This window comes from Burkholderia catarinensis, from assembly GCF_001883705.2.
In the GTDB taxonomy this organism is placed as follows: domain Bacteria; phylum Pseudomonadota; class Gammaproteobacteria; order Burkholderiales; family Burkholderiaceae; genus Burkholderia; species Burkholderia catarinensis.
Genome location: NZ_MDEQ02000018.1, coordinates 57,672 through 114,352, shown reverse-complemented (window position 1 = coordinate 114,352; position 56,681 = coordinate 57,672). Strand labels below are relative to the sequence as shown.

Below are 56,681 nucleotides of genomic sequence, written 5' to 3'. Positions count from 1 at the left end.
CGATGGCGTTCGACGGGCTTGCCGCGTCGGCGTCCGGTGCCGCGTCCGCGTCCACGGGCGACGAAGTCGAACCGGCGCCGTCGATCTCGGCCGGATCGTCCCAGCCGTTCTCGAACAGGCACGCTTCGATCGGCATCCGCGCGGCCCAGCGCTCCTGTTCGAGCATCGGTTTCGCATAGAACGCATCGACGTGCCCGACGCACAGCACGGCAATCGGCTTCGCGCCGTCTGGCATCCGGAGCAGCGTGCGCAGCGCATCGACGTCGAACAGCGACACCCAGCCCATCCCGAGCCCTTCCGCGCGGGCCGCGAGCCACATGTTCTGGATCGCACACGCAGTGGACGCGAGATCCATCTCCGGCAGCGTGCGGCGGCCGAACACGTGGCGCTCGCGGCCGTCGGCGAGCGCGACGACCAGCAGCTCGCCGCATTCGCGCACACCTTCGACCTTCAGCCGCATGAATTCGTCCTGGCGTTCGCCGAGCGCGTCGGCGGTCGCGCGGCGCTCGGCCTCGACCAGCGCGTGGATCGCGGTGCGCAGCGCGGGATCGGTGATGCGGATGAAGCGCCACGGCTGCATGAAGCCGACGCTCGGCGCGTGGTGCGCCGCGCGCAGCAACCGCGCGAGCATGGCCGGATCGACGGGCGCCGGCGTGAAGTGGCGCATGTCGCGCCGTTCGAAAATGGCGCGGTAGACCGCGGCGATGTCGGAGTCGTCGAAACGCATGAGCGGCAAAAGCAGGGGAGGACGTCGGCGCAACGATAGCAGACGGCGGGGCGGGAATCGTTACTTCAATCGAAACAAAGTGCGGAATTGTTGATGCAAAAGAGCGGGAATGCAGCAGCGATCAAAAGCAAACGATTGCGAAGCGCCGGCAGCCCCCAAACATGCCGATTTTCAGCGGTTCGCCGTCACGACGTTCGCGGGCGCCCCCGCATGCCACGCCTCGATGTTCAGCAGCGTCGTGTGCGCGATCTCGGCCAGCGCCTCGCGCGTGAAGAACGCCTGGTGCGACGTGACGATCACGTTCGGGAACGTCAGCAGGCGCGCGAGCACGTCGTCCTGCAGCGGCAGATCGGAGTGATCCTCGAAGAAGAGCCCGCTTTCCTCCTCGTACACGTCGAGCCCGAGATGGCCGAGCTGGCCGCTCTTGAGTGCGTCGACCAGCGCCTGCGCATCGACGAGGCCGCCGCGCCCCGTGTTGATCAGCATCGCGCCGTGCTTCATCCGTGCGAGCGTCCGTTCGTTGATCAGATGGTGCGTCGACGGCAGCAGCGGGCAGTGCAGACTGACGATATCGGCGTGGTGCAACAGCTCGTCGAGCTCGACATAGCGCGCGCCGAACGCGATCAGCTCGTCGTTGTACGGCGGCACCGAGTGCGTGAGCACATGCATCCCGAAGCCCATCATGATCTTCGCGAACACGCTGCCGATGATGCCGGTGCCGATCACGCCGACGGTCTTGCCGTGCAGGTCGAAGCCGAGCAGCCCGTTCAGCGAGAAGTCGCCTTCGCGGGTGCGCGCGACGGCGCGCGGCAGGCGGCGGTTGAGCGCGAGGATCAGCGCGACCGCGTGCTCGGCGACCGCATGCGGCGAATAGGCGGGCACGCGCACGACCGTGATGCCGAGCCGCTCGGCGGCCGCCAGGTCGACATGGTTGAAGCCCGCCGAGCGCAGCGCGATCAGGCGCGTGCCGCCGTCCGCCAGCCGTTCGAGCACGGCCGCGTCGACGGTGTCGTTGACGAACGGGCAGACGACGTCATAGCCGTGCGCGAGGATCGCGGTCTCCGCGTCGAGGTGCGACGGCTGGAAGTGCAGCCGATAGCCGAACCGCCGGTTGGCGGCGTTAAACGAATCGTCGTCGTACTGCCGGCTGCTGAACAGGATCACGCGCACGCTGCACCTCCAATGGCTGACGCGCGCAGTTTACTGCAGGCCCGTGATGATGTCGGAGCGCTCGGGCCCGCGCGCCGGCCGCAGGAAGCCGTAGTCCGTCCGTTCGCGGGCCGTCTGCGCGCTGAAGTGGTCGAGCGCGTGCTCGACGAAGCTGCGCGTGCGGGCCGGCACGTACTGGCGGTTCGGGTAGACGAGCGACAGCTGCGTGTCGGGATCGTCGATCCGGTAGCCGGCCAGCAGCCGCACGAGCGTGCCGCTGGCGAGCGCGTCGGCGACGCACGGCTCGGGCAGCACCGCGATGCCGGCGCCGGCCACGACGGCCGCGTGGACGAGCGCGAGCTGGTTGACCGTGCAGGCCGGGCGCACCGTGACGGCATGCGCGACGCCGTCGTGGCCGACCAGTTGCCACGCGGGCGCGTGCTGGTGCGGCGCGAGCGTGACCCAGTCGTGGCCCGGCAGATCGTCGGGCGCGCGCGGCTCGCCGCGCCGGTCGAGATAGGCCGGCGCCGCGCACGCGACGAACGGGTTCGGCGCGAGTGCATGGCCGATCAGCGTCGGGTTGCCGTCGAGCCGGTTGCCCGTGACGATGCCGACGTCGTAGCCCGAATCGAGCACGTCGAGCGGCCCCTCGGCGACGGTCAGCTGCACGCGCAGCTCGGGGTAGCGGTGCCGGAAGCTGCTGACGAGCGGCGTCAGCGCCAGCGGCGACAGCAGGCCCGACGCGACGACGCGCAGCGTGCCGGCCGGTTCGCGCACGGCATGCGCGACGGACGATTCGAGGTGGTCGAATTCCTCGAGCAGCGCGCGGCAACCGTCGAGGTAGCGCACGCCGGCCTCGGTGAGCGACAGGTTGCGCGTGGTGCGGTGGATCAGCCGTGTGTTCAGGTGGCCCTCGAGCATCGCGATCGAACGCGTGACGAGCGCATTGGACACGCCGAGATGGTGCGCCGCGCGCCGGAAGCTCTGCTGCTCGGCGACGCAGACGAATACACGCATGGTCTGAATCTGGTTCATGGCTTGCGTATTTCTGGCCCGGTTGATTGATTATGGTTGTGATTTTGCGCCGCGCAGCGTCGAAAGCGCATCGCGCGGCCCCTGGTTTTTCCCTCGGATCGAAAAATCGGTTTTCGATTCTGCAGACGATTGTTAAATACAGAACCGATATCCGTCAACCTGAGAAAAGGGGCGGGTTGCGGAAAATCGAAATCGGAGGTACCGCGTTAAACGCGGCGATGCTGAGCGCGCCTGCCGGGCAAAACCGGTGCGGTATTGGAATATGCGTCGCGGCGGTGAATATTGTTTATGTTAATCAATAGGTTGCGCGTATTTTGAGCACGTTCGATCGGTTAATCCAAGGAGTCGTTCCCCAATATATGCTGCAATAGTGAATGTTTTTTTCGTGATTGGATTCTGCGTATTGCATTCCGTGCGGAGATTTTTATCGGGCATCCGGTGTGTTTAGATCGATGCGCAAGTCGTGCTGAACCGCCGGTTTCGACGAATCGATGGCGATATTGGCGGAGAAAATCGCACGCCTGGAACCGTTTCACACCCGGCCGGCAATCCCTTTTCAATCCGGAAAGACCGGCAAGCGACGCCCGCGCGGCCGGGTGGCCCGGTGCGGCGACCGGGCCACCATCGCGCTGTCCGGCCGCGCGTGCCTCTTGCGCGAGGCTGCGGAACGCGGAATGATCGATCAGTTCGCCATGCCGCGCGGCGAGCGTCCGTGCACTTCCTTTCCTCGACCTTTACCTGCCATGTCCATCGATTATTCGCCGATCCCCTGTCCCGTCGTCGTGCCGCTCGACGCGATCCTGCCCGAAGAACCGCTGCTGATGATGGGGGCCGGCCCGGTCCCGATCCCGGCCGCCGTCGCGAAGGCGAACACGATCGTGATCAACCACCTCGGCGCGACGATGGCGAAGATCATCGAGCAGGTGAAGGAGATGGCGCGCTACGTGTTCCAGACCCGCACGAAATGGGTGCTCGGCGTCGCGGGCCCCGGCTCGGCCGCGATGGAAATGGCGATCTCGAACCTCGCATGGCGCGGCACGCGCGTGCTGTCGATCCGCAACGGCTTCTTCAGCGCGCGGATGGCCGAGATGGCCACCCGCGTCGGCGCCGACGTCGCGACGCTCGAAGTGGCCGATCGCGCGGTCGCGAGCCTCGACGAGATCGCGGACGCGATCGCGCGCGAGCGGCCCGAGATCGTCACGATCGTGCAGGGCGAGACGTCGAACACCGTGTGGAACCGCGACCTGCGCGACATCGCGGCGCTCGCGAAGGCGGCCGGCGCGCTGGTTGTCGTCGATGCGGTGTGCACGCTGTCGACGATGCCGCTCGAGATGGACGCGTGGGGTATCGACGCGGTGATCACCGGCGGCCAGAAGGGGCTGTCGTCGATCCCGGGCGTGTCGCTGATCGCGTTCTCCGACGCCGCGTGGTCGCGCATGAAGCATCGCCCCGAACCGAACGCGCACTGGTGCCTCGACATGGCGCTCGCCGAGAACTTCTGGCACAACGCGGGCTATCACTACACGGCACCCGTGTCCGGCGTGCTCGCGCTGCACGAGGCGCTGCGGCTCGTCTGCGCGGAGACGCTCGAAAGCCGTTTCGCGCGCCATCTGCGTTGCTCGCTCGCGCTGCAGGCGGGCGTCGAGTCGATGGGGCTCAAGCTCTATGCGCCGAAGGACTGCCGGCTCAATTCGGTGGTCGGGATCGAGACGCCGGAAGGGCTCACGCCCGGGATGATCTGCGGCCATATCTCGAAGCAGCACCAGGTCGAGATCTCGGGCTCGTTCGGGTTGCCGATCGTGCGGATCGGGCAGATGGGCGAGCAGTGCCGCGAACACAACCTGTTCCGCACGCTGCATGCGTTCGGCCGCACGATGGTCGACCTGAAGGTGCCGGTCGACCTGCCGGCCGGTGTCGCGGCGCTCGAACAGGAACTGTCGCGGCGCGGCGCGTAAGCCGGAAGGGGGCCGCGCTCAGCGGCCCTGCATCGCGCGCCGGTACGTGTTCGGCGTCGTGCCGTGCGCGTCGCGAAAGCGATGGCTGAAGTGGCCGGCGTTCGCGTAGCCGCAGTCGGCCGCGATCTGCGCGAGCGGCAGCGGCGTCGTGCGCAGCAGCTCGCGCGCCCGCGCGAGCCGCTGCTCGGCCACCCACGCGTGCGGCGCACGGCCGAACGACAGCCGGAACATCCGCGAGAAGTGGTATTCGGACAGCGATGCGACGTCGGCGAGTTCGCCGAGCGTCAGCGGCTGCGTCAGGTACGTATCGATATAGTCGCGCACGCGGCGTCGCACGGCCGGCGCGAGCCCGCCACGGAACGACGTGTCGGTGCGCGTTGTGCTCTGCCCGCGCAGCAGCAGGCTCAGCACCTCGTGCGCGGTCTCGTTCACGCGCAGCCGCTCGTCGGCATCGTCCCAGCCGTCCAGCGCGAGCGAGCGGAGCAGCGCGGCGACGCGCGCATCCTCGAAATAGGTCCGGTCGGCGAGCTTCAGCTCGCGCGGCTCGCGGTCGAGTTCGCGGATCGCGCGCTGCGTGAAGTGCTCGGGCAGGAAATACAGGTGGATGAAGTGCATCTCGCCGCGCACCCACCAGCGCGATTCATGGTCGCCCGGCAGCGCGCACAGCAGGCTCGGCGCGCCGTAGCGCGGCACGCGCTGGCGCTCGGTCCGGTAGCCGCCGTCGAGGTAGCACGACAGCGTGTGGTGGCCGGGCTGCTCGTAGACCGTCTCGCTTTCGTCGGTGATCCGCGTCCATTCTGCGATCGCGAGATGGTCGCCGAGCCACGCGAAGCGCTCGAGCGTCGCGTTCGCGTCGGCGAGCGTGCGGCAGACCGACTGCAGGCCGAACGGCAGATCGCCGCCGGCCAGGGCGGCGGCATGGTCGACGGGCGGGGCGGAGAGGGAGAGACTCATGGTGCGCCGAGTATAAGCGGGCGCGCGGCACCGCGTGCGGCGTCCCGAAAAAGACCGCAATTCCGGACAATCGGCGCGCGCCGGGCGGCGGCATAGTCGGGATCCCGTGTCACCCGATTTTCCGGATCATTGCCGCCATGAACCTGTCGCTCTATTTCGTCACCGTGCTGATCTGGGGGACCACCTGGATCGCGATCAAATGGCAACTCGGCGCCGTGCCGCCGCCCGTGTCGATCGCGTGGCGCTTCTGGCTCGCGGCCGCCGTGCTGTTCGCGCTGCTGCGCGTGATGCGCCGGTCGATCCGTCCGCCGCGCGAAGCATGGCGCTTTCTCGTCGCGCAGGGTTTCGCGCTGTTCTGCCTGAACTTCCTGTGCTTTTACTACGCGGAGCAGGTCGTGCCGAGCGGCCTCGTCGCGGTGATCTTCTCGACCGCGCCGCTGTTGAACTCGATCAACGGCCGGCTGTTCATGGGCCGCCCGCTGCGGCCGTCGGCGATCGCCGGCGCGTTGCTCGGCCTGGCCGGCATCGCGTGCCTGTTCTGGCAGCAGATGGCCGGCCATCTCGACGACCACGCGACCTGGATGGGGCTCGCGATCGCGTTCGCGGGCACGATGTGCTTCTCGGCCGGCAACCTGCTGTCGAGCCGGATGCAGTCGATGGGGCTGCACCCGCTCGCGACCAACGGCTGGGCGATGCTGATCGGTGCGGCGATCCTGACCGTCGGCAGCGCGGTGGCCGGGATGCCGTTCACGCTGGACATGAGCCCGCGCTATCTCGGCGCGCTCGTCTACCTGGCCGTGCCGGGCTCGGTGATCGGCTTTACCGCATACCTGACGCTCGTCGGCCGGATCGGGCCGGAGCGCGCCGCGTACTGCACGGTGCTGTTCCCGATCGTCGCGCTGGCCGTGTCGACGGTGTTCGAGGGCTACCGGTGGTCGCCGCTCGCGGTGATCGGGCTGCTGCTCGTGGTGGCCGGCAATCTCGTCGCGTTCGACCTGACGCGCCGGCTGTTTCTCCGGACCGCCTGACCGGCGCGGCCGCCGCGCCGGCCGCCGGACAACAAAAAACGCCCGCGCGATGCGGGCGTTTTCTTTTGAGGGCGCCGGCGCCGCGAATCGGCGACCGGTTTGCGCGACGTTTCGTCAAGCCGCCGCGCCACTCCCCGCGACACGCGCCTGCCGCTGGTACAGCACCATCGACAGCGCGACGCCCGCGGCGGCGGCGGCGGCCGCGAACAGGAACACCTGCGGATAGCCGAACGCGCCGGCGACAAAACCGGCGAGCGGGCCCGTGATGCCGAGCGACAGGTCGAGGAACACCGAGTATGCGGACAGCGCCGCGCCGCGGCTCGCGGGCGGCACGAGCGCGACGGCCTCGACGCCGAGCGCCGGGAAGATCAGCGCGAAGCCGAAGCCCGTCAGCGCGGCGCCGACGAGCGCGACATGCGGCACGGGCGCGAGCCACAGCAGCACGAGGCCCGCGCATTCGAACGCGAACGACACGATCGCGACACGGAAGCCGCCGTGGGTCTTGATCGTGTTCGCGAACAGCAGGCGCGCGCCGATGAACAGCGTCCCGAATACGGTCAGCGACAGCGCGGCGTTCGGCCAGTGGCGCGCCGCGTAGTACAGCGTGACGAAGGTCGCGATCGAGCCGAAGCCGGCCGAGCCGAGCGCGAGGCCGAGGCCGTGCGGCAGCACGCGCGTGAACACGCTCGCATACGACATCCGCTCGCCGTGCACGAGCGGCACGGAAGCGATCGGGCGCGCGAGGTAGAAGCCGAGCGCGGCGAGCGCGATCACGATCACGCCGATCAGCGCCGGATTCAGCGTATGCGCGATCGCGACGCCGACCGGCGCGCCGAGCGCGAGCGCGCCGTAGGTCGCGATGCCGTTCCACGAGATCACCTTCGCGTTGTGCGCGACGCCGACCCGGCCGATGCCCCACAGGATCGCGCCGGTGCCGCACAGGCTCTCGCCGACGCCGAGCACGAGCCGGCTCGCGACCAGCAGCACGAGGCTCGCGACCGGCCAGTGCGCGAGCAGCAGCGCGACGAGCAGCAGCACGCCCGACACGCCGCAGCCGACCAGCCCGCGCAGCACCGTCTGCTTCGGGCCGAGCGTATCGGCGAGGCGCCCGGCGAGCGGCCGCGACGCGAGCGTCGCGAAATACTGGACGCTGATCGCGCCGCCCGCGACGATCGCGGAAAAGCCGAGGTCGTCGTGGACGAAGCCCGGCAGCACCGCGAGCGGCAGGCCGATGGTCAGGTAGCAGATGAACGTGAAGCAGACGACGGACACGATTTGCAGCGTGACCGCGAACCCGCTGCGCGGCGGTATGGCGGAATCGGTGGACATGGGGTCGGAACGAATGAGCGGAGCGAACGGAAAGCGGCGAAAAAGGGAATCGGGATTTTCCCATGGAACCGGTTTTAACGCAGGTGCCACGCGGCTACTATTGAGTTAGTCGCGGCCCGATTTCATCGATTGCGGATCGGCGAGGGCGGCGCGGGAAGGCACGCGGCGCACCGTCCGGCAAGGGCGCCGGGCAGCTCCGGCGTTGTCCCGGTGCTCATATCGCGGCAGTTATATGGGCCCCATGCGGGTTGGGCTATGGGTTGCGGAATTTGACGGTGATAGCGTGCAAACTGTCAGAAAAACATCGGTCGAGCGCTCCGCGCAGGCTGCCTTGCCCCATTTTGAAGAACCATCGAGACATGAGTGAGCCGATCCGCTTCTACCATCGTCACGCGATTCGCGAAGTCAGCGGCGCGGACGTCACCCGCACCGTGCTGCAGTACCTGCGCGAGGACGCGCATTGCACCGGCACGAAGGAAGGCTGCGCGGAAGGCGACTGCGGCGCGTGTACGGTTGTCGTCGGCGAGCTGACCGACGCCGGCGCGGTCGAGTTCAAGGCCGTCAACGCATGCATCCAGTTCCTGCCGACGCTCGACGGCCGTGCGCTGCTGACGGTCGAGGACCTGCGCCAGCCGGACGGCGCGCTGCACCCGGTGCAGCAGGCGATGGTCGACTGCCATGGTTCGCAATGCGGGTTCTGCACGCCCGGCTTCGTGATGTCGATGTGGGCGCTGTACGAGAAGCACGGCCACGAAGGCTGCGGCAGCGCGTGCGCGAAGGCGAAGGACGTGCCGACGCGCACCGAGATCGCCGATGCGCTGACGGGCAATCTGTGCCGCTGCACCGGCTATCGCCCGATCGTCGATGCGGCCGTGCAGATGTTTGATGCGACCGGCGAAGGCGCACCCGCGCCGTCGGCGCCGGTCGACACGGCCGCGCTGGCCCGCACGCTTGCGTCGCTCAAGCGCGACGACACGTTCGATTACACGGCGACCAGCGGCGCGCGCTTCGCGGCGCCGCGCACGCTCGACGCGCTGGCCGCGCTGAAGGCCGAGCGTCCCGACGCGCGGATCCTCGCGGGCAGCACCGATATCGGCCTGTGGGTCACCAAGCAGATGCGCCGGCTCGACGACCTGATCTACGTCGGCCAGATCGCCGAACTGCAGCGCCTCGTGGAACGCGGCGACTGGATCGAGATCGGCGCGGGCGTGACGGTCGAGAAAGCGTATGCGGCGCTGGCCGGCACGTATCCGGAACTGACCGAGATGTGGAAGCGCTTTGCGTCGCTGCCGATCCGCAACGCGGGCACGATCGGCGGCAACGTCGCGAACGGCTCGCCGATCGGCGACACGATGCCGGGCCTGATCGCGCTCGGTGCGCGGGTCGTGCTGCGCGGCGGCGACACGGTGCGCGAGCTGCCGCTCGAGGCGCTCTATACGGGCTACCAGCAGAAGGACATGGCGCCGCACGAGTTCGTCGTCGGCCTGAAGGTGCCGACCCGCACCGGCGCGCGCGAGAAGCTGCAGTTCCGCACCTACAAGCTGTCGAAGCGGTTCGACTCCGACATCTCGGCCGTCTGCGCGGCGTTCGCGTTCATCGCGGACGGCGACACGATCCGCGAGCCGCGCATCGCGTTCGGCGGGATGGCCGCGACGCCGAAGCGCGCGCCGCACACGGAAGCCGTGCTCGACGGCGCGCTGTGGCACGAAGCCACCGCGCAGGCCGCGATGCAGGCGCTCGAGCGCGACTACCAGCCGCTGTCCGACATGCGCGCGACGAGCACGTATCGCCTCGATACCGCGAAGAATGTGATGTACCGATTCTGGCTGGAGACGCGCCCGCATGACCCGCTGCCGCCGCAAGCCCTGAATGTGCGTGAAGTGGCCGCCGAAGCCGGCGCCGACGCGGCGCGCGTCTGAAGACGGAGAACAACGAACATGAACCAGCAAGCAGAACCGTTCCTGAGTACCCTCGACCCGCAAGCCGACGCCGCGCAGGTGCACGTGTCGCGCGCGCACGAATCCGCGCACCTGCACGTGAGCGGGCGTGCCACCTACACCGACGACATCCCGATCGTCGCGGGCACGCTGCACGCGGCGCTCGGGTTGTCGGCGAAGCCGCACGCGAAGATCCTGTCGATGAACTTCGACGCGGTGCGCGCGACGCCGGGCGTGGTCGCCGTGTTCACGGCCGACGACATCCCGGGCGTCAACGATTGCGGCCCGATCATCCACGACGATCCGGTGCTCGCCAAAGGCATCGTGCAGTTCGTCGGCCAGCCGATGTTTATCGTCGTCGCAACGTCGCATGAAACCGCGCGGCTCGCCGCGCGCCGCGCGCAGGTCGACTACGAGGAGCTGCCCGCGATCCTGACCGCGCAGGAAGCGCGCGCGGCCGAAACCTACGTGATCCCGCCGCTGAAGCTTGCGCGCGGCGACGCGGCCGCGCGGCTCGCCGCCGCGCCGCACCGCGAGTCGGGCGAAATGCTGCTCGGCGGCCAGGAGCAGTTCTACCTGGAAGGGCAGATCGCCTACGCGGTGCCGAAGGACGACGACGGGATGCACGTGTACTGCTCGACGCAGCACCCGAGCGAGATGCAGCACCTCGTCGCGCACGTGCTCGGCGTCGCGTCGCACAACGTGCTCGTCGAATGCCGCCGGATGGGCGGCGGGTTCGGCGGCAAGGAATCGCAGTCGGGCCTGTTCGCGTGCTGCGCGGCGCTCGCCGCGTGGAAGCTGCTGTGCCCGGTGAAGCTGCGTCCGGATCGCGACGACGACATGATGATCACCGGCAAGCGGCACGACTTCCATTACCGCTTCGACGTCGGCTACGACGACGACGGCCGCCTCGACGGCGTGGCGCTCGACATGACGTCGCGCTGCGGCTTCTCGGCCGACCTGTCGGGCCCGGTGATGACGCGCGCGGTGTGCCACTTCGACAACGCGTACTGGCTGGGCGACGTCGCCATCGCCGGCTACTGCGGCAAGACCAACACGCAGTCGAACACCGCGTTCCGCGGCTTCGGCGGCCCGCAGGGTGCGTTCGCGATCGAGTACATCCTCGACGACATCGCGCGCTCGCTCGACCGCGATCCGCTCGACGTCCGCTATGCGAACCTGTACGGCAAGACCGAACGCAACGTGACGCCGTACGGGCAGACGGTCGAGGACAACGTGCTGCAGGAGCTGCTCGGCGAACTCGAGACGACGAGCGACTACCGCGCGCGGCGCGCGGGCGTGCGCGAATTCAACGCGCGCAACACGGTGCTGAAGAAGGGCATCGCGCTCACGCCGGTGAAATTCGGGATCGCGTTCAACGTCACGCACTTCAACCAGGCCGGCGCGCTGGTGCACATCTATACCGACGGCTCGGTGCTCGTGAACCACGGCGGCACGGAGATGGGGCAGGGGCTCAACACGAAGGTCGCGCAGGTCGTCGCGCACGAGCTCGGCATCCGCTTCGGCCGGATCCGCGTGACGGCGACCGACACGAGCAAGGTCGCGAACACGTCCGCGACGGCTGCGTCGACGGGCTCGGACCTGAACGGCAAGGCCGCACAGGATGCGGCGCGCCAGTTGCGCGAGCGGCTCGCGGCGTTCGCGGCGAAGCAGTTCGGCGACGGCAAGGTCGATGCGGCCGACGTGAAGTTCGGCAACGACTTCGTGTGGGTCGGCGGCAACGGCGTGCCGTTCGGCGAAGTGATCGCGAAGGCGTACCTCGCGCGCGTGCAGTTGTGGTCCGACGGTTTCTACGCGACGCCGAAGCTGTACTGGGACCAGTCGAAGCTGCAGGGCCGGCCGTTCTACTACTACTCGTACGGCGCGGCCGTGTCGGAAGTCGTGATCGACACGCTGACGGGCGAGATGCGCACGTTGCGCGTCGATGCGCTGCACGACGTGGGCGCGTCGCTGAACCCGGCGATCGACATCGGCCAGGTCGAAGGTGCGTTCATCCAGGGGATGGGCTGGTTGACGACCGAGGAGCTGTGGTGGAACAAGGGCGGCAAGCTGATGACGCATGCGCCGTCCACGTACAAGATCCCGACCGTGAACGACACGCCGCCCGAATTCAACGTGCGGCTGTTCCAGAACCGCAACGTCGAGGACAGCATCCACCGGTCGAAGGCCGTCGGCGAACCGCCGCTGCTGCTGCCGTTCTCGGTGTTCTTCGCGGTGCGCGATGCGGTCGCGGCGGTCGGCGATTACCAGGTGAACCCGCCGCTCGACGCGCCGGCCACCGGCGAGTCGATCCTGCGCGCGGTGAATGCGGTGCGCGCGGCGCGCGCAGTGAAGGCAGGCTGACATGAAACGACCCCCACGCTCACGTCGTTCGCTGTCGACCGGAGTTGGCGCTTCAGCGCTTACTCCGGTCCCATGCACGGCTCCCCCCGCGGGGGCGGTCAGCCTCTTTGGGGCGGCCCGGCGGAGGCTGATATGAACGAGCCCCCACGCTCGCATCGCGTCGCGCCGAACCCGGCATTCGCGCAGGGCACCGGCCAGCGCAACCGCGCGAGCGGCGCGCCGGCGCCGATGCACATCGTGCTGTTCGGCGCCGGGCATGTCGGTCACGCGCTCGTCACGCTGCTCGGCGCGCTGCCGTGCGTCGTGCAGTGGGTCGACACGCGCGACGAGCTGTTCCCGGACGAATGCCCGCCGAACGTGCAGCCGGAGCCGACCGACACGCCGGAGGCCGTCGTCGATGCCGCGCCGCCCGGCGCGTACTTCCTCGTGATGACGCACAACCATGCGCTCGACTTCTCGCTCGCCGAGCAGATCATGCGGCGGCGCGACTACGCGTACTTCGGGATGATCGGCTCGCGCACCAAGCGCGTGAAGTTCGAGCGCCGGCTCGCCGCGCGCGGCGTCGATCCGGCCCGGCTCGTGGAGATGGTGTGCCCGATCGGCGTCGCGGGCATCGTCGACAAGGCGCCGGGCGCGATCGCGGTGGCCGTGTGCGCGGAGCTGCTGCAGGCGCGCTCGGGCATGCCGGTGGCCGACGCGAAGGCCGCCGCGTCGGGGCGTGCGCGCGACGACGTGTCCTGCGCGCGGTAACGCGGCGCGGCCGGCGCACGACCGCGCGTTTTTGCATACACTGCACGGCGACGCGCGGCATCGGGCCGCGCCTTACCGCGCACGTACCATGTCCGATCACCCGATCTATCTCGACACGCTCGATGCGAGCCTCGTCGCCATCGAGCGCTGGCTGTCCGGCGTCGATACCGCGCCCGCGGCGCTCGATGCGCTGCTCGCGCCGTTCTCCGCCGATTTCACGATGATCCTGACCGATGGCCGCGTGGTCGACCATGACGGCACGCGCGCGCTGTTCGCGAAGCTCGCCGGCGCGAAGCCGGGGCTGCGCATCACGCTGTCGGAAATCCGCGTGCTCGCGGCCGACGCATCGCATGCGGTGATCACCTATTTGGAAGCGCAGCATGCGGCCTCGGGCGAGCTGCCCGCGCGTCGCGCGACCGCCGTGTTCGCACGCGACGCGGCGGGCGTCGTGCGCTGGACCCATCTGCAGGAAACGTTCTGCACGGCCTGAGCGGCCGCGCCGCATTTCAGCGCTTGCGGCCGCGGGTGACCGTCAGCTCGTCGGACACGCTCTGCATCAGCGCGCACAGCCACGCGATGTCGGTCGGGCGGTCGGGCTGCGGATGCGTGAGCAGGTAGCTCTTGATGCGCGGGAACGGCACGGGTGGCGTGACGACGACGAGCGGCAGCAACTGCGCATAGTGCGTCGCGAAGCGGCGCGTCGTCGTGAAGATCAGGTCCGACTGCAGCAGCACTTGCGGCACGATTCCGAAGTACGGCAGCGTCGTCACGATGCGCCGCGTGAGGCGCGCACGCGCGAGGCCGATCTCGATCGCGTTGCGCTTGTCGCCGGTGTACGGCGTCGGCGCGACGTGCGCGGCCGCCGCATACGCTTCACGCGTGAGCGGCACGCGCGCGAGCGGGTGCGCATCGCGCATCAGGCACACGATCGTGTCGGAGAACAGGTCCTGGCGCGCGAACTGCGGGTCGGGCTTCGGCCAGTTGCCGATCACGAGATCGAGCGCGCCCGATTCGAGCGCGCCCGCGTGGTCGAGCGCGGGATTCAGCGAGTCGATTTCCAGGTGCGCATGCGGCGCCGCGTCGCGAAAGCGCTCGATCAGCGTCGGCATGAAGAAATCGTTCAGGTAGTCGGGTGCGGCGACGCGGAACGTGCGCCGCGCGGACGACGGATCGAAGTCGCCGTGCGGCGTCGCGATGAAGTCGACCTCGCGCAGCGCGCGCGCCGCGGCTTCGAGCAGCGACGCGCCGTATTCGGTCGGCACCATCCCGGATTTGCCGCGCACGAGAATCGGGTCGTTCAGCGTCTCGCGCAGCTTGCGCAGCGCGGTGCTGATCGCGGGCTGGGTCTGGTTCAGCCGCAGCGCGGCCTGCGTGACGCTGCGCTCGAGCAGCAGCGTGCGCAATACGCGCACGAGCCAGATGTCGAGCGAGGCGGTACGGTCGTCGTCTTCCATCGGTGCGGGTGATTCGGGGGAAGCGTAACCTTACCGCAGCCGCGTGTTGCCGTGCGTGATACCGGCCATCACGCACGGCCCTTCGGCAGCGTGCTGATCCGCTTGACCTCGCGCGATTCGAGCCAGTTCGGCGTGCGCGCGCAGTACAGCACCATCGGCAGCGCGTCCTCGCCCCAGAAAAGCTGCTGGTTCATCCAGAACGTCGGCACGCCGAACACGCCGAGCGCGATCGCGTCGGCGTTGTTGCGGGCCAGTTGAGCGGTGGTCTCCTCGAATTCGATCAGCGCGTCGCCGTGGCCGACGCCGACGTGCTCGCACAGCGCGGCGAAACCTTCCGGCGTCGACGGATCGTTGCCGTCGCGCCAGATGAAGCGGAATATTTCCAGCACCGTCGCGATATCGGCGCGCAGCGCGATCGCGAGGCGCAGCACCTTGTCGGAATCGAACGGGTGCGCGGGCGGCATCTTGAAGCGGATGCCGAGCTGTTCCGCGCGAAACAGCGCGTGACGGTACGTGAACACGCGCTTGGCCGGCACGTCGGCGCTCGGGCGTTGACCCCAGTGGCGCTGCAGGTCGATGAGCGACACGGCGACGGGTTCGAACGGCACGTTCGGCCATTTGTCATGCTGTTCGAGCAGCAGATAGGAGAACGGCGACACGAAGTCGAAGAACCAGGCGGGCTGGGCGGTATCGAGGCCGGTTGTCATGGCGATCTCCAGAGGGTGGGGCGTGCGGCGCCTCGCGGCGGCCTCCATGTTACGCGGCGGCGCGCGCGTGCAGCAATGATCGCGGATCGTCCGCTCACGCGGAACCGGGAGTCGCCCGGGGGGGATCGCCGGCCGGCGGCGATGCCGAGCCGGCGCGCGCCTGCGGCGGGCCGCCGGCGCCTGGCGTGACCGCCGGCGTGCCCTGGTCGTGCGCGGTGAGCCGTTCGCGCACGAAGCCGATGTGCTCGCGCAGCACGTAGAACTGCCCGGCGTAGGCCAGCGGCATCTTCATCCGGTTCACGGCTTCCTCGATGTCGTCGAGCTCGTCGAGCAACTGGACGCGCTCCTCGGCCGTGTGCTCGCCGAGCGCGCGGCGCTCGAGCGCGATCAGCGCGCCATACCAGCGGTAGATGCGCGAGCGCACGCGCCAGCCATACAGCGACGGCACGAGCCGCAGCCCGGGGATCAGCACGACGATCAGCGGCACGACCACGACGAGCAGCCGGTCGACGAGGCTTGCGACCCAGAACGGCAGCCGCCGGTACAGGAAGGTCTTGCCCGACTTGTAGTAGCGCGCGGCGTCGTCGGACAACTGGAAACCGCGCGTGACGGGCGACGGGAATTCGCCCGCGTGCTGCAGGATCGTCGCATGGCCGTGCACCTCGCGCGCGGCCTCGATCAGCAGGTCGGACAGCGCCGGATGCAGCGAGTCGCGCGCGACCAGCTCGATCGTCGGCGCGACCGTGTGGATGTCGGCGGGCGGCAGGTTGTGGCCGAGATCGTAGACGCCCATCGGCAGCGTGATCGCGGTCAGGTACGGAAAGCGCCGCGCGTACGCTTCGGCCTGCGTGAACGAATACACGTGCACGCCCGGCGCGCGGAACAGTTTCGCCATCACCGGGATCTGCGTCGAGTCGCCGGACAGGAACGCCGCGTCGATCTTGCCATCGAGCAGCGCGGTCGCCGCGTCCTCGCCGGCGGTCGGCAGCAGCTCGGTCGAGCCGCCCGGCACGATGCCGTTCATCTTCAGCAGCGCGAGGCTCAGTTCGCGCGCGCCGCTGCCTTCCGCGCCGAGCGCGAGCCGCTTGCCCTTGAAGTCGGACAGGCGCGCGACGACCGGGCCGCGGTACATGATCGCGAGCGGCACGTAGCCGATGCTGCCGAGCGACACGAGGTGTTCGTCGCGCTCCTTCGGGCCGATGCCGCTCTGCACGAAGCCGACGTCGACCGGCGCGTCCGGGTTCGACAGCCGCGCGAGGTTCTGGGCGGACCCTTCTGACGATTGGACGTCGAGCGTGACGCCGTTCTTCGCGAGGATCGTCTTGTATTTCTGCGCGGCGTTCCAGTACGTGCTGCCGGGCGGCCCGGACGAGATCACGAGCGTGGACGGCGGCGCCGGCTGGATCAGCCTGACCGCGAGCCAGACGGCCGCGGCGGCGAGCAGCACGGTGGGGCCGATCGACAGCGCGAGGTCGCGCCACGACACCGCGACGAAGCGGGCGAGGATGCGGCGAGGCGGGCGAGGGCGGGCAGGCTTCATGGGGTCGGCGGATGACGCTGGCGTGACGTATCGATGACGGTCGTCGCGGACGATGCGGATTCTCGCGGCGATGGTACCCGGTTTCGCCGCGCATGCGCGAGTCGGGCAGCCGCGGCGCGGCTGCGCGGCGACAGCGGCGGGCGGTGGCGCGTCAAAAGCTTTGCGATTCCGCGGGCGCTGGATTACATTGTGCGACGCAGCCGCGCCCGATTCGCGCGCGACCCGGCACGTAATGAGACCGGGCGCGTCCGGCCGGCGGCTGTCCGGCCCGGCCGGCCCGCTATCGCGCGCGCCGGCTGCCGGCCCGTCTCGCCTCTCTTGCATCGCCGTGGAAAACACCGGCTGTCCCGCCCGTTCGCGCGCGGGCCGGCTGTTTTTGGGGGTATTCGGCCGTACTGTGCACGGCCGTTCCGGAGTGACAAGGAGATAGCATGAAGTCGATCGTGTTGAGAGCGTTGGGCGTCGCCGCAGTGGCGGCCTGTCTGTCGGGCAGCGTGTATGCGCAGTCGAGCGATACGGCGGCAATGGAAGCGCCGGCGGCCGCGACGAGCGCGCCGAAGGCCGCCGCGAAAACCGCGAAGAAGGCGAACCGCAAGCTGGGCTACGCGGTGCGCAAGGCGATTTCGAAGGAAAGCGGTGTGAACGTGTCGAACCTCGTCGTGCGCTCGAAGGGCGGCGCGATCACGCTGGAAGGCACGATGCCGGACCAGGACCAGATCGACAAGGCCGAAGCCGCGGCCAAGGACGTGAAGGGCGTGACGTCGGTCATGAACAAGCTGACGGTTCAGCAGCAGTGATGCCGGGCGGCGGCGCGTAAGCGCCGCGAGCGCCCGTTTTCAGACGGGCCCCGGCATGCCGGGGCCCGTTTGCGCTTCAGGGGCTGCAAGCCGCGCGCGACGCGGCGGCGGACCGATAACGATATCGAGAGGGCGGCGATGGCGAGGCTCGGGTGGGGCAGGCGGATGGTTTTCGGCGCGGCGCTGGCCGCGGTCGCGACGCTCGGCGCCTGCAACGGCGACGATTCGGGCGAGCGGAACCGGTTGCCCGGTTTCGTCTCCGGCAGCGTGCGCACGACGGCCTACGACGGCGCGAGCGACGATCTGCTGACGGCCGGCCTCGGCAAGACGGGGCTTGCGGCGGCGACCGCCCCCGCCTTCGCGAATTCCGCGCGGCCGACGAGCGCCGAGCTGCGCCGCCTCGCGATCTGGTCGAACTACCGCGCGATCGTCGACATGAGCACGAACGGCGGCTACGGCCGCTTCTGGGGGCCGAACGTCGACCTCGACGGCAACGACACGCTCGGCGAAGGCAAGATCCCCGGCACCGAATATCTCGCGTACTCCGACGACGGCAGCGGCAGCAAGAACGTGACGCTGCTCGTGCAGGTGCCTGCCCGCTTCGATCCCGCGCAGCCGTGCATCGTCACCGCGACGTCGTCGGGCTCGCGCGGCGTGTACGGCGCGATCTCCGCGGCCGGCGAGTGGGCGCTCAAGCGCGGCTGCGCGGTCGCCTACAACGACAAGGGCGGCGGCAACGGCGCGCACGAGCTCGGTTCCGATACCGTCACGCTGATCGACGGCACGCTCGCCAACGCGGTGCTGGCCGGCACCGCGAGCCTGTTCACCGCGAACGTGACGAGCGGCGACCTCGCCGCGTTCAACAACCGCTTCCCGAACCGCTATGCGTTCAAGCACGCGCATTCGCAGCAGAATCCCGAGCAGGACTGGGGGCGCGTGACGCTGCAGGCGGTCGAGTTCGCGTACTGGGCGCTCAACGAGCAGTTCGGACCGCTGATCGACGGCTCGCATCACGGCGTGCGCTATCGCGCGGGCGACATCACGACGATCGCCGCGTCCGTCAGCAACGGCGGCGGCGCGTCGCTCGCGGCCGCCGAGCAGGACAGCCGCGGCTGGATCACCGCGGTCGTGGTCGGCGAACCGCAGATCAACGTGCGGATGGCGCCGACCGCGGTCGTGCGCTCGGGCGGCCAGCCCGTGCCGTCGTTCGGCCGGCCGCTGGCCGACTACGCGACGCTCGCGAACCTGTTGCAGCCGTGCGCGGCCGCGTCGGCGTCGCTCGCCGGTGCGCCGTACCTGAGCGCGCTACCGGCCGCGACCACGCAATCGATCCGCACGCAGCGCTGCGCGACGCTCGCCGCGGCCGGGCTCGTGTCGGGCGCCGACACGCAGAGCCAGGCCGCCGACGCGCTCGCGCAGCTCCATGCGGCCGGCTACCTCGCCGATTCCGACCTGCTGCAGGCGCCGATGTGGGATTCGCAGGCGATTCCGGCGATCGCGGTCACCTATGCGAACGCGTACACGCGCTCACGCGTCACCGACAACCTGTGCAATTTCAGCTTCGCGACGACGAACCCGGCGACGGGCGCGGTCGCGTCGCCCGCCACGTCGCCGATGCCGGCCGTGTTCGGCATCGGCAACGGCGTGCCGCCGACGGCCGGCATCAACCTCGTGTTCAACACGGGTGGGGGCGTCGACCACCGGCTCGCGACGCCCGATGCGAGCTTCGCGGGCGCGCTGTGCCTGCGCCAGCTGTGGACCAACGGGATGCTCGGGATGCCCGCGAACGTCGACGCGGTGCGCGTGAACGCGAACCTGCAAGGCAAGCCGGCGATCATCGTGCAGGGCCGCAGCGACGCGCTCGTGCCGGTGAACCACGCGTCGCGCGCGTACGTCGCGCAGAACGGCATCAGCGAAGGCGGGCGCAGCCGGCTCGTGTTCTACGAGGTGACGAACGGCCAGCACTTCGACGCGTTCCTGCCGGTCCCGGGCTTCGACACGCGTTTCGTGCCGGTCCACTACTACAACCTGCAGGCGCTGAACCTGATGTGGCAGCACCTGAAGAACGGCGCGCCGCTGCCGCCGTCGCAGGTGATCCGCACGGTGCCGCGCGGCGGCTCGCCGGGCGCCGCGCCTGCGCTGACGAGCGCGAACCTGCCGCCGATCTCGGCCGCGCCGGGTGCGAATGCGATCACGGCCGGCGCCGGCGCGATCGACGTGCCGCTCTGACGGCGCCAGCCGCGCCGCCCCGATGAAGCCGGACAGCCGTCCGGCTTTTTTCTTTTTGTCGCATGGAATCGGTCCCGTGCCGCCTTTTATCCGAATGGCGAGCGCCGTAACAAATTATTACTTTACGGCGGTAAATCTGGAACCTAATATGCGCCGGTATTTTCACTTAATTTAATAAATTCCAGATACGAGAATATTCCTTTCCTTTTAGTTAATCGATCCTTTCGATTTTATTAAATCGGCTCGAGCTGCGATTGGTCGCCGTTTCGCGATTAATCGGCATCTCGCCGGCAGGGATTGTTCGTCTGTTCGAAGCGAGGGCGCCTTGTCGGGCGGCCTTTGCGGGGCATGCTTTTGCCGTCGATTTTGTGCGTGTGCAAATTCGCGGAATGAATTGGTATTGCTGCGGATTATGGAATTGTCGTTTGCAATGGAATTGATTCCATTGTGCAGTCGCAATAAATTACGGGTGGGGTAAATCATGCCGGTCGGTATTCGCCGATCCGGTAAAAAACTCGGAGTGCGTCGCATAACGAATGCATTCCCGGTGCGGAGCGCCGGCGCAAATGATCCTTTGCGGCCGGCGGTATTTATCGTTCTGTTCGAGAGGCAATAATGACGACACGGAAGTCCTTGAAAGACGGTTTCGCGCTATTCGGAACGACACTGAGCGTGCCGCTCGCCGCAGCAGCGGCCGCGGCGCTGCTCGTCACGGGGTGCGGCGGCGACGACGGGCCGAGCCCGTCCGCTTCGGCCGCCGCCGCGGCCGCGACGACGGCCGGCGGCAGCACGTCGGCCAGCACCAGTGCAACGGCCGCCGAGGCCGACCAGCCGTACGTCGACACCGACGTGTACGGCACCGGGCCGAACGACGCGGTCACGGATTCGACGGAAGGCGCCGCGGTCGTGCACCGCCAGGTCACGATCGGCGGCAAGACGATCAAGTACACGGCCACCACCGGCCACCTGACGACGATCGATCCGGTCACGTCGGCACCGAACGCGAAGATGTTCTATGTCGCGTACACGCAGGACAATCCCGATCCGTCGAAGCCGCGCCCGGTCACGTTCTTCTACAACGGCGGCCCCGGTTCGTCGTCGGTCTACCTGCTGCTCGGCTCGTACGGGCCGAAGCGGCTGCAGTCGTCGTTCCCGAACTTCACGCCGCCCGCGCCGTACAAGCTGCTCGACAACCCGGACAGCCTGCTCGACCGCACCGACGTCGTGTTCATCAACCCGGTCGGCACCGGTTATTCGGCGGCGATCGCCCCGGCGAAGAACAAGGATTTCTGGGGCACCGACCAGGACGCGCGCTCGATCGACCGCTTCATCCAGCGCTACCTCACCAAGTACTCGCGCTGGAATTCGCCGAAGTTCCTGTACGGCGAGTCGTACGGCACCGCCCGCAGCGCGGTCGTGTCGTGGGTGCTGCATGAGGACGGCATCGACCTGAACGGGATCACGCTGCAGTCGTCGATCCTCGACTACGCGAACGCGCTGTCCGCGCCGGGCACGTTCCCGACGCTCGCGGCCGATGCGTTCTACTGGAAGAAGACGACGCTCAACCCGACGCCGACCGATCTCGACGCGTATATGGTCCAGGCCCGCAACTACGCGGACAACACGCTCGCGCCGCTCGCGCAGAAGCCGAACCCGCAGGACGGCGGCTTCGTGAACGTGCGGCTGAACCTGAACCTGCAGACCGCGCAGCAGATGGGTTCGTACATCGGCACGGACCCGACGTCACTGATCCAGACCTTCGGCAACCCGGCCGCGCTCGGCAACGTGCCGTCGTCGAACGACAACCCGCCGTACACGTTCTTCCTGACGCTCGTGCCGGGCACGCAGATCGGCCAGTACGACGGTCGCGCGAACTTCACGGGCAAGGGCATCGCGCCGTACATCCTGCCGAACTCGGGCAGCAACGATCCGTCGATCACGAACGTCGGCGGCGCGTACACGGTGCTGTGGAACAGCTACATCAACACCGACCTCAAGTACACGTCGACGTCGTCGTTCGTGGACCTGAACGACCAGGTCTTCAACAACTGGGACTTCAGCCACACGGATCCGACCGGCGCGAACAAGGGCGGCGGCAATACGCTGTACACGGCCGGCGACCTGGCGTCGACGATGAGCGTGAACCCGGACCTGAAGGTGCTGTCGGCGAACGGCTATTTCGACGCCGTCACGCCGTTCCACCAGACGGAGCTGACGCTCGCGCAGATGCCACTCGACCCGACGCTCAAGGCGCAGAACCTGACGATCAAGAACTACCCGTCGGGCCACATGATCTACCTGAACGACGCGTCGCGGACCGCGCTGAAGGGCGATCTCGCCAACTTCTACGACGGCATCCTCGCGAACCGTACCGCGCTGCAGCGCGTGCTGAAGATGCAGGCGCGCACGCAGCAGCTCAAGCAGCAGAAACTGCAGCAGCAGGGGCAGTAAAGCGTCGCGGGCGGCTTGCGCCGCCCCGGATGGACGACAGCCCGATCGGCGCAGGCCGGTCGGGCTGTTTTTCTTGGGCAGCGGGCGATGGCGGGGCGCGTCATGCGCCGGCCGGGAAAGTGCGTAGCCGCGGAAAAAAGGGCGGGGCCGGGCCTGCTTACGCGAGCACGAGCCGCACGCCGACCGCGACGAGCGTCGCGGCGAGCAGGTTGCGCAGCAGCCGCTCGGGCGCGCGCGCCGACAGCAGGCTGCCGAGCACGATGCCGGGCAGCGAGCCGATCAGCAGCGACAGCAGCATCGACCAGTCGACCGAGCCGAGCAGCCAGTGACCCATGCCCGCGACGAGCGTGAGCGGCACCGCGTGCGCGATGTCGGAACCGACGATGCGGGTCGTCGCGAGCGCCGGGTACAGCAGCAGGAGCACGGTCACGCCGATCGCGCCGGCGCCGACCGACGTCATCGACACGAGCACACCGAGCACGGCGCCCGTCAGAACGGTCGACCACAGCGTGCGCGCGGGGCTCGGCACGAGCGGGTTGCGCGCGGCGAACGCGGTGAGCTGCGGCCGGAAGATCAGCGCGAGCGACGTGAGCAGCAGCGCGACGCCGAGCACGAGCTGGATCATCCGCGCGGTGCCCGGCGCGTTCATCCCGTGCGTGTGCAGCCACCACAGCGTGAGCGCCGCGGCCGGGACGCTGCCTGCCGCGAGCCGGCCCGTGATGCGCCAGTCGATCGAACCCTTCAGCCCGTGGACGAAGGTGCCGGTGGCCTTGGTCGCGGCCGCGTACAGCAGGTCGGTGCCGACCGCCGTCGCGGGGTGGACGCCGAACAGCAGCACGAGGATCGGCGTCATCAACGAACCGCCGCCGACACCCGTCAGGCCGACGAGGATGCCGACGAACAGGCCGGACAAGGAGTACAGCAGATCGATATGGGGAAGCGACATCGGAAGCAGGCGGTTATGCGGCGTTCGGCGGCGGCGCGTGGGTCAAAGTCCGCCATTGTCGCAAAACTGGCGGGTCGATGTACGACTGCGTTAAAAATCGACCGGGAAGGCGCGCGCGGCGGGCGGCCGGACAGGGGCGAAACAGGCGTTTGAGCAGGGGCGGGGCGCGGTGGCGGGGCCGATCACGGTTATCGGCCTGACAGGCACGGCGAAGCGGGAACGCACGCCGTGTCCGGCACGCAAAAAAAAGGGCGCGATGTGCGCGCCCTGGTTCGATGCCGGTTGCCGGCTCCGCTTGTCGACGGTCAGTGCATCGCGGGGCCGACACCTTCGGCGGCGGCCTGCCGCCGGATGCGCAGCGCGAGGCCGATCAGCGCGGCCGCGGCCGCGAATGCCGCGCCGGATGCGAACGCCGCGTGGTAGCCGCCGTTCAGTGCGTCGAGCGGTGCGGCCTGCGCGGCCGCGAGCGCGTCGGTGCGGGCGGCCGCGAGGCTTGCGAGCACGGCGAGGCCGAGCGCGCCGCCCATCATGAACGCGGTGTTGACGATCCCCGACGCGAGCCCGGAATCGGCCGGGTCGACGTCGCTCATCGCGGCGAGCAGCACCGGGTTGAACGCGACGCCCGCGCCGATGCCGAGCAGCGTCATGCCGGGCAGCACGTGCCACACGAAGCCGCCGTCGACCGGCGCGCGCGAGAACAGCGCGAGGCCGCAGGCCGCGATCAGCAGGCCGGCCGCGATCGGGCCGCGGATCCCGAAGCGCATCACGATGCGCGCCGACAGCCCGAGCGAGAACGCGGCCATGATCAGGTTCGCCGGCAGGAACGCGAGGCCGACCTGCAGCGGTGCGTAGCCGAGCACGCGCTGCATGTACAGCGCGGACAGGAAGAACCACGCGAACATCGCGGCCGCCCACAGCACGGCGATCACGTTCGCGAGCGCGACGTTGCGTGCGGCGAACAGCGTGAGCGGCATCAGCGGATGCGCGGCGCGCGACTCGATCGCGATGAACAGCGCGAGCAGCACGACGGCGGCGCCGATCAGCGCGACGGTTTGCGTCGACAGCCAGCCGGCTTCGTTGCCGCCGACGATCCCGTAGACGGCCAGCATCAGCGACGCGGTCACGGTGATCGCGCCCGCGACGTCGAGCCGCGCGGCGCCGGCCGGCGCGCGCATGCGCGGCAGCAGCGCGACGCACATCGCATAGACCGCGATGCCGATCGGCAGGTTGACGAGGAAGATCCAGTGCCACGACAGCGAACTCGTCAGCAGCCCGCCGAGCAGCACGCCGATGCTGCCGCCGCCCGCGCAGACGAAACCGTAGACGCCCATCGCGCGTGCACGTTCGCCGGGCTCGGTGAAGAGATTCATGATCAGCGACAGCGCGACGGCCGACACGACCGCGCCGCCGAGCCCCTGAACCGCGCGCGCGGCGATCAGCATCGCCTGCGATTGCGCGAGGCCGCACGCGAGCGACGCGAGCGTGAACACGACGAGGCCGGCGAGGAACATGCGCCGCTGGCCGTACAGGTCGCCCAGCCGGCCGCCGAGCAGCAGGCAGCCGCCGAACGTCAGCAGGTACGCGTTGACGACCCACACGAGGGCCGTTTCGGTGAAATGGAGGTCGGTGCTGATCGACGGCAGCGCCACGTTCACGATCGTGCTGTCGAGCACGATCATCAGCACGCCGAGACAGAGAACGATCAGCGCGTACCAGCGCTTCTCGCCGTGGATCCCGTGAGTCATTGGGCGGCAGCCTTCCGATCGTTATTTGAAAGGATGCATTGTAGGCGTCATCGGCGCGGGCTTCCTGCCGGTTTGTGGCAGGAGCGATGCGTAGCGGCGCGTCCGGATCGGACGCGCGTGATGGGTGCAGCGGGTGCGACGGGCGTTACGCGCGCGCCGGCAGTTCGCAGCCGTCGGGGCCGCATGCGGCCGCGTCGTCGCCGTCGAGTTCGACGATGCCGTCGCGCCACGCCTGGTCGAGCGCCTGCGCGAATGCGTCGGCCGGCTGCGCGCCCGACACCGCGTAGCGGCCGCCGAACACGAACAGCGGCACGCCGCGCCCGCCGATCTGCGCGGCGCGCGCGATGTCGGCTTCGACTTCGTCGCGGTACGCGTCGCTGCGCAGCACGGCTTCGACGGCCGAGCGTTCAAGCCCGGCTTCGACCGCGAATTCGGTCAGCTCCGCATGATCGAACAGCGAGCCGTGCTCGCAGAAATACGCGCGGTACAGCCGCTCGGTCAGCGCGTGCGCGCGGCCCGTCGTCTCCGCGAGCTTGACGAGCCGGTGGCCGTCGAGCGTGTCGCCGACGAGCGTGCCGGGCAGGTCGTAGCGCAGCCCGACGCTCGCGGCCGCATCGGTCACCTGGCGCAGCATCTGGTCGACCTGCGCGGGCGGCATCCGGTACTTGCCGGCGAGCATCGCCTCGACCGGTTCGACGGGCTGGCCGGGCATCAGCCGGTACGCGCGCAGCGCGACGTCGACGCGGTCGGCGTGCGCGAACGCGGCGAGCGCCTCGTCGAAGCGGCGCTTGCCGATCCAGCACCACGGGCAGATCAGGTCGGACCAGATTTCGACGGTCAGGGCCGGGCGGGCAGTCGGGGCGGGAGCGGTCGTCATGGGCAGATCGGGGCGGAAAAAATGTAACCGAGACTATATCACTTTATGTTTCGACGCTTTGGCGTGGCCGGGGCCCTTTTGGAACGGGCCCGGGCGCGGCGCATCACGAAGCATAGACACGGAAGCGGCGTCCCGATAGCGATTGCCGGTGCCGGCCGGCGTCGCGCGCCCCGGCGAACCGGCCGATGGGGCGGTTCGCTTTACGCGTCGCCCTGCGTTTCCTTCAGGTGCTTGAGGTGCTTGTAGACCGTCGCGCGGCCCATCCCGAGCACGTTCGCGACGTAGTTCGCCGCGCTCTTGCCGCGGAACGCGCCCTCCGCATGCAGCGCTTCGACGAGCTCGCGCCGGTGCTCGCGCGTGAGCCCGTTCAGCCCGACCTGCCGCTCGCGCAGCCAGCCGTGCAGGAACGTGTTGATGCGCTCCTGCCAGTCGTCGCGGAACAGCTCGTCGGGCTGCGCGACGACGCCCGCGCCCTTGATGAACAGGTCGAGCGTCGCGCGCACCTCGTCGAACACCGCGATGTTGAAGTTGATGCACATCATCCCGGCCGGACGGCCTTCGTCGTCGAACAGCACGTTGCTGACGCAGCGCATCCGCCGGCCGTCCCAGTTCAGCTTCTCGTACGGGCCGATCACGCGCTCGCGCGCGGAATGATCGATTTCCTCGAGCGCGGAATCGTCGCCGACCTCGCGCTTCGACAGGTTGTTCGCGAGATACAGCAGGGTCTGGTCGTGCAGGTCGTGGATCACGACTTCCGCGTACGGGAAGAACAGCGCGGCGATACCGTCGGCGATCGGCGCATAGCGGGTGAGCAGCAGGTCTTTGACGGGGGATTTCTTCTTGCGCATCGGTGTCGCCATCTCGGGTGGGCGGGGGCCGGGCGGCGCATCGGGCCGGCGTGCCGGCGCGCCGGTGGCCGGCATGCCCGTGCGCCCGCGCGCGGCCGCCGCGGCGGTTGCGCCATTGTATCGGCCCCGCGCTCGCGTGCTGCTCATGCGTGCGTCAGGTGCGTGTACAGCGCGTGCGCGATCGCGATGTCCTCGAGCCCGAGGCCGATCGAGCGGAAGAACGCGTGACGTGTGCGCGACGGCGCCGCGCAGGTGCCGGCGACGAGCGCGGGCAGGTCGCCGACGATCCGCCCGGCGTCCCAGCCGTGCTCTGCCGCCGCGATCTGCATCTCGCCGGCGCTCGCGGGCGTCGTGTGCCGGTAGTCGCAGTACGCGTCCATGTCGGGCAGCCACGCGGGCGGGATTTCATGCGCACGCGCGACGTTCGTGCTGATCGACGTGACGAGCGCGGGGCGCGTGAGCATCCCGTCGCCGAGCACGGGCGTGCCCGACGACGTGCACAGCATCACGACGTCCGCGTCGCGCACGCAGGCTTCGACGCTCTCGGCCGCGCGCGCACGCGGGTCGAGCCCGGCGAGCGTGGCCTGCAGCGTCGCGTCGCCGGCGAGCGCGGGCGAGTACATGCGGATCGTCTCCCAGTCGCGCAATGCCGTCGTGTGCCGCAGGTGCGCGCGGCCGGCCGCGCCCGCGCCGACGATCGCCAGGTGGCGCGCGTTGCGCGGCGCGAGGCAGTCGACCGCGAGCGCCGTTGTGCCGGCCGTGCGCTCGACGGTCAGCAGCCCCGCGTCGCACCACATCAGCGGCTGGCCGGTGCGCATCGACATCAGCGCGGTCCATGCGGTGACGATCGGTTTGCCACCGGGTTTGCCGCCCGTCACGAGGTACGGCGACAGCTTTGCGCCGAACACCTGCTCGTCGGCGAGCGCGCCGAGATACGTGATGAAGTCGCCGGCCTGGTCGGGAAACAGCGTGAGGGTCTGCGGCGGCTGCACCGCGCGTGCCGCGGCGAGCGACGCGAACATGCGGCGCAGCGTGCCCAGCACGTCGAGCGACGGCAGGGCCGCGCGCACCGCGGCTTCGTCGACGGTCAGCGGCAGGGTCGGGGCGGTTTGCGTCATGGGGACATCTCCGGTCGGGGCCGGACGGAAAAGTCTCGAAAGACGGTGTCCGGCGGTGTTCGTGATGGACAAAAAGTCTAATATAGAGAAGAAAAATCTGGATGATTTTTCTTTTCGAGACTTCTCGTTTTCATGGGTTTTAGAAAAAACACCATGAAATCAATGGTATTTCTGATGGTCGACGGAATTTCGACGTGGCGAATCAGGGCGCGATTCTCATATCTCCTATAGTCTATAGTAGACTTTAAGTCTATATTGCGCATGCAGGACACGACGCATCGCCATACGGCGGCCGCCTGCGTTGAATGCCGATCCGGCGCCCGGCCGAGGGCGTCGTGCGATCGATCTTCATCGCCTCAATCCAGCACGGAAGGACCGTCATGAACTGGAAGCTTTCCCTCTGCGCCGCTGCGGCGCTCGCGTGCGCGGCCGTCACGGCCCATGCGGAACAGGCCGCGTTGCGCTTCGGGATCGAAGCCGCCTATCCGCCGTTCGAGAGCAAGACGCCGGCCGGCCAGTTGCAGGGTTTCGACGTCGACATCGGCAACGCGGTGTGCGCGAAGCTGAACATGAAATGCGTGTGGGTCGAGAATTCGTTCGACGGACTGATTCCGGCGCTGCAGGCGCGCAAGTTCGACGCGATCAACTCGGCGATGAACATCACCGCGAAGCGCCGGCAGAGCATCGACTTCACGCCGGCGATCTACGTGGTGCCGATCGTGATGGTCGCCAAACGCGGCTCGCCGCTGCGGCCCGACGTCGCTAGCCTGCGCGGCAAGCACGTCGGCGTGCTGCAGGGTTCGTCGCAGAAGGATTTCCTGAAGGCGCACTGGACCGATGCGGGCGTGGCCGTCGTGTCGTATCAGGACCAGGACCAGATCTACGCCGATCTCGTCGCGGGGCGTCTCGATGCGGCCGTGCAGGAAGCGCAGACCGCGCAGGACGGTTTCCTCGACAAGCCGGCCGGCCGCGACTACCAGATCGTCGGCGAGCCGCTGAAGGATCCGGCGACGCTCGGCGAAGGCACGGGCTTCGGGATGCGCAAGAACGACAAGGCGCTGCAGGCGAAGATCGTCGGCGCGCTCGACGCGCTGAAGAAGGACGGCACGCTGGGTGCGCTGTCGCAGAAGTACTTCAAGCGCGACATCGTCGCGAAGTAAGCACGGCCGTGCGCCGGCCGCGGTGCCGGCGCGTGTCGCATCGAATCTCGACGCAGTACGGGGAATCATGGATTTCGACGTCATCGTTCTGGGGGCCGGCATCGTCGGCGTGTCGTCGGCGCTGCATTTGCAGGATCGCGGGCTGCGTGTCGCGCTCGTCGACCGGCGCGCGCCCGGCGAGGAAACGAGCCACGGCAATGCCGGGCTGATCGAGCGCTCGTCGGTCGTGCCGTATGCGTTTCCGCGCAGGCTCGGCACGCTGCTGCGCTATGCGCGCAACCGTTCGGTCGATCTCTACTGGGACTATCGCGCGCTGCCCGCGTATGCGGGCTGGCTCGCGCGTTTCTGGCGCGAATCGTCGCCGCAGCGGCTCGTGGCCGCCGCGCACGACCTGCTGCCGCTCGTCGCGGCTAGCGTCGTCGAGCACGACGCGCTGCTCGCGCGCACCGATGCGCAGCCGCTCGTACACGACGGCGGGTGGATCGAGGCATTCCGTTCGCCCGCGCTGTTCGATGCGCAAACGCGCGCGCAGCAGCGCGTGGCCGACGCGCACGGGCTGCGGATGACCGTGCTCGATGCGCATGCGCTGCGCTCGCGAGAGCCCGGCGTCGGCGACGCGTTCTGCGGCGCATTCCACTGGCGGGACCCGAAGACCGTGTCGAGCCCGGGCGGGCTGACGAAGTCGTATGCGCGGCTGTTCGAACGCGACGGCGGCACGTTCGCGCTCGGCGATGCGACGACGCTCGCGCAGGTGGATGACGGCTGGCGGGTCGGGTCCGAACACGGGCCGATTTCGGCACGCTCGGCCGTGGTCGCGCTCGGGCCGTGGTCCGATCACGTGTTCGGACCGCTCGGCTACCGGATTCCGCTGCGTGCGAAGCGCGGCTATCACATGCACTACCGGCCGACGCGCACGCCGCTGAACGTGCCCGTGTGCGATACCGAGGAAGGTTTCGTCGTCGCCCCGATGGAGGGCGGCCGCCTGCGGCTCACGACCGGCGTCGAGATCGCGCTGCGCGGCGCGCCGCCGACCGGCGTGCAGCTCGCGCGCGCCGAGCCGCTGGCGCGCGACGCGTTCGGCATCGGCGAGCGGCTCGATCCCGAGCCGTGGCTCGGGATGCGGCCGTGCACGCCCGACATGCGCCCGGTGATCGGGCCCGCGCCGCGTCATCGCCACCTGTGGTTCGCGTTCGGCCATGGCCACCACGGGCTCACGCTCGGCCCCGCGACCGGGCGCCTGCTCGCCGAAATGATGACGGGCGCGCCGACCTATATCGATCCCCATCCGTACCGGCCCGCGCGCTTCGGCTGAACCTGCGGTGCGGCCTTCACAGTTTTTCATTCTGCTATTCGAATTACCGGAAGCCACGCAATCGGAAATGATCTGCGTAATCGACAAGAAAGAAATCGCGATATAAAGAAAACCAGCAAATTCGAGATTTATCAATGCATTTTCATATTGTTGAAATGCTCAATGGACAGCCCGCCGTGACGATGTGCGGCACCGTCGCGACCAGGCGCTCCGGCGTTACGCGGAATGTACCGGAACACGTTACTACGGGGCTCGCAAACGTTACGTTACATCCGCGGTCCGCCAGTCTTTTTCATCAGACGATTTCGGCTCCGCAACCCGCGTATTTCGTCTGAAATCGATTAAAAAATCGTTATTGAGCGGTAATAGTCAGACGAATTAATAAGATTTTTTGAATTGGCATGCTTCGTGCAATCCGTCCCCATGCTTTATCAACGTAGTGCCAACCGAGATGGGGACAATAAAGATGGGACAAAACCTTAAATTGACGGGTGTGGCGCTGTCGGTCACGACAGTGTTCGCGGTGCTGGCTTCGGGTTCAGCGATGGCGGGGGCCCTCGATTCGCTGCCGATCCCGCAAGTGATCGTCAATCCGTCGACGAACAGCGTGTCGGTCGGGCTGGTCGCAACGGGCACGTCGCCGCTGGGTTCGGTCACCGTGGCGGCGGGCGGGGCGGGCGCGATCCAGACGTCGCTCGGTGAGCCGGGCCAGGTGCTGTCGGGTGCCGTGGGGGCGGTGACGGGCGCACTTGGCGGTGGCGGTGGCACGGTGCAGCCGCTCGCGCCGGTACAGGGAATGCTGAACCAGGTGACGGGCGCGCTCGGTGGCGGCAACCCGGCAGGCGCGTTGACGGGTGCGCTGAATACGGCGACGGGGACGCTGAGCAATGCGGTTGGCACGGTAACGGGTGCACTGGGCAATGTCGGCGGCGGGTCGAACCCGCTGGCGCCGGTGCAGGGCGTGGTGAATCAGGTGACGGGTGCGCTCGGTGGCGGCAATCCGGCAGGTGAGTTGACGGGTGCCCTGGGCGGTATCGGTGGCGGCGCGAATCCGCTGGCACCGGTGCAAGGTGTCGTGAATCAAGTGACGGGCGCGCTCGGCGGCGGTAATCCGGCCGGTGTACTGACTGGCGCGCTGAACACGGCGACCGGCGCGCTGAGCAACGCACTCGGCACTGCAACGGGCGCACTGGGCGGTATCGGCGGCGGGTCGAACCCGCTGGCGCCGGTTCAAGGCGTGGTGAACCAGGTCACGGGCGCGCTCGGCGGCGGCAACCCGGCCGGTGTACTGACTGGCGCGCTGAACACGGCGACCGGCGCGCTGAGCAACGCACTCGGCACTGCAACGGGCTCACTGGGCGGTATCGGCGGCGGCTCGAACCCGTTGGCGCCGGTCCAGGGCGTAGTGAACCAGGTCACGGGCGCCCTCGGCGGCGGCAATCCGGCAGGCGCACTGACCGGCGCACTCGGCACGGTCACGGGTTCACTGGGCGGTATCGGTGGCGGCGCGAACCCTCTCGCGCCGGTCCAGGGCGTGGTGAACCAGGTCACGGGCACGCTCGGCGGCGGCAACCCGGCGGGCGCGCTGACCGGTGCCCTCGGCACGGTAACGGGCGCACTGGGCGGCATCGGCGGCGGCGCGAACCCGTTCGCGCCGATCCAGAACGTCGTCGACCAGGTCACGGGTACGCTCGGCAGCGGCAACCCGGCCGGCGCGCTGAGCAACGCGGTCAACACGATCACGGGCACGCTTGGCAATGTCGGCGGCGCGGGAAGCCCGCTCGCTCCGGTGCAAGGCGTCGTCACGCAACTCGCCGGCACGCTCGGCGACGGCAATCCGGCCGGTGCGCTGACGGACGCGCTGAACTCGGTGACGGGTGCGCTCAGCGGGTCGAACCCGCTGGCGCCGGTGCAAGGCGTCGTGAACCAGGTCGTCGGCACGTTGTCCGGCGCAGGTGGCGGCAGCCCTATCACGCCGATCACGAACCTCGTCAGCGGCCTGCAGAACGCGCTGCCGACGGGCGGTAACGCGGCCGGTGCGCTGACCGGCGCACTCGGCTCGGTGACGGGCGCGCTCGGCAACCTCGGCGGCTCGAACCCGCTGGCGCCGGTGCAGGGCGTCGTGAATCAGGTCGTCGGCACGCTCGGCAGCAGCAACGCTGTCGGCACGGTCACGGGCGCACTGGGCAACGCGGTCGGCTCCGTCGTAGGCGCGCTCGGCAACCTCGGCGGCTCGAACCCGCTGGCGCCGGTGCAGGGTGTCGTGAACCAGGTGGTCGGCACGCTGTCCGGCGCGGCGGGCAACAGCCCGATCGCGCCGATCACGAACCTCGTGAACGGCCTGACGGGCGGCGGCAACCCGGCTGGCGCGCTGACCGGTGCGCTCGGTTCGGTGACGGGAGCACTCGGGAACGGTCCGGCGGCCCTCGGGCAGGCGGCCGGCGGGCTGTCGGGCGCGGCCGGTTCGACGGCTGCGGCTGGCGGCAGCCTGCTCGGCTCGGGCGCGAACGCGGCCGGCGGCACGGCGGGTGCGGTCGGCTCGCTGCTGACGACCGGCGCCAACGCGACGGCGACGGTCGCCAACGCGGCCGGTACGACGGTGGGCACGGCGCTCGGCTCCGCGCCGGGCCTGTCGGTCACGCCGCATTCGGGCAGCAGTTCGGCAAACAACCCGCTCGCACCGGTGTCGACGCTGCTCCAGTCGCTGACGGGCGCACTGCCGAAGTAACCGGCCTGATTGCGCGGCGGCGTATCGGCCGCCGTGCGAAACGGGTTGCGCAACGCGGCATGACAGCGATGTCATGCCGCGTTGTCTTTGGGTTTCCCGCTTTCTTTCGTCGCATGAATGGCATGGAATAACCGGTGGCCTCCATCCGTTTAGATACCGAATCCCGGCGCCGCCGGCCGGCGGGATAATGATCGTGACGAAGCCGATCGTCCCGCCGGGTGCAGCCGTGTCGCGACACCACGAAGGAGAACGGAAATGAAACGGATGCTCGTTGCTGCCGCGCTGACGGCGGCGATCGTGCGGCCGGCGGCCGCGGAACCGCCACAGGTCGGCGACGGGAAACTGGTCGACGAAGCGCACATGACGCTGTACGTGTTCGATCGCGATGCGCCCGGCAAGAGCGCGTGCGACAGCGCGTGCGCGGCCAACTGGCCGCCCGCGCTCGCCGATGCGTACGACAAGGCATCGGGTCCACTGAGTCTCGTCGCGCGCGACGACGGCAAGAAGCAATGGGCGTACCGCGGACGCCCGCTGTATCGCTGGAAGATGGACCGCAAGGCCGGCGACGCGGGCGGCGACGGGATCGGCGGCATGTGGCACGTCGCGCGCCCGTGACGGCGCGGCGGCGCGCGAGGCATCCTGATGAGCTACGAATCGGATCTGCTGGTGTGGCTGCCGCATCTCACGCGCTATGCGCGTGCGCTGACGGGCGACCGGGCCTGGGCGGACGATCTCGTGCAGGACACGCTCGAGCGTGCACTGAACCGGCCGCCGCGCGACGGCGGCAACCTGCGCGCGTGGCTGCTGACGCTGCTGCGGCACCGCTTCATCGACCAGTTGCGGGCGCGGCACGAGATCGCGGTCGACGACGCGACGGCGCCGTGGCAGACGATGGCCGCGCCGGCCGGCGAGATCGGCGGGCTGGTGCTGCGCGACGTGCAGCGCGCGCTGTACCGGCTGCCCGTCGAACAGCGCGAGGTGCTGCTGCTGGTCGCGCTTGAAGAGTTGAGCTATCGCGACGCCGCGCAGGTGCTCGGCGTGCCGGTGGGAACCGTGATGTCGCGGCTCGCGCGGGCGCGCGGGCAGATGCGCGCAATGCTGTCGGACGAGCCGTCGGCGCACGGCACGGCCGCGTTACGGGTGATCGGGAAGACATGATGGACGATTCGCGCAAGCCTTCGAACGAGCGGGACGACGATGCGTCGGCGCAACTGCTGTCCGCGTTGCTGGACGGCGAGTTGTCCGGGCACGAGCGGCGCGAGGTGCTCGAGCGCCTGCAGTCCGATCCGGAGGAAGCCGAACGATTCGCGCATTACCGTGCGCAGCGCGACGCGCTGCAGGCGCTGTTTCCGCTGCCGGGCGCCGCGTCCGCGCTGTTCGTGCAGCGCCGCGCACCGCGCCGGCGCGGGTTCGCGTATGCGTTCGCGGGTCTGGCGGCCGGGCTGCTGATCGGCGTCGCGCTGCATGCGGGCTGGACGGCGTTTGGCAGCGAACCGGCGTTCGCCGCGCACGCGGATGTCGCGTATGCGGTGTACGCAGCCGATCGCGAGCATCCGGTCGAGGTCGGCGCGGGCGATCCCGCACGTCTCGCCGCGTGGCTGTCGGCGCGTGTCGGGCGGCCCGTGCGTGCGCCGTCGCTCGCCGAATACGGCTATGCGCTGCTGGGCGGCCGGCTGCTGCCGGGCGACGCGGGGCCGGCCGCGCAGCTCATGTACCAGCGCGCGGACGGCGCGCGCGTGACGCTGTACATGACGGCCTACGATGCGCGGCGCCTCGCGCCGCAGGCGATGTCGGCCGACGGCCGCTACACGTATTTCTGGTCGGATCGCGGCATGGGCTACGCGTTGTCCGGTCGCGGCGACGAACGGCGCCTGCGAGAGCTCGCGATCGAAGCGTGCGGCGCGCTCGGCGGCTCGACCGACGCGTGGAAGGGATGACGCGCGGCGCCGGCAGGGAGCAGGCGATGAAGACGACGATGACGAAGGTGCTCGTACTGATGCCGGTGCTGGCGGTGCTCGCCGCGGGCGCCGCGCTCGCGCGGGCGGACGGCGACGTGCCCGTGCGGGTGCCCGTCGACGCCGACGGCGTGCAGCGGGTGGCGATCGTCGGCGGCAGCTATTTCTTCCGCCCGAACCACGTGATCGTGCGCGCGCACGTGCCGGTCGAGCTGACCGTGTCGGCCGAGGCCGGCGTGGTGCCGCACAGCTTCGAAATCGATGCGCCGCAGGCCGGCATCGCGATGCGCACCGAACTCGGCACGACGCCGAAGACGTTTCGCTTCACACCCGCGCAGCCGGGCCGATTCGCCTACTATTGCACGCATCGGCTGCTGTTCTTCAGGAGCCATCGCGAGCGCGGGATGGAAGGCGTGCTCGATGTCGAGGCGGCGCCGTGATCGCCGCGTTGCTGGCCGCGAGCCTGATAGGAGCGAGCATGACAGCCGATCCCGTGACCGTCGCGCAGGCGCATTTCGACCACGTCCGCTCGTACCGCGCGACGATCCGCTCGTCGGCGCGCGGCGGCGAGCACACCGAGATCCGCTACGCGTACCTGAAACCAGGCTTCGTCCGGATGGATTTCGTGTCGCCGCATCACGGCGCGGTGCTCGCGTACGATCCCGGCGACGGCAAGGTGCGGCTGCGCCCGTTCGGCACGCATGCGCCGCCCGCGCTGACGCTGTCGCCGTCCAATCCGCTCGTGCGCGATCGCAGCGGCCACCGGGTCGACCGGTCGGACGTCGGCGAACTGCTGCGCAACGTCCATGCGCTGCAGCAGGGCGGCGCGACGGTGACCGAAGGCGAGGAGGCCGTCGGCGGCCGGACCGCGCTGCGCGTGTCGGTCACGGGCGCGCCCGCGCACGCGGTCGACGGCGTGCATCGCTACCGGCTGTGGCTGGACACCGAGGACGGCTTTCCGCTGAAGGTCGTCAGCTTCGCGGACGATGACGACGTGCCGCTCGAAACCGTGACGCTCGACGATGTCGAGATCGACGTCGCGTTTCCCGAGCGCTTCTTCGCGCCCTGACCGGTGCCCTGACTCATGTCCCTGACGGGCATGCCGGAGGCTGCATGGCGGAATACCGGTTCTCGACGACCTGGCGCGTGGACGCCCCGCTTGCGGCGGTCTGGGACGCGATCTACCAGGTCGACCGCTGGCCCGACTGGTGGAAGGGCGCTGTGCGCACCGTCGAGATCGAGCCGGGCGACGCGCGCGGCGTCGGCGCGCTGCACCGGTATACGTGGAAGGGCGCGCTGCCGTACCGGCTGACCTTCGACATGCGCGTGCGGCGCATCGAGCCGCTGCATGCGCTCGAAGGCCGCGCGAGCGGCACGATCGAAGGCGACGGATGCTGGTCGTTCGCCGTGGACGGCGCAGGCACGATCGTGCGCTACGACTGGCACATCCGCACGCACGTGCGCTGGATGAACCGGCTTGAGCCGCTCGCGCGCCCGCTGTTCCGATGGAATCACGACGTCGTGATGCGCGAAGGCGCGAAGGGTCTCGCGCGGCTGCTGGGTGCGGCAGTCGAGATGGATGGCCGGACCTTCCGGCCGCTGTCGGGCGCGGGCTGCGCCGACGCTTGACGACGAGCCGCGCCGCTCAGCGCGCGTACGCCATCACCGCGCCGTCCACCACCAGTGCGACGCGTTCGCCGACAGCCGGACACCGGTGTCCCGGCACGCGTACGCGCACGAGCACGTCACCATCGGCATCGAGGCGCGCGAGCACGTCGGCGTCCTGGCCCGCGAACTGCGCGGCTTCGACGCGTGCCGTATGGCCGCGCGCCGCGTCGACCTGCGCGATGGGCACGATGCCGATCTGCTCCGGACGCAGCATCGCATCGGCCGGCCCGTCGGGTAGCGGCGCGACGAGCGGCAGCTCGCCGAGCGCGCATGCGATGCGAGCGTCGCGCACGCGGCCCGCGAGCAGCACGGCCTGCCCGACGAACGACGCGACGTCGCGTGTGACGGGCTGCCGGTACAGCGCCTGGGGCGCGGCCGTCTGCACGAGCCGGCCTTGCCACATCACCGCCACTTCGTCGCCGAGCGTCATCGCCTCGGGCTGGTCATGCGTGACGAGCACCGATGTGGCGCCCGCCGCGGCGAGCGCGTCCGCGACCGCGCCGCGCGTTTCGTGGCGCAGCGACGTGTCGAGCGCGGAGAACGGTTCGTCGAGGATCACGAGCGACGGCTCGGGCGCCAGCGCTCGCGCGAGTGCGACGCGCTGCTGCTGGCCGCCGGACAGTTGCTGCGGCGCACGGCTTGCATACGACGCGGGCAGCCCGACCATCTCGAGCAGTTCGTCGACGCGATGATGACGCCGCCGCGCCGCGCGCGGCAGCCCGAACGCGATGTTGTCGGCCACGGACAGATGCGGAAACAGTGCGCCTTCCTGCGGCACGTAGCCGATCCGGCGCTGTTCGGGCGGCAAGTGCACGTCGGGCGCGGCCACGCGGCGCCCGTCGATTTCGACGGTGCCGCGCTCGGCGCGTTCGAAGCCGCACAGCACGCGCAGCAGCGTCGTCTTGCCACTGCCCGATGGGCCGAGCAGCGCGAGGCGCGAGCCGCGCCGCACCGTGAGGTCGATATCGTGCAGGACGGTATGCGATCCGAACGATTTGGACAGGCCGTGGATGCGTAGTTCGCTCATGGACGGTTCCGGGAAGAGGGGGATGCTCAGTCGCGCACCGACGCGCGGCCGAGCAGCAGGAACAGCAGCCCCGATGCGCCGAGCGACAGCGCGACGAGCAGCGCCGCATAAGGCGCCGCGGCCGCGAATGCGAGCGTGGCGGTATCGCTCCACACCTGCGTCGCGAGCGTGCGGGTGCCGATCGGCGACAGCAGCAGCGTCGCGTTGAGTTCCGTCACGACCGAGATGAACACCATCGTCGCGGCCGCGCCGAGGCCGGGCGCCGCGAGCGGCAGCACCACGCGCGTGAGCGTCGCGCGCCAGCCGAGGCCGAGCGAGCGCGCGGTTTCCTCGAGCCGGACCTGCACGTGCGACAGTGCGGCGCGCACGCTGACGACCGCGAGCGGCAGGAACAGGATCGCGTACGCGGCGACGAGCGCCGGCGCGCTCTGGTAGAGCGGCTGCAGCAGCCGCACCGTGATCGATACCATCGCGAGCGCGACGACGATGCCCGGCACGCCCTGCACGGTCATCGCCGTGCGCTCGAGGAGCGTCGCGACGCGGCCCGGGTAACGGACCAGCAGGAATGCGAGCGGCAGCGCGAGCAGCGTCGTGACGGCCGCCGCCGCGAGGCCGTAGCCGGACGACGCGAGCGTGGCCTGCCACAGCAGCTCGGGCGAGACGTCGGCCGGCGTGACGGCGGCCGCGCCCTGTTGCGTGAGCCAGAAGCCGATCATCGCGAGCGGCACGCCGAGCGTCGCCGCCGCGAGCGCGGCGAACGCGACGGTGACGGGGCCGCGCAGGGAGCCGAGCGGATAACGCATCGCGACGCGGCGCGCGGCGCGGTGCGTATGGCCATAGCGCGCATGGCCCCGTGCGCGCGCCTCGATCGCGAGGCACAGCAGGCACAGCGCGATCAGCACGCAGCCGAGCAGCGATGCGCCGCCGCCATCGAACGCGGTGCGGTATTCCGCATAGATCTCGGTCGTGAACGTGCGAAAGCGCAGCAACTGGAATGCGCCGAACTCGGACAGCACGCCGAGCGCAACGAGCAGCATCCCGCCGCACAGCGCGGGGCGCAACTGCGGCAGCACGACGCGGAAGAAGGTATGCCACGGCGAGCAGCCGAGCGTACGCGCGCTTTCTTCCAGCGCGGGGTCGAGCTCGCGCAGCGCGGCGGCCACCGGCAGGTAGACGAGCGGGAAGTACGCGGAGCTCAGCACGATCAGCGCGCCGAGGAAATCCTGCAGGTCGAGGCTCAGCGACACCCACGCATAGCTCGTGATGAACGGCGGCACCGCGAGCGGCGCGGCCGCCAGCGCAGTCCACAGCGGCCGCGCCGGCAGGTCGGTGCGCTCGATGAACCACGCGAGCACCGTGCCGAGCAGCGTGCACGCGAGGGTCGCGGCGAGCGTGATCGACAGCGTGTTGACCAGCAGTTCGCCGACGAGCGGGCGCCACAGCAGCTCGATTGCATCGTCGACGCCGAAGGTGGTCGCGCGGTACAGCGTGAAGCCGAGCGGCAGCAGGATCGCGAGCGGCCCGCACGCGGCCGCGGCGACGAGCGCGCGCGATGGGCGGCGCCGCGTTGCGGTGCGCTCGCCGTCGCATGCGGTGCGCGCCGTGCGGGACACGGCGTCGCTCATGGTCAGAGCAGGCCGGCCTGGCGCAGCAGCTTGCCGGCCTGGCTGTCGTCGCCGAGCTGTTCGAACGTCAGCGCCGGCGGGCTCAGTTCGCTGAACGGCTTCAGGATCGGATCGGGAGCGACGCCCGGGTGCAGCGGATACTCGAAGCTGATGTGGCCGCCCGCCATCAGCTTCTGCGCGCGCTCGCTGACGAGATACGCGACGAACTTCTGCGCTTCCGGCTGGTGCTTCGATGCCTTCAGCACCGCGGCGCCGGACACGTTGACGGCTGCGCCGACGTCGCCGTTGCCGAAGTGGTGGATCGTGCTCTTGGTCGACTTGTCGCCGAGCTGGGCGTGCAGGCGGTCCCAGTAGTAGTTGTTGACGATGCCGGTCAGCACGCCGCCGCGGTTGACGGCCGCCGTCACGCCTTCGTCGTCGTCGAAGATCTGCGCGTTGGCCTTCAGGCCCTTCAGCCATTGCAGCGTCGCGGCTTCGCCGTGCAGTGCGAGCACCGCGCTCACGAGCGGCAGGAAGTCCGCATCGCTCGGCGCGACGCCGACCTTGCCCTTCCATTCGGGCTTCGCGAGATCGAGCAGCGACGCGGGCAGTTGCGGCGGCTGGAGCTTCGCGGTGTTGTAGACGAGCACGTTCTCGCGCGCGAGCACGCCGACCCAGTTGCCGTCGGCCGGGTTGAAGCGTGCGGGCACCGACTGCAGCGCGGCGCCGTCGGTCTTCGCGAGCAGGCCCTTGCGGTCGAGCAGCATGAGTTCGGGCGAATTCTCGGTGAAGTACACGTCGGCCGGCGTGCGGTCGCCTTCCGCGACGAGCTGCGCGGCGAGCGCGGGGCCTTCGCCCGAGCGCACCTTCACGGCGATGCCGCTCTGTGCTTCGAAGTCCTTGACGAGCTGGTTGACGACCTGCTCGTGCTGCGCGTTGTACAGCGTGAGCGTCGCGGCATGCGCGCGCGCGGCGTGCAGCGCGCCGGTCAGCATCAGCGCGGCGGCCGCCGCGGAAATCAGGTGCCGCAGCGGGCGGCTAACGGGTGAGGTATTCATGTTGTCTTTCGCAGGTTGCGTCCGGACGGGCCGGGAAGGAGTGCCTGGGCGTGCGTTGTGCGTCGTCATGCCTCGAACAGCGCGGCGCCGATGTACGAACCAGGTTGCGCGCCCGGCGGGCACGCGAAGATCGCGCTGCCGACGTGCGTGGTGAACTGGTTCATGATGTCCAGCTTCGCGAGCTTCTCGTTGATCGGAATGAAGCCGCGGCGGGGGTCGCGCTGGTGCGCGACGAACATCAGCCCCGCGTCGTATTCGGTCTGCTGGCGCCACGGCGGCCAGCGCTCGATGTAGAAGTTCGTGCTGTCGTTGTACGAGTACGCGCGGCGCAGGATCTGCGCGCCGTTGTTGAGCTGCGGCGACGCAAGACGCGCGTGCGCGTTGTCGGGGATCACCGGGTTGCCGTCCTTGTTGGCCGCGTCGAGATCGAGTGCCTCGAACTCGTTCTTCTGGCCGAGGGGCGCGCCGCTGTACTTGTGACGGCCGACCACCTGCTCCTGGAACCCGAGCTCCGTGTTGTCCCAGTGCTCGAGCGTGATGCGGATTCGGCGCACGACCGTGTAGGTGCCGCCGTTCATCCATGCCGGGCCTTCGCTGCCGGCCCACACGAATTCGTTCATCGCGGCCGGGTCGGACATCGGCGGATTCATCGTGCCGTCCTTGAAGCCCATGAGGTTGCGCGGCGTCTCGCCGGGCTTGCCCGACGTGAAGCCGGCCTGGCCCCAGCGCATCTGCGTCGCCTTCGCGCCGAGCCGCACGAGTTGGCGTACGGCGTGGAACGCGACCTGCGCGTCGTCTGCGCACGCCTGGATGAACAGGTCGCCGCCGGTCTTCTCGGGCAGCAACTGGTCGCCGTTGAAACGCGGCAGGTCGACGAGCGCGGCGGGGCGATGTTTCGCGAGACCGAAGCGGTCCTTGCCCGCCAGCGCGAACATGCCGGGGCCGAAGCCGAACGTGATCGTCAGGCGCGCAGGGCCGAGGCCGAGCGCGTCGCCCCCGTCCGCCGGCGCGACTTCGTCGCTGCCCGTCGCGGCGAGCGGTTGCGCGGTGTCGCCGCGCGTCATGCGCGCGGCGGCGTCGGTCCAGGTCTTCAGCAATGCAATGACGTCCGCGCGCTGGGCCGTCGTCAGGTCGAGCGCCGCGAAATACGCGTGGCGCTGCTGCGGCGTCGCGATGCCGCTCTGGTGCTTGCCATAGAACGGCTCGACGCCGTCATGCGCGGCGGCGGGTGCATCCGCGGCCTTCGCGGCCGGGATCGACGCCGCCGCGAGGCCGGCGGCCACCGCGGCGCCGCCTGCCTTCAGGAAGCCGCGCCGCGCGGGGCGTGGTGGCTGGTTGGAATCGTCTGCCATGGTCGGCTCCATTACTTCGCGAGCAACAGCGTGTTGACGTCGTCCGCGACGTAGTAGAAGCCGTCGCCTTCAGGCGTCATTGCGATGCCGAACAGGTTGCCGTTGCCGGGGGGCGACTGTGCCTTGTCGGTATTGATCCAGCGCGCGTAGATCTGCTTGCCGGCGACCGGGTCGATCTCGACGACCTGGCCGTTCTGCGCGTTGGTCGCGAGCAGGTGGCCGTTCGGTGCGGTTGCGAGCGCGAGCGGGCGGCGCAGGAAGCCGTCGGCGGTGATCTGGCGGCCGACGCCCGCGCTGGTGTCGCGCGTGAGCGGGTCGTCGATCTCGACGATGCGGTTGCCGATCGCGTCCGACACGTACAGCTTCTTCTGGTCGCCGGACAGCGCGAGGCCGGTCGGGCCGACCAGGAACACGCCCTTGTCGGCCTGCGCGCCGAGGCCGCTCGCGACGACCGTTTCCTGCTTGATCACGGGCGGCTTGCCCGCCGGCACGTCGAGGTCGAGGCGCAGCACGGTCGCCTGCTTGTAGACGGGCGGATTGCCGTCCGCGCCGCCGACGCCGAAGCCGGCCATGCTGACGAACAGCGTCGCGCTGTCGCCGCGGTCGACCACGGCCATGTTGCCCCACGGGTCGTTGATGTTCGGGGTCGACCACGTCGATGCGATCTTGCCCTGCGGGTCGAGCACGATCAGGCAACCGGCGCCCTTGGTGTTGGTCGTGCCGTCGTTGCTCGGCGTGCTGCCGACGATCACCCAGCCGGATTTCAGCATCGTCATCGCCGTCGACAGGCCGACGCCGCCCGGGCACGCCTTCAGGTCGCGCGGGATCGACGCGAACAGGCTCAGCTGCTTCGTCGACGGACGGTAGTTGACGATCGTGCTGCCGGTACCTTGCAGGTTCGCCGCGTTGTTGAAGTTGTCGACGAGCACGTCGCCCGCCTGGATCGTGCCGGCCGACACCGGCGCGACTGCGATCGCGTACGGGTTCTGGTCGCCGTTGTCCGGCACCGTGTTGACGAGCGTGGTGTGGCGATGCAGCGTCTCGAGGAAGCCTTGCGGCTCGGCGAACGCGCCGGCGGCGGCCGTCAGTGCGGCGGCGGCCAGTGCGCCCGTCGCGAGGCGGCGAAGCGGGGCGGATTGAATCATCTGGATCTCCTGGGGGCGCGCCGCGCCGGCGGCGCGCGAAAACGGGGTGGCGTGGGCGCGGCGTTCAGAACGTGATCGTCGTACGCGCGCCGAGCACGAACGTGTTGCGCAGCGGCCGGGTCGCGTCGCTCGGGTTCTGGCCGGCGCCGGCATTGAACGTGTACTGCGCGTCGGCCTGGACGACCCACCACGGGTTGACCTGGTACTGGTAGGTCGCTTCGATGGCCGTCTCGCGGGTGCGCACGCCGTACGGGCCGGCCGCGAACGACTGCGCGGCCTGGTCGAGGTCGGTCACATGGCTGCCGACCTGGATGTACGTGACACCGAGGCCGACGCTGTCGTTGTCGCGGCCTTCGAACGGCGCCTTCAGCACGATCCCCGCATTGGCCGAGAAACTCACCAGGTTGCGGTCGCCCGGCGCGCCCATCACGCGTGCGAACACGCCGAGGCTTCTCGGGCCGGTCGGGTCGGGGCGCCAGATCATCTGGTCGGCGACCGCGTAGAAGCTGTAGTTGCCGTGATGCTGCTGCGCGTTGCCGTTCGACGCGGGATCCGCGAGCGACAGCCCGTCGGTGCCGATGTTCTGGTCCGCGAAGCGGCCGTTGTGATACCAGACGCCGATCTTGTAGGTGCCCGGCAGCCCGTTCGAGTGGCCCGTGTCCATTTCGCCGTCGGACGGCTGGTTCAGCGCGTACTGCAGTTCGCCGATGTAGAGCGCGCCGTTGTGCAGGTTGAAGTTCGTGCCGCTCAGGTTGTTCGAGTTGTTGCCGAGCGGGTCGCCGTCGAACACGCCCGCGAGCGCGGTGAGCTTCGGCGTGATCTGCGCGCGCACGCGCACGCCGAGGCCCGCGAGCGGATAAGCGGGGCCGCCGTTGGGCAGGTCGTACGACGGCAGCGCGGGCCAGCCGAACATCGTGTTGATGAATGTATTCGCATACGTGCTGACCATGAATTCCTGGTCCAGGCTCTGCTGGCCGATCTTCACGTCGACGCGCTTGTCGAGGAACGACTGCCGGTACCACAGCTCCCACAGGCGCGTCGTGCCTTGCGCCTCGATGCCGCTCGCGGTGTTGAGCGTGCCGAGATTCCGCGCACTCAGGTTGGTGCCGTGGATCTGCAGTGCGCTGACGTTGAACGTGCCGCCGGGCAGGCCGATCGCCTTTTGCGTATCGATCGTCAGCGTCGCCGTCGTCAGCCCGTCGTACGCGCCGCCACGGTTCAGGCCGCCGCGCAGGTTCGCGAGGTATTCGCTGGTTTCGGTGATCTGCATCGTCGCGCCGTATTTGCCGAGCCACGGGCGGATGCCGCCCATGTCGCCGAGCAGGCTCTGGCGCGTCCAGACGCCGGTCCACATGTCGGTCGGCTTCGCCTGGATCGCGAGGTCGGCCTCGGGCGCTTCGGGTTGCGCGTCGACCGGCGTGCCGGCGAACGCGGCGCCGCTCGCGAACGATGCGCACGCGAGGACGGCCGCACAGGCGGCGGTGTGCATCCGGGCGCGGACGCGGTCTCCGTGGAACGACGCAACCTTCATATCAAATTCCTGGTTCTATTTGGTTTGGAGTCCTGCTTGTTGGTCGCTGTCCCGACGCTTGGCACCGATCGGCCAGGGCATGAAGAAGAGCGCAACGCGGCGCATCGTAGGAGCGTCAGATGGGAAAGTCAATGTAAACGAGAATGATTCGCATCTATATTACCGAATGTAATCCGGACGCTTACAGATGGGCGCGGCGTGCGTTTGGCGGCGAGGCAAATCGTAAATATCAGCGTAATGAAAATGAAATAATTCGACGCGGATCGATGGATCCGCGGGAAGGGGGCGCAGATCGTCCGTCCAGCGGGTGCGAGCGGGCGCGTCGCGGCGGACGGAATCGACGCCTGCGCAGGCTTTTTCATGCGATGTCGCCAGGCGCAGGAACTCGGTGCTTACCCGGTGTTCAAACGGGGCTGGATGCGATTCGCGGGCCGCGCGGGTCCGCTCGCCATGCTGGGGAGTGTTCGTCAGGGTTTTGTTTTGAAAGGGGTTTTTGTTGTTTTCCTGCGGTTTCCCCCGCTGCGTCGCCGCCCTGAAAATTCATCCGGTTCCCCTTCTTGAATTTGTCAAAACCCGTCCATATAATTAGCACTCGCTGCACGAGAGTGCTAACAATTCTCTGCCGGGCGATCCGCCGGGCAGATTCCCTAAGCGTTCTTCAATCTCAGTCAAGAGAGGAGTGAATATGAACCTTCGTCCTTTGCACGATCGCGTGATCGTCAAGCGCCTGGATCAGGAAACCAAGACCGCCTCGGGCATCGTGATCCCCGAAGCAGCAGCCGAGAAGCCGGACCAGGGTGAAATCCTGGCGGTCGGCCCGGGCAAGCGCGACGACAAGGGCGCGCTGATCGCGCTCGACGTCAAGGTTGGCGATCGTGTCCTGTTCGGCAAGTACGCCGGCCAGACCGTGAAGGTCGACGGCCAGGAACTGCTGGTCATGCGCGAAGAAGACATCATGGCCGTGGTCAACGCGAAGTAAGCGTCCACTGACGGTACATATTCCCAAGAATTCAAGGAGTTAGAAGATGGCAGCTAAAGACGTCGTATTCGGCGATTCCGCCCGTTCGAAGATGGTCGAAGGCGTGAACATTCTCGCCAACGCAGTCAAGGTCACGCTGGGTCCGAAGGGCCGCAACGTGGTGCTCGAGCGCAGCTTCGGCGGCCCGACGGTCACCAAGGACGGTGTGTCGGTCGCGAAGGAAATCGAGCTGAAGGACAAGCTCCAGAACATGGGCGCGCAAATGGTCAAGGAAGTGGCTTCCAAGACCAGCGACAACGCAGGCGACGGCACGACGACGGCAACCGTCCTCGCGCAATCGATCGTTCGCGAAGGCATGAAGTACGTTGCATCGGGCATGAACCCGATGGACCTGAAGCGCGGCATCGACAAGGCAGTCGCAGCGGCTGTCGAAGAGCTGAAGAAGATCAGCAAGCCGTGCACGACGAACAAGGAAATCGCACAGGTCGGCTCGATCTCGGCGAACAGCGATTCGTCGATCGGCGATCGCATCGCTGAAGCGATGGACAAGGTCGGCAAGGAAGGCGTGATCACCGTCGAAGACGGCAAGTCGCTGGCTGACGAGCTCGACGTCGTCGAAGGCATGCAATTCGACCGCGGCTACCTGTCGCCGTACTTCATCAACAACCCGGACAAGCAAGTCGCCGTCCTCGACAACCCGTTCGTGCTGCTGCACGACAAGAAGGTGTCGAACATCCGTGATCTGCTGCCGGTACTCGAGCAAGTCGCGAAGGCTGGCCGTCCGCTGCTGATCATCGCTGAAGACGTCGAAGGCGAAGCGCTCGCAACGCTGGTCGTCAACAACATCCGCGGCATCCTGAAGACCGTTGCGGTCAAGGCGCCGGGCTTCGGCGATCGCCGCAAGGCCATGCTGGAAGACATCGCGATCCTGACCGGCGGTCAAGTCGTCGCGGAAGAAACCGGCCTGACGCTCGAGAAGGCAACGCTGGCAGAACTGGGCCAGGCGAAGCGCATCGAAGTGGGCAAGGAAAACACGACGATCATCGACGGCGCAGGCGAAGCCGTGAACATCGAAGCACGCGTGAAGCAAGTGCGCGCGCAAATCGAAGAAGCGACGTCGGACTACGACCGTGAAAAGCTGCAAGAGCGCGTGGCCAAGCTGGCCGGCGGCGTGGCAGTGATCAAGGTCGGTGCTGCGACCGAAGTCGAAATGAAGGAAAAGAAGGCACGTGTCGAAGACGCACTGCACGCAACGCGCGCAGCTGTGGAAGAAGGCATCGTGGCAGGCGGCGGCGTCGCGCTGATCCGCGCTCGCACCGCGATCGCAGGCCTGACCGGCATCAACGCCGACCAGAACGCCGGCATCAAGATCGTGCTGCGCGCAATGGAAGAGCCGCTGCGCCAGATCGTCACGAACGGCGGCGAAGAAGCCAGCGTCGTGGTGGCGGCAGTTGCTGCAGGCAAGGGCAACTACGGCTACAACGCAGCGACGGGCGAGTACGTCGACATGGTTGAAGCCGGTGTCGTCGACCCGACCAAGGTCACGCGTACCGCACTGCAGAACGCAGCTTCGGTTGCCGGCCTGCTGCTGACGACGGACGCAGCCGTCGCGGAACTGCCGAAGGAAGACGCACCGATGGCGGGCGGCATGCCGGGCGGCATGGGCGGCATGGGCATGGACATGTAATCGACTTCGGTCGATGGTGTCCGGAACGCGCAGCGATGCGCGTTCCAGCCAAAAGAAAAGACCCGCAGCGATGCGGGTCTTTTTTTATGGGTGCTTCAAGAGCGATCGGGATCAGAAGCCAGGCAGGTAGCACGAAGCCTCGTCATCTTCGTCGTGGAGGCCGTAGCTGCACGCGAACGGATCGTGCCAGCCGTTGTGGCGGCCGTTGTAGAGATAGACCGTGTTGTCGTTCGATGCCCATGTCAGCGACGCGGTGCCGCTGGAGGAAACGCGCCACCTCCCCGAACTACCGTCCGGGAACGAAACGGTACCGCTCGAATGGCAGGGCGAGTAGTAATCATGGACGACAAACTTGCCGTCAATCGGCGCGGCTCTGGAAAAGAACCGTTTCAGTTGGGCGACCGTCGGCGCGAAGTTCTTGCATGCGTCCCTCGTCATCGGATCGTCCGGGTTCGACGTCTGGCCGGATTGCTCAACTGTCACGGCGTTTACCCCTCTGGCTTGGCAGATGGCGATCGGGACGCACAACGCAACCGCGGCGACACATCTGGCGAGATTCATGGCGTCACTCCCACCGTGCCGTGCTCGCTTCGGTGGCGTTCTTGCGCCCGACCTCCGGGTGCCGATAGACCTCTCTCATCTCGACGTTCAGCGTCTCGGACAATTCGCGAACCAGCCATTCGAGCGATGAATTCTGTTCGGCCGTGACGCTTTCGTAGACCAGCTCCGCGGTTTTCTCGTTGGGGTAGTACATGCCGACGAGTTCGATTCCGATTGCGTCCGAGTTGGACGGATAGCGGTGCGGAAACGCTTTCCGGGATTCGTGACGATGGGATGCCGCGGGGCCGGCCTGGTACGCGCGCCTTGCCGCCCGGAGGTCCGCGGTCGAGCACTTGAGCGTCGTGATACAACGGGACTGCAATTTGCCGACGTGATTGGTGATTCTGTTCAGGGAGGCGGTCTGATAGATCGTTCCATCCTTGTCGATCAGGAAATGGGCGCCGTTCGGCACGTGCGTGGTGTTGCTATAGCTATTGAACGTGCTCGAGATAGTGGCACCCCCGGTTTGATGGACGACGATTCCGTTCACGTGTTCCATCGGCCCTCGTTCGATGGATGAATATATTCTGACGGTCACGCGTTCGGCATCGACATGGCCCTGCGTTGAAATGAAAAGCATGACTATCTCCGATCCTCAGGTCGCTTTGCCGATTTTGATGTCGTATCCCGCCGTGACCGTTCCGCTACTCCCGCCTTGGGCGTTCTGAACGACATACTCTTGCCTGATGCGGGCGAAGGAGAGTTGAACTGCCTCTCGCGGCCGCGCCATGTTCAAATTGGCGACCGAATTGATTCGCGTGATCAGTACCTCGTCCAGCGTGATCTTCAGGTATTCGAGCGGCACGCCGCCAGCCTTGCGCACGACGAGAACGGCGTTTTCGATGTGATTTCCTTTCAGGCAATGCAGCATGAGGATCGGCGATGCGCGATCGACATAATGCTCGATGGTCAGGTCATTGGCCGTGCATTTGCCTTCAGTGCTACCGGTGCCTGAAAGCGTGGTCGATAGCTGGGCAGCGGACCAATCCCACTCCAATACCTCGATCTCGTCCGGATGAGCGGCATCTCGAGATTCGCCCCTGATGCCGGTCAGTTTCAGGAAAATATCCTGCGCCATCGCATACTCCTGTGCATCGGTCACATTGAATGAAACGAACCCTAACATCGCGCATGGAGGCCAATCTATGGGACCGGTTCGATTTCTGGCGAGCTCGGGAGTTGAAAAGTACGACGTCAATTCAGCGGTCAGCCGAGAATCGAGTCAAGTCGAGCGGGCGCGAACGCGGATTCGGCCGTGATGACGCGAATCCGTGTCGGACTGAATAGGCGGAATTGCGCGAGCCGATGGATCGGATATCGGACTGCGCGGGGCGGGAAACCGAAGGTTCAGAGGGGGCGCACCGAACTGGCGGTCGTTGTCGATACACCGTGTGCATCAGCATTGACTTGCCGATGCCGAGTGCATGACGAACGCGTGCTGCAAAGGGGCGAGAAGGGGGCGGCGTCCGAGTGATCAAACGCTGGCCGCCCCAGGCGACTCAATGCCGGTGCGACGTCCTCGGCAACAGGTCGGCCTTCGTGGCCGGCGGCGTGTCGGAGTCTTCGTTGCTGCGCGCCCAGAAGAACCGGTCGGGCAGGTGCGCGCCCATGCCGGGCCGGAACGCGTCGCGTACGGCCTGATACAGGTACTCCTGCGCCTCTCGCACCGCCTCGGGCGGCTCCTGGCCGTTCGCGAGCAGCGCCGCGATGGCCGCGCCGAGCGTGTCGGTGATGCCCATCAGCCGGTGCGGCGAGCGATCCCACATATCCTCGCGGAGCTGGCCTTCCTCGCCGTACAGCGTGTTGACGAGCCGGTGCGAGCCCATCTCGGACGACAGGATGTACTCGCAGCCCTGCGACAGCAGGTGCGATACGGCTGCGTCGAGATTCGGCGCCTCGGCGTCGCCGTCCGGCTGCGCGAGCGCGATCAGCGTCGCGTAGTCGGCGACCAGCAGCGTGGTTTGCGGCGCCAGCAGGTCGGCGATCGATTCGCGCAGGTCGTCGGCCGCGAGCACGTGCTCGTCGTCGAGCGTGAAGTCCGGCGCGAGCACGAGCGGCACGCCGTCGTAGTCGGCGACGACCTCGGCGATCGCGCTCACGACTTCCGCGCGCGTCGCCGCGCCGATCTTGAACGCGGCAACCGGCATGTCCTCGAGCAGCATGCGCGCCTGGGCGGCGACGACGTCGGGATCGAGGCCGGTCACTTCATCGCAGGCGGCCGAGTCGCGCACGGTGTAGCCCGTCAGGACGGACACGCCGTGACAGCCCATGCTCGCCAGGGTCATCAGATCGGCTTGGATGCCGGAGCCGCCAGTGGGATCGGACAGGCCGAAGGTGAGGACGATCGGAGGGGCGTTGCTGGACATGTAAAAATGGGGCAAGAGAAAAACGGAAAAGCGACGGACATGCGGACGGCGAGGCGAGTGGGCTTTTTAGCCCCCGTGTTGCCCGGCAGGCCGCACTTTCCGATCATTATGCGGTGGAATCCTGCCCGCACGACGGATTTTTTAGCACAGCGCAACGTAGTTGCCGTACTCCAGCGCGATTGCTAGGCAGTCCGGCCCCGACACGGTACCATCATGGCTCCCGAATTTACCGACTTTCCCGACGCGGCTTAAGATGGAATACAAGAGCTGGATGTGCCTGATTTGTGGCTGGATTTACGACGAAGAAGCCGGGCTGCCCGAAGAGGGCATTGCCCCGGGCACGCGCTGGGAAGACGTCCCGATCAACTGGACGTGTCCCGAATGCGGCGCCCGCAAGGAAGACTTCGAGATGGTCCAGATCTGACCGGACCCTTGGCCCACGGACACCCCGCTCCGGCCTCGCATCGGCCCGGCGCTCGCGCGCCGCGGTTCGCGCGAGCGGCTTGACGATGACAGGCGCGCGTGTCCATGACGTCCGATCCGGCGAACGTTCCCCAACCTGACGCACTGCCCAACCCGCGCGGCGGGGCCGTGCGCGCGGCCGACGCATGGCTTGCGGCGGCCGCCGAGGCATTCGAGCGCCGCGACGATGCGGCCGCGCCGCTGTCCGCAGCCGCGGCCGTGCTGGCGGAAGCCGGCTGGCTGCCGGCCGCGCGTTTCGCGGGGCAGCTGTCGGCCGCCGCGCCGCTCGTCGCCGCCGAGCCGACCTCGGCCGGCTGGCGTGCCGCGCTGCGCGATTTCCGCGCGGCCGTCGGGCGCCACAACCTGCGCGAGCTCGCCTGTTCGCCCGTTCTCTTCGAGCATTTCCGTGCGTTGCGTGCGCAAAGCGCCGCCGACCTGCGCGCGAGCGCGCCGCTCGATGCGCTCGCGCTCGTCGGCCGCGCGGTGCCGCCGGCCACGCTGCGCGCGCTGCCCGACGCGTTGGCGACCCGGATCCGCGCCCGCTACGAGCAGGCGCTGCTCGGCGTGCTGCGCGCGGAGCGCGGCGCGCCTGACGCGGCGCTCGACGAACTCGATGCGATGCTGGCCGCGCTCACCGACGACGGGCCGTACGATTTCTGGCGGCTCGCGACCGCGTGCCTGCGCGCGCTGCGCGCAAGCGGCGCGCCCGAGCTGAAGCGCTTTCTCGCGCGGACGAACCTGCTGCTCGGCGAGCACGCGCAGGGCCGGCGCAGCGCGCCGCCCGAGCTCGTGCGCGAGACGGTGGCGCTGCTGTGGCGCGATTTAGCGCTGTTCGGCGCCGCGGCCGAGGATGTCGCGCTCGTCGACGTGCTGCACGACTACGGGCTGACGGTCGACTGGCACGTCGCCGGCACGCCCGCGTCCGAAGCGCTGTGGGAGGCGGATGCCGCGCGGGCCGAGCACGACGCGGTCGCCGCCGCGCCGACCCGCGCGCTCGGCGTCGTGACGGTCAACGCGCATGCCTATGAGGATTTCCTGCAGACGGCCGATGCGTCGATGGCCGACCTCGCGGCCGATCCGGCCGCGGCCGACCCGGGTGCCGCGTGGCACGCGTCCGCGGCCGCCTACCGGGTCGGTACGGCCGCGTGCGCGCTCGGGCTCGGCCACGCGGCGCTCCTGGCCGACACGCTCGGCCTGGCGTGGCGCCGTGCGGCGCACGGCGTGCCGCTCGCCGACGGCGGCCTCGATGCGCACGGTCACGCGTCCGACATGTTGCGCGCGGCGTTGCTGAAGATCGCGGCCGGCGTTGCGCCGCCGGACCTCACCGCGGCGTCCGAAGCGCTCGGTGCGGCGCTCGGCCGGACCTGACGAACAAGGGGACGGACACGCGATGGCAGCCCTTGCCGCGCGGGCCCGCAACACGCTGCCGACAGCGCCCGCGCGCGTGTTAGAGTGCCGTGTGATCCGCGCGCGCCGTTGCCAGCGTGGCGCGGCGTTGCTTGTTGATCGCGGCCCGGTCAGGTCGCGGCGTCTTTGCTAAAATTCAAACCATGTCAAAGCCTTCCGATCGCATCAATCTCACCAACCAGTTCCTGATCGCCATGCCCAACATGGCCGATCCGACGTTTTCGGGAACGGTGGTCTATCTTTGCGATCACAGCGAGCGCGGTGCGCTCGGCCTCGTCATCAACCGTCCCACCGACATCGACCTCGAATCGCTGTTCAACCGCATCGACCTGAAGCTCGACATCGAGCCGCTGCTGCACATTCCGGTGTACTTCGGCGGCCCGGTCCAGACCGAGCGCGGCTTCGTGCTGCACGAGCCGGTGGAGGGCGCGAGCTACAACTCGTCGATGTCCGTCGAGGGCGGGCTGGAAATGACGACGTCGAAGGACGTGCTCGAGGCGGTCGCGACGGGCACCGGCCCGAAGCGCTTCCTGCTGACGCTCGGCCATGCGGGCTGGGGGGCAGGGCAGCTCGAGGAAGAAATTTCCCGCAACGGCTGGCTGACCGTGGCCGCCGATCCGCGCATCGTGTTCGACACGCCGGCCGAGGAGCGCTTCGAAGCCGCGCTCGGCCTGCTCGGCGTCAGCTCGGCGATGCTGTCCGGCGAAGCAGGGCACGCATGAGTGGCGCGAGCGCGCGCGATGCGACGCTCATGGCGTTCGACTACGGCGAGAAGCGTATCGGCGTCGCGATCGGCAATGCGCTGACGCGCTCGGCCCGTGCGCTCGTCGTGATCCAGAACCTGAACCGCGAACACCGCTTCAAGGCGGTCGGCGACCTGCTGGCCGAATGGCGGCCGGACGCGCTCGTCGTCGGCCTGCCGATGCATCCGGACGGCACGCCGCACGACATGACGCAGCAGGCGAAGCGTTTCGGCAACCAACTGAACGGCCGCTTCGGGCTGCCCGTCACGTGGGTCGACGAGCGCTATTCGTCGGTCGAGGCCGAAGCCGGGCTGCGCGAGCGCAACGTGCGCGGCCGCGCCCGGGCCGAGATGCTCGATGCCGAGGCCGCGCGCGTCATCCTTCAACAGTATCTCGATCAATTGTCCGACCATGAGCACCATTGACGCCGAGGCGCTTTACCGCGTCCTGCTCGACCAGGTCCGCGCCGCGTACGGCACGGCTTTCGCCGAACCGGGCGGCCCGCGGCTCGCCGGCATTTACAGCGGCGGCGCGTGGCTTGCCGAGCGCCTCGCGCGCGATCTCGGCGCGCCGGCATTCGGCGTCGTGAACGTCGCGCTGCATCGCGACGACTACGCGAAGAAGGGGCTGCACAGCCAGGCCAGCCCGACGTCGCTGCCGTTCGACGTCGACGGCGCGCGCATCGTGCTCGTCGACGACGTGCTGTACACCGGGCGCACCGTGCGCGCGGCGCTCAACGAGCTGTTCGACTACGGCCGTCCGGCCGCGGTCGAGCTCGCGGTGCTCGCCGATCGCGGCGGCCGCGAGCTGCCGGTTGCCGCGCGCTTCGCGGGCGGCGCTCTCGACGTGCCGGCCGGCGCGACGCTCGTGCTCGCGCGCGACGATGCGCAGTTCACGCTGCGCGTCGAGGCACACGGCGCCTGAGCGAAACGCGAACCGTATCCCGGGCCGCCGGCTTGCGCCGCGGCCCGTTTGCATAGTTGGAATCACGCACACCATGACCACCGACACCACTGGCCGCACCGGCAATCCCGCCGCGGCCGCGAGCCCCGACCGGTTTCGCTACGGTTTCCTGAAGGGCAACCCGCAGCTCACGAAAAACGGCGAGCTGAAGCATCTGCTGTCGATCGAGGGCCTGCCGCGCTCGATCGTCAACCACATCCTCGATACGGCCGAGCAGTTCGTCAGCGTGACGGACCGTGAAGTGAAGAAGGTGCCGCTGCTGCGCGGCAAGTCCGTCTTCAACCTGTTCTTCGAGAACTCGACGCGCACGCGCACGACCTTCGAGATTGCCGCGACGCGCCTGTCGGCCGACGTGCTGAACCTGAACATCAATGCGTCGTCGACGAGCAAGGGCGAATCGCTGCTCGACACGATCAACAACCTGTCGGCGATGCATGCCGACCTGTTCGTCGTGCGCCACGCGTCGAGCGGCGCGCCGTACCTGATCGCCGAGCACTGCGCGCCGCACGTGCACGTGATCAATGCCGGCGACGGCCGTCATGCGCACCCGACGCAGGGCCTGCTCGACATGTACACGATCCGTCACTACAAGCGCGACTTCACGAAGCTGCGCGTGGCGATCGTCGGCGACATCCTCCACTCGCGCGTCGCGCGCTCGGATATCCACGCGCTCACCACGCTCGGCGTGCCGGAAGTGCGCGCGATCGGCCCGCGCACGCTGCTGCCGGGCGGCCTCGAGCAGATGGGCGTGAAGGTGTTCCACAACCTCGACGAGGGGCTGAAGGGCGTCGACGTGATCATCATGCTGCGCCTGCAGAACGAGCGGATGAGCGGCGCGCTGCTGCCGTCCGCGCAGGAATACTTCAAGACCTGGGGCCTGACACCCGAGCGCCTCGCGCTTGCCGCACCCGACGCGATCGTGATGCACCCGGGCCCGATGAATCGCGGCGTCGAGATCGATTCGCAGGTCGCCGACGGTCCGCAGTCCGTGATCCTCAACCAGGTCACGTTCGGCATCGCCGTGCGGATGGCGGTGATGGGCATCGTCGCCGGCAACCACGACTGAGCCCGCTTTCGCGCATCCTTTTCACGCAATCAACGCATTCACTAGACAGCGCATGAAGATTCATATCAAAGGCGGCACGCTGATCGACCCGGTCGCCGGCACCGAGCGGCAGGCCGACGTATTCGTCGCGGCCGGCAAGATCGCCGCGATCGGCACGGCGCCGGCCGATTTCAACGCCGCGAAGACCATCGACGCGTCGGGCCTGATCGTCGCGCCCGGCCTCGTCGACCTGTGCGCGCGGCTGCGCGAGCCCGGCTACGAGCACAAGGCGACGCTCGCGTCCGAGATGGCCGCGGCCGTCGCGGGCGGCGTCACGACCCTCGTGTGCCCGCCGGACACCGACCCCGTGCTCGACGAGCCGGGCCTCGTCGAGATGCTGAAGTTCCGCGCACGCAACCTGCACCAGGCGAACGTGCATCCGCTCGGCGCGCTGACGGTCGGCCTCAAGGGTGAAGTGATCACCGAGATGGTCGCGCTGACCGAATCCGGCTGCGTCGGCTTCACGCACGCCAACGTGCCGGTGCGCGACACGCAGGTGCTGCTGCGCGCGCTGCAGTATGCGAGCACCTACGACTACACCACGTGGCTGCGCCCGCTCGACGCGTTCATCGGCCGCGGCGGCGTCGCCGCGAGCGGCCCCCTCGCGTCGCGGCTCGGGCTGTCCGGCGTGCCGGTCGCGGCCGAGACGATCGCGCTGCATACCATTTTCGAGCTGATGCGCGTGACGGGCGCGCGCGTGCACCTCGCGCGATTGTCGTCGGCGGCCGGCCTCGCGCTAGTGCGCGAGGCGAAGGCCGAGGGGCTGCCCGTGAGCTGCGACGTCGGGGTGAACCACCTGCACCTGATCGACGTCGACATCGGCTACTTCGATTCGCAGTTCCGGCTCGATCCGCCGCTGCGCAGCGAACGCGATCGCGAAGCGATCCGCGCGGCGCTCGCCGACGGCACGATCGATGCGATCTGCTCCGACCACACGCCCGTCGACGACGACGAGAAGCTGCTGCCGTTCGGCGAAGCGACGCCCGGTGCGACGGGCCTCGAGCTGCTGCTGTCGCTGACGCTGAAATGGGCGGACGAGACGCGCACGCCGCTTGCGCAGGCATTGAGCCGCATCACGTCCGCGCCGGCCGACGTGCTGAAGCTGCCGGCCGGCCGCCTGGCCGAAGGCGGCGCGGCCGATCTCTGCGTGTTCGACCCGCGCGCGCACTGGCGCGTCGAGCCGCGTGCGCTGAAGAGCCAGGGCCACAACTCGCCGTTCCTCGGCTACGAACTGCCCGCTTGCGTGCGCACGACGCTCGTTGCCGGGCAGGTCGCGTTCGAGCGCCACTGAACCACGCCGGACCCTCGCCATGACCGCCCTTCGCAAGCTGCGTCTCGTCTTTCACCTGTTGCGCGGCATGGCGACCGTCGCGCTGCGTTTTTCGCACGTCACGCCTGCGCACCGCGCCGAGATGACGCGCCGCTGGTCGCTCAAGATGCTGCGGATCTGCGGGATGCGTATCGTCGTCCATAACGACGGCGCACGGCTCGACGCGAGCGCGCTCGTGGTCGGCAATCACGTGTCGTGGCTCGATATTTATGCGATCAACGCGTGGCGGCCGACGCCGTTCGTGTCGAAGGCCGAGGTGCGGCAGTGGCCGGTGGTCGGCTGGCTTGCCGAGAAGCTCGACACCGTGTTCCTGCAGCGCGAGAAGCGCACCGAGGCGATGCGGATCATGCACGAGATGGCCGATCGCCTGCGCAACGGCGGCGTGATGTGTGTGTTCCCGGAAGGGACGACGACCGACGGGCAGGAACTGCTGCCGTTCCATGCGAACCTGTTCCAGGCCGCGGTATCGGCCGGCTGCGCGGTGCAGCCGATCTGCCTGATGTACGAGGACGCGCAGCGGCGGCAGTCGGTCGCGCCGGCCTACACGGGCGAGCTGTCG

51 protein-coding genes (2 of these 51 cut by a window edge) are annotated in these 56,681 nt (G+C 68.6%); 28 read left to right on the top strand and 23 right to left on the bottom strand.

Annotated features, from left to right (window positions below; genetic code table 11):
- From bluB to BFF94_RS26360, 3 genes are all read right to left on the bottom strand, one after another.
- Positions 1-727, bottom strand: the 5' portion of a protein-coding gene (bluB, locus tag BFF94_RS26370) for a 5,6-dimethylbenzimidazole synthase (RefSeq protein WP_128850659.1). 29 nt of this gene lie to the left of the window's left edge; only the first 727 of its 756 coding nucleotides appear in the window; it begins with the start codon at positions 725-727; the stop codon falls past the left edge of the window.
- A gap of 171 nt (positions 728-898) precedes the next feature.
- Entirely contained in the window at positions 899-1,897 is a 999-nt protein-coding gene (locus BFF94_RS26365) for a 2-hydroxyacid dehydrogenase (RefSeq protein WP_219140045.1), read from the bottom strand.
- A gap of 30 nt (positions 1,898-1,927) precedes the next feature.
- Positions 1,928-2,911 (bottom strand): LysR family transcriptional regulator, encoded by a 984-nt coding sequence (locus tag BFF94_RS26360; RefSeq protein ID WP_219140044.1) that lies wholly within the window; start codon positions 2,909-2,911, stop codon positions 1,928-1,930.
- 743 nt (positions 2,912-3,654) lie between these two features.
- On the opposite strand from BFF94_RS26360, the gene BFF94_RS26355 reads away from it, so the two are divergent.
- Positions 3,655-4,866, top strand: coding sequence for a pyridoxal-phosphate-dependent aminotransferase family protein (locus BFF94_RS26355; RefSeq protein WP_128850662.1), 1,212 nt, complete (start codon positions 3,655-3,657; stop codon positions 4,864-4,866).
- An 18-nt stretch (positions 4,867-4,884) separates the two neighbouring features.
- Here BFF94_RS26355 and BFF94_RS26350 read toward each other — a convergent pair whose 3' ends face one another.
- Positions 4,885-5,820 (bottom strand): helix-turn-helix domain-containing protein, encoded by a 936-nt coding sequence (locus BFF94_RS26350; protein WP_128850665.1) that lies wholly within the window; start codon positions 5,818-5,820, stop codon positions 4,885-4,887.
- A gap of 137 nt (positions 5,821-5,957) precedes the next feature.
- Here BFF94_RS26350 and BFF94_RS26345 point away from each other — a divergent pair, with 137 nt between their 5' ends.
- On the top strand, positions 5,958-6,848 hold the full coding sequence (locus BFF94_RS26345) for a DMT family transporter (protein ID WP_128850667.1): 891 nt from the start codon (positions 5,958-5,960) through the stop codon (positions 6,846-6,848).
- A gap of 114 nt (positions 6,849-6,962) precedes the next feature.
- On the opposite strand, the gene BFF94_RS26340 is transcribed toward BFF94_RS26345, so the two are convergent.
- Positions 6,963-8,177, bottom strand: a complete 1,215-nt coding sequence (locus BFF94_RS26340) for an MFS transporter (RefSeq protein ID WP_219140043.1) — start codon at positions 8,175-8,177, stop codon at positions 6,963-6,965.
- Positions 8,178-8,536: 359 nt separating this feature from the next.
- On the opposite strand from BFF94_RS26340, the gene xdhA reads away from it, so the two are divergent.
- From xdhA to BFF94_RS26320, 4 genes are all read left to right on the top strand, one after another.
- Positions 8,537-10,096, top strand: coding sequence for a xanthine dehydrogenase small subunit (xdhA, locus tag BFF94_RS26335; protein WP_128850670.1), 1,560 nt, complete (start codon positions 8,537-8,539; stop codon positions 10,094-10,096).
- Positions 10,097-10,114: 18 nt separating this feature from the next.
- Entirely contained in the window at positions 10,115-12,478 is a 2,364-nt protein-coding gene (xdhB, locus tag BFF94_RS26330) for a xanthine dehydrogenase molybdopterin binding subunit (RefSeq protein ID WP_219140042.1), read from the top strand.
- Positions 12,479-12,610: 132 nt separating this feature from the next.
- Positions 12,611-13,228 (top strand): xanthine dehydrogenase accessory protein XdhC, encoded by a 618-nt coding sequence (gene xdhC, locus BFF94_RS26325; protein WP_219140041.1) that lies wholly within the window; start codon positions 12,611-12,613, stop codon positions 13,226-13,228.
- Between the two features lie 88 nt (positions 13,229-13,316).
- Positions 13,317-13,718, top strand: coding sequence for a polyketide cyclase (locus tag BFF94_RS26320; RefSeq protein WP_128850672.1), 402 nt, complete (start codon positions 13,317-13,319; stop codon positions 13,716-13,718).
- A 16-nt stretch (positions 13,719-13,734) separates the two neighbouring features.
- Here BFF94_RS26320 and BFF94_RS26315 read toward each other — a convergent pair whose 3' ends face one another.
- The 3 genes from BFF94_RS26315 to BFF94_RS26305 form a co-directional block, all read right to left on the bottom strand.
- Positions 13,735-14,682 carry a LysR family transcriptional regulator gene (locus BFF94_RS26315; protein WP_128850674.1) on the bottom strand — a complete coding sequence of 316 codons (948 nt, stop codon included), beginning with the start codon at positions 14,680-14,682 and terminating at the stop codon, positions 13,735-13,737.
- Between the two features lie 68 nt (positions 14,683-14,750).
- Positions 14,751-15,389 carry a DsbA family protein gene (locus tag BFF94_RS26310; RefSeq protein WP_128850677.1) on the bottom strand — a complete coding sequence of 213 codons (639 nt, stop codon included), beginning with the start codon at positions 15,387-15,389 and terminating at the stop codon, positions 14,751-14,753.
- 94 nt (positions 15,390-15,483) lie between these two features.
- Complete coding sequence (locus tag BFF94_RS26305) at positions 15,484-16,929, bottom strand: TAXI family TRAP transporter solute-binding subunit (RefSeq protein ID WP_219140040.1); 1,446 nt, start codon at positions 16,927-16,929, stop codon at positions 15,484-15,486.
- Positions 16,930-17,360: 431 nt separating this feature from the next.
- On the opposite strand from BFF94_RS26305, the gene BFF94_RS26300 reads away from it, so the two are divergent.
- The 3 genes from BFF94_RS26300 (at position 17,361) to BFF94_RS26290 (ending at position 22,406) form a co-directional block, all read left to right on the top strand.
- Entirely contained in the window at positions 17,361-17,726 is a 366-nt protein-coding gene (locus tag BFF94_RS26300; RefSeq protein ID WP_128847374.1) for a BON domain-containing protein, read from the top strand.
- A 138-nt stretch (positions 17,727-17,864) separates the two neighbouring features.
- Positions 17,865-19,955: a D-(-)-3-hydroxybutyrate oligomer hydrolase gene (locus tag BFF94_RS26295; protein WP_219140039.1), complete on the top strand. Its 2,091-nt coding sequence runs from the start codon at positions 17,865-17,867 to the stop codon at positions 19,953-19,955.
- A 615-nt stretch (positions 19,956-20,570) separates the two neighbouring features.
- Positions 20,571-22,406, top strand: coding sequence for a S10 family peptidase (locus tag BFF94_RS26290; RefSeq protein ID WP_219140038.1), 1,836 nt, complete (start codon positions 20,571-20,573; stop codon positions 22,404-22,406).
- A 157-nt stretch (positions 22,407-22,563) separates the two neighbouring features.
- Here the strand turns inward: BFF94_RS26290 and BFF94_RS26285 are convergent, their stop codons facing one another.
- The 5 genes from BFF94_RS26285 to BFF94_RS26265 all read right to left on the bottom strand — a co-directional run bounded on the left by BFF94_RS26285 (position 22,564) and on the right by BFF94_RS26265 (position 27,940).
- On the bottom strand, positions 22,564-23,352 hold the full coding sequence (locus BFF94_RS26285) for a sulfite exporter TauE/SafE family protein (RefSeq protein WP_128842125.1): 789 nt from the start codon (positions 23,350-23,352) through the stop codon (positions 22,564-22,566).
- Positions 23,353-23,657: 305 nt separating this feature from the next.
- Positions 23,658-25,097 (bottom strand): DHA2 family efflux MFS transporter permease subunit, encoded by a 1,440-nt coding sequence (locus BFF94_RS26280; RefSeq protein WP_219140037.1) that lies wholly within the window; start codon positions 25,095-25,097, stop codon positions 23,658-23,660.
- Positions 25,098-25,242: 145 nt separating this feature from the next.
- Positions 25,243-25,974, bottom strand: a complete 732-nt coding sequence (locus BFF94_RS26275; RefSeq protein ID WP_219140036.1) for a DsbA family oxidoreductase — start codon at positions 25,972-25,974, stop codon at positions 25,243-25,245.
- Between the two features lie 200 nt (positions 25,975-26,174).
- Positions 26,175-26,969: a helix-turn-helix transcriptional regulator gene (locus BFF94_RS26270; RefSeq protein WP_281426288.1), complete on the bottom strand. Its 795-nt coding sequence runs from the start codon at positions 26,967-26,969 to the stop codon at positions 26,175-26,177.
- On the bottom strand, positions 26,966-27,940 hold the full coding sequence (locus BFF94_RS26265; protein WP_219140035.1) for an ornithine cyclodeaminase family protein: 975 nt from the start codon (positions 27,938-27,940) through the stop codon (positions 26,966-26,968). The genes BFF94_RS26270 and BFF94_RS26265 overlap by 4 nt, the downstream gene beginning before the upstream one ends.
- A 380-nt stretch (positions 27,941-28,320) precedes the next feature.
- Here BFF94_RS26265 and BFF94_RS26260 point away from each other — a divergent pair, with 380 nt between their 5' ends.
- From BFF94_RS26260 to BFF94_RS26220, 9 genes are all read left to right on the top strand, one after another.
- On the top strand, positions 28,321-29,100 hold the full coding sequence (locus tag BFF94_RS26260) for an ABC transporter substrate-binding protein (RefSeq protein WP_128848134.1): 780 nt from the start codon (positions 28,321-28,323) through the stop codon (positions 29,098-29,100).
- 67 nt (positions 29,101-29,167) lie between these two features.
- Positions 29,168-30,412 (top strand): NAD(P)/FAD-dependent oxidoreductase, encoded by a 1,245-nt coding sequence (locus BFF94_RS26255; RefSeq protein ID WP_219140034.1) that lies wholly within the window; start codon positions 29,168-29,170, stop codon positions 30,410-30,412.
- Positions 30,413-30,878: 466 nt separating this feature from the next.
- Positions 30,879-33,140 carry a beta strand repeat-containing protein gene (locus BFF94_RS26250; RefSeq protein ID WP_219140033.1) on the top strand — a complete coding sequence of 754 codons (2,262 nt, stop codon included), beginning with the start codon at positions 30,879-30,881 and terminating at the stop codon, positions 33,138-33,140.
- A 255-nt stretch (positions 33,141-33,395) separates the two neighbouring features.
- Positions 33,396-33,755 carry a COG4315 family predicted lipoprotein gene (locus BFF94_RS26245; protein WP_128848946.1) on the top strand — a complete coding sequence of 120 codons (360 nt, stop codon included), beginning with the start codon at positions 33,396-33,398 and terminating at the stop codon, positions 33,753-33,755.
- Between the two features lie 27 nt (positions 33,756-33,782).
- Positions 33,783-34,298: a sigma-70 family RNA polymerase sigma factor gene (locus BFF94_RS26240; protein WP_021164148.1), complete on the top strand. Its 516-nt coding sequence runs from the start codon at positions 33,783-33,785 to the stop codon at positions 34,296-34,298.
- On the top strand, positions 34,295-35,077 hold the full coding sequence (locus tag BFF94_RS26235; protein ID WP_219140032.1) for an anti-sigma factor family protein: 783 nt from the start codon (positions 34,295-34,297) through the stop codon (positions 35,075-35,077). Before BFF94_RS26240 ends, BFF94_RS26235 begins: the two co-directional genes overlap by 4 nt.
- A gap of 26 nt (positions 35,078-35,103) precedes the next feature.
- A complete protein-coding gene (locus BFF94_RS26230; protein ID WP_372454329.1) occupies positions 35,104-35,535 on the top strand; it encodes a cupredoxin domain-containing protein in 432 nt (143 codons plus the stop codon).
- On the top strand, positions 35,532-36,164 hold the full coding sequence (locus tag BFF94_RS26225) for a LolA family protein (protein ID WP_128847463.1): 633 nt from the start codon (positions 35,532-35,534) through the stop codon (positions 36,162-36,164). The genes BFF94_RS26230 and BFF94_RS26225 overlap by 4 nt, the downstream gene beginning before the upstream one ends.
- Before the next feature lie 44 nt (positions 36,165-36,208).
- Entirely contained in the window at positions 36,209-36,724 is a 516-nt protein-coding gene (locus BFF94_RS26220; protein ID WP_128847461.1) for an SRPBCC family protein, read from the top strand.
- Positions 36,725-36,740: 16 nt separating this feature from the next.
- On the opposite strand, the gene BFF94_RS26215 is transcribed toward BFF94_RS26220, so the two are convergent.
- From BFF94_RS26215 to BFF94_RS26190, 6 genes are all read right to left on the bottom strand, one after another.
- The gene (locus BFF94_RS26215) at positions 36,741-37,790 is read right to left on the bottom strand and encodes an ABC transporter ATP-binding protein (RefSeq protein ID WP_128847459.1); all 1,050 of its coding nucleotides are present in this window, start codon (positions 37,788-37,790) and stop codon (positions 36,741-36,743) included.
- Positions 37,791-37,816: 26 nt separating this feature from the next.
- Entirely contained in the window at positions 37,817-39,415 is a 1,599-nt protein-coding gene (locus BFF94_RS26210) for an ABC transporter permease (RefSeq protein ID WP_219140031.1), read from the bottom strand.
- A gap of 2 nt (positions 39,416-39,417) precedes the next feature.
- Positions 39,418-40,452: an iron ABC transporter substrate-binding protein gene (locus tag BFF94_RS26205; protein ID WP_128848734.1), complete on the bottom strand. Its 1,035-nt coding sequence runs from the start codon at positions 40,450-40,452 to the stop codon at positions 39,418-39,420.
- A 65-nt stretch (positions 40,453-40,517) separates the two neighbouring features.
- On the bottom strand, positions 40,518-41,804 hold the full coding sequence (efeB, locus tag BFF94_RS26200) for an iron uptake transporter deferrochelatase/peroxidase subunit (protein ID WP_219140030.1): 1,287 nt from the start codon (positions 41,802-41,804) through the stop codon (positions 40,518-40,520).
- A gap of 11 nt (positions 41,805-41,815) precedes the next feature.
- On the bottom strand, positions 41,816-42,949 hold the full coding sequence (locus tag BFF94_RS26195; RefSeq protein WP_219140029.1) for a hypothetical protein: 1,134 nt from the start codon (positions 42,947-42,949) through the stop codon (positions 41,816-41,818).
- Positions 42,950-43,013: 64 nt separating this feature from the next.
- Positions 43,014-44,480, bottom strand: a complete 1,467-nt coding sequence (locus BFF94_RS26190; protein ID WP_219140028.1) for a carbohydrate porin — start codon at positions 44,478-44,480, stop codon at positions 43,014-43,016.
- A 685-nt stretch (positions 44,481-45,165) separates the two neighbouring features.
- Between BFF94_RS26190 and groES the strand changes: the two genes are divergently transcribed.
- Both groES and groL read left to right on the top strand, forming a co-directional pair.
- On the top strand, positions 45,166-45,459 hold the full coding sequence (gene groES, locus BFF94_RS26185; RefSeq protein WP_069746035.1) for a co-chaperone GroES: 294 nt from the start codon (positions 45,166-45,168) through the stop codon (positions 45,457-45,459).
- A 46-nt stretch (positions 45,460-45,505) separates the two neighbouring features.
- On the top strand, positions 45,506-47,146 hold the full coding sequence (gene groL, locus BFF94_RS26180) for a chaperonin GroEL (protein WP_128843851.1): 1,641 nt from the start codon (positions 45,506-45,508) through the stop codon (positions 47,144-47,146).
- Positions 47,147-47,257: 111 nt separating this feature from the next.
- On the opposite strand, the gene BFF94_RS26175 is transcribed toward groL, so the two are convergent.
- The 4 genes from BFF94_RS26175 to BFF94_RS26160 all read right to left on the bottom strand — a co-directional run bounded on the left by BFF94_RS26175 (position 47,258) and on the right by BFF94_RS26160 (position 50,112).
- Positions 47,258-47,707: a hypothetical protein gene (locus BFF94_RS26175; protein ID WP_128843850.1), complete on the bottom strand. Its 450-nt coding sequence runs from the start codon at positions 47,705-47,707 to the stop codon at positions 47,258-47,260.
- Positions 47,708-47,711: 4 nt separating this feature from the next.
- Complete coding sequence (locus BFF94_RS26170; protein ID WP_128843849.1) at positions 47,712-48,326, bottom strand: peptidoglycan recognition protein family protein; 615 nt, start codon at positions 48,324-48,326, stop codon at positions 47,712-47,714.
- Positions 48,327-48,341: 15 nt separating this feature from the next.
- Positions 48,342-48,824, bottom strand: a complete 483-nt coding sequence (locus tag BFF94_RS26165; RefSeq protein WP_128843848.1) for an Hcp family type VI secretion system effector — start codon at positions 48,822-48,824, stop codon at positions 48,342-48,344.
- A gap of 421 nt (positions 48,825-49,245) precedes the next feature.
- Entirely contained in the window at positions 49,246-50,112 is an 867-nt protein-coding gene (locus BFF94_RS26160; protein WP_128843847.1) for a hydroxymethylpyrimidine/phosphomethylpyrimidine kinase, read from the bottom strand.
- A gap of 253 nt (positions 50,113-50,365) precedes the next feature.
- On the opposite strand from BFF94_RS26160, the gene BFF94_RS26155 reads away from it, so the two are divergent.
- The 8 genes from BFF94_RS26155 to BFF94_RS26120 form a co-directional block, all read left to right on the top strand.
- The gene (locus BFF94_RS26155) at positions 50,366-50,536 is read left to right on the top strand and encodes a rubredoxin (protein WP_004186709.1); all 171 of its coding nucleotides are present in this window, start codon (positions 50,366-50,368) and stop codon (positions 50,534-50,536) included.
- A gap of 104 nt (positions 50,537-50,640) precedes the next feature.
- Positions 50,641-51,942 (top strand): hypothetical protein, encoded by a 1,302-nt coding sequence (locus BFF94_RS26150; protein WP_219140027.1) that lies wholly within the window; start codon positions 50,641-50,643, stop codon positions 51,940-51,942.
- A 182-nt stretch (positions 51,943-52,124) separates the two neighbouring features.
- Positions 52,125-52,703, top strand: a complete 579-nt coding sequence (locus BFF94_RS26145) for a YqgE/AlgH family protein (RefSeq protein WP_128848656.1) — start codon at positions 52,125-52,127, stop codon at positions 52,701-52,703.
- Complete coding sequence (ruvX, locus tag BFF94_RS26140; RefSeq protein WP_128848654.1) at positions 52,700-53,149, top strand: Holliday junction resolvase RuvX; 450 nt, start codon at positions 52,700-52,702, stop codon at positions 53,147-53,149. The genes BFF94_RS26145 and ruvX overlap by 4 nt, the downstream gene beginning before the upstream one ends.
- Positions 53,136-53,648: a bifunctional pyr operon transcriptional regulator/uracil phosphoribosyltransferase PyrR gene (pyrR, locus tag BFF94_RS26135; RefSeq protein WP_219140026.1), complete on the top strand. Its 513-nt coding sequence runs from the start codon at positions 53,136-53,138 to the stop codon at positions 53,646-53,648. The genes ruvX and pyrR overlap by 14 nt, the downstream gene beginning before the upstream one ends.
- A 73-nt stretch (positions 53,649-53,721) precedes the next feature.
- A complete protein-coding gene (locus tag BFF94_RS26130; protein WP_128843020.1) occupies positions 53,722-54,753 on the top strand; it encodes an aspartate carbamoyltransferase catalytic subunit in 1,032 nt (343 codons plus the stop codon).
- Between the two features lie 52 nt (positions 54,754-54,805).
- Positions 54,806-56,083, top strand: coding sequence for a dihydroorotase (locus BFF94_RS26125; RefSeq protein ID WP_219140025.1), 1,278 nt, complete (start codon positions 54,806-54,808; stop codon positions 56,081-56,083).
- Between the two features lie 19 nt (positions 56,084-56,102).
- A protein-coding gene (locus BFF94_RS26120; RefSeq protein WP_219140024.1) for a lysophospholipid acyltransferase family protein crosses the window boundary here: on the top strand, positions 56,103-56,681 show its 5' portion. Its footprint extends 279 nt past the window's final position; 579 of the gene's 858 nt are visible here — the first part of the coding sequence; it begins with the start codon at positions 56,103-56,105; the stop codon falls past the right edge of the window.

Bases quoted from the DNA above. Each gene is read 5' to 3' on its own strand.
- BFF94_RS26360 (WP_219140044.1), bottom strand. From the start codon at position 2,911: ATGAACCAGATTCAGACCATGCGTGTATTCGTCTGCGTCGCCGAGCAG.
- BFF94_RS26355 (WP_128850662.1), top strand. From the start codon at position 3,655: ATGTCCATCGATTATTCGCCGATCCCCTGTCCCGTCGTCGTGCCGCTC.
- BFF94_RS26350 (WP_128850665.1), bottom strand. From the start codon at position 5,820: ATGAGTCTCTCCCTCTCCGCCCCGCCCGTCGACCATGCCGCCGCCCTG.
- BFF94_RS26345 (WP_128850667.1), top strand. From the start codon at position 5,958: ATGAACCTGTCGCTCTATTTCGTCACCGTGCTGATCTGGGGGACCACC.
- BFF94_RS26340 (WP_219140043.1), bottom strand. From the start codon at position 8,177: ATGTCCACCGATTCCGCCATACCGCCGCGCAGCGGGTTCGCGGTCACG.
- xdhA (WP_128850670.1), top strand. From the start codon at position 8,537: ATGAGTGAGCCGATCCGCTTCTACCATCGTCACGCGATTCGCGAAGTC.
- xdhB (WP_219140042.1), top strand. From the start codon at position 10,115: ATGAACCAGCAAGCAGAACCGTTCCTGAGTACCCTCGACCCGCAAGCC.
- xdhC (WP_219140041.1), top strand. From the start codon at position 12,611: ATGAACGAGCCCCCACGCTCGCATCGCGTCGCGCCGAACCCGGCATTC.
- BFF94_RS26320 (WP_128850672.1), top strand. From the start codon at position 13,317: ATGTCCGATCACCCGATCTATCTCGACACGCTCGATGCGAGCCTCGTC.
- BFF94_RS26315 (WP_128850674.1), bottom strand. From the start codon at position 14,682: ATGGAAGACGACGACCGTACCGCCTCGCTCGACATCTGGCTCGTGCGC.
- BFF94_RS26310 (WP_128850677.1), bottom strand. From the start codon at position 15,389: ATGACAACCGGCCTCGATACCGCCCAGCCCGCCTGGTTCTTCGACTTC.
- BFF94_RS26305 (WP_219140040.1), bottom strand. From the start codon at position 16,929: ATGAAGCCTGCCCGCCCTCGCCCGCCTCGCCGCATCCTCGCCCGCTTC.
- BFF94_RS26300 (WP_128847374.1), top strand. From the start codon at position 17,361: ATGAAGTCGATCGTGTTGAGAGCGTTGGGCGTCGCCGCAGTGGCGGCC.
- BFF94_RS26295 (WP_219140039.1), top strand. From the start codon at position 17,865: ATGGCGAGGCTCGGGTGGGGCAGGCGGATGGTTTTCGGCGCGGCGCTG.
- BFF94_RS26290 (WP_219140038.1), top strand. From the start codon at position 20,571: ATGACGACACGGAAGTCCTTGAAAGACGGTTTCGCGCTATTCGGAACG.
- BFF94_RS26285 (WP_128842125.1), bottom strand. From the start codon at position 23,352: ATGTCGCTTCCCCATATCGATCTGCTGTACTCCTTGTCCGGCCTGTTC.
- BFF94_RS26280 (WP_219140037.1), bottom strand. From the start codon at position 25,097: ATGACTCACGGGATCCACGGCGAGAAGCGCTGGTACGCGCTGATCGTT.
- BFF94_RS26275 (WP_219140036.1), bottom strand. From the start codon at position 25,974: ATGACGACCGCTCCCGCCCCGACTGCCCGCCCGGCCCTGACCGTCGAA.
- BFF94_RS26270 (WP_281426288.1), bottom strand. From the start codon at position 26,969: ATGAGCAGCACGCGAGCGCGGGGCCGATACAATGGCGCAACCGCCGCG.
- BFF94_RS26265 (WP_219140035.1), bottom strand. From the start codon at position 27,940: ATGACGCAAACCGCCCCGACCCTGCCGCTGACCGTCGACGAAGCCGCG.
- BFF94_RS26260 (WP_128848134.1), top strand. From the start codon at position 28,321: ATGAACTGGAAGCTTTCCCTCTGCGCCGCTGCGGCGCTCGCGTGCGCG.
- BFF94_RS26255 (WP_219140034.1), top strand. From the start codon at position 29,168: ATGGATTTCGACGTCATCGTTCTGGGGGCCGGCATCGTCGGCGTGTCG.
- BFF94_RS26250 (WP_219140033.1), top strand. From the start codon at position 30,879: ATGGGACAAAACCTTAAATTGACGGGTGTGGCGCTGTCGGTCACGACA.
- BFF94_RS26245 (WP_128848946.1), top strand. From the start codon at position 33,396: ATGAAACGGATGCTCGTTGCTGCCGCGCTGACGGCGGCGATCGTGCGG.
- BFF94_RS26240 (WP_021164148.1), top strand. From the start codon at position 33,783: ATGAGCTACGAATCGGATCTGCTGGTGTGGCTGCCGCATCTCACGCGC.
- BFF94_RS26235 (WP_219140032.1), top strand. From the start codon at position 34,295: ATGATGGACGATTCGCGCAAGCCTTCGAACGAGCGGGACGACGATGCG.
- BFF94_RS26230 (WP_372454329.1), top strand. From the start codon at position 35,104: ATGAAGACGACGATGACGAAGGTGCTCGTACTGATGCCGGTGCTGGCG.
- BFF94_RS26220 (WP_128847461.1), top strand. From the start codon at position 36,209: ATGGCGGAATACCGGTTCTCGACGACCTGGCGCGTGGACGCCCCGCTT.
- BFF94_RS26215 (WP_128847459.1), bottom strand. From the start codon at position 37,790: ATGAGCGAACTACGCATCCACGGCCTGTCCAAATCGTTCGGATCGCAT.
- BFF94_RS26210 (WP_219140031.1), bottom strand. From the start codon at position 39,415: ATGAGCGACGCCGTGTCCCGCACGGCGCGCACCGCATGCGACGGCGAG.
- BFF94_RS26205 (WP_128848734.1), bottom strand. From the start codon at position 40,452: ATGAATACCTCACCCGTTAGCCGCCCGCTGCGGCACCTGATTTCCGCG.
- efeB (WP_219140030.1), bottom strand. From the start codon at position 41,804: ATGGCAGACGATTCCAACCAGCCACCACGCCCCGCGCGGCGCGGCTTC.
- BFF94_RS26195 (WP_219140029.1), bottom strand. From the start codon at position 42,949: ATGATTCAATCCGCCCCGCTTCGCCGCCTCGCGACGGGCGCACTGGCC.
- BFF94_RS26190 (WP_219140028.1), bottom strand. From the start codon at position 44,480: ATGAAGGTTGCGTCGTTCCACGGAGACCGCGTCCGCGCCCGGATGCAC.
- groES (WP_069746035.1), top strand. From the start codon at position 45,166: ATGAACCTTCGTCCTTTGCACGATCGCGTGATCGTCAAGCGCCTGGAT.
- groL (WP_128843851.1), top strand. From the start codon at position 45,506: ATGGCAGCTAAAGACGTCGTATTCGGCGATTCCGCCCGTTCGAAGATG.
- BFF94_RS26175 (WP_128843850.1), bottom strand. From the start codon at position 47,707: ATGAATCTCGCCAGATGTGTCGCCGCGGTTGCGTTGTGCGTCCCGATC.
- BFF94_RS26170 (WP_128843849.1), bottom strand. From the start codon at position 48,326: ATGCTTTTCATTTCAACGCAGGGCCATGTCGATGCCGAACGCGTGACC.
- BFF94_RS26165 (WP_128843848.1), bottom strand. From the start codon at position 48,824: ATGGCGCAGGATATTTTCCTGAAACTGACCGGCATCAGGGGCGAATCT.
- BFF94_RS26160 (WP_128843847.1), bottom strand. From the start codon at position 50,112: ATGTCCAGCAACGCCCCTCCGATCGTCCTCACCTTCGGCCTGTCCGAT.
- BFF94_RS26155 (WP_004186709.1), top strand. From the start codon at position 50,366: ATGGAATACAAGAGCTGGATGTGCCTGATTTGTGGCTGGATTTACGAC.
- BFF94_RS26150 (WP_219140027.1), top strand. From the start codon at position 50,641: ATGACGTCCGATCCGGCGAACGTTCCCCAACCTGACGCACTGCCCAAC.
- BFF94_RS26145 (WP_128848656.1), top strand. From the start codon at position 52,125: ATGTCAAAGCCTTCCGATCGCATCAATCTCACCAACCAGTTCCTGATC.
- ruvX (WP_128848654.1), top strand. From the start codon at position 52,700: ATGAGTGGCGCGAGCGCGCGCGATGCGACGCTCATGGCGTTCGACTAC.
- pyrR (WP_219140026.1), top strand. From the start codon at position 53,136: ATGAGCACCATTGACGCCGAGGCGCTTTACCGCGTCCTGCTCGACCAG.
- BFF94_RS26130 (WP_128843020.1), top strand. From the start codon at position 53,722: ATGACCACCGACACCACTGGCCGCACCGGCAATCCCGCCGCGGCCGCG.
- BFF94_RS26125 (WP_219140025.1), top strand. From the start codon at position 54,806: ATGAAGATTCATATCAAAGGCGGCACGCTGATCGACCCGGTCGCCGGC.